Source organism: Ruegeria sp. AH12 (genome assembly GCF_056541465.1).
In genome coordinates this window covers 1-52,684 of sequence record NZ_JBQFYL010000020.1, presented here as the reverse complement: position 1 = coordinate 52,684, position 52,684 = coordinate 1, and the positions used below count along the sequence as shown (strand labels likewise).

The 52,684-nt window shown below is 57.4% G+C and carries 47 protein-coding genes and 1 other RNA gene; 36 read left to right on the top strand and 12 right to left on the bottom strand.

Annotated elements, in window-relative coordinates; translation table 11 throughout:
- Positions 1-31: 31 nt before the first annotated feature.
- Positions 32-1,795 carry a DNA polymerase III subunit gamma/tau gene (locus ACR0EL_RS19885; protein WP_480501757.1) on the bottom strand — a complete coding sequence of 588 codons (1,764 nt, stop codon included), beginning with the start codon at positions 1,793-1,795 and terminating at the stop codon, positions 32-34.
- Positions 1,796-1,968: 173 nt separating this feature from the next.
- Here ACR0EL_RS19885 and ACR0EL_RS19880 point away from each other — a divergent pair, with 173 nt between their 5' ends.
- Together ACR0EL_RS19880 and ACR0EL_RS19875 are read left to right on the top strand one after the other, a co-directional pair.
- A complete protein-coding gene (locus tag ACR0EL_RS19880) occupies positions 1,969-2,481 on the top strand; it encodes a protein-tyrosine phosphatase family protein (protein ID WP_480501755.1) in 513 nt (170 codons plus the stop codon).
- Between the two features lie 181 nt (positions 2,482-2,662).
- The gene (locus ACR0EL_RS19875) at positions 2,663-3,520 is read left to right on the top strand and encodes an alpha/beta hydrolase family protein (protein ID WP_480501753.1); all 858 of its coding nucleotides are present in this window, start codon (positions 2,663-2,665) and stop codon (positions 3,518-3,520) included.
- A 31-nt stretch (positions 3,521-3,551) separates the two neighbouring features.
- Here the strand turns inward: ACR0EL_RS19875 and rsgA are convergent, their stop codons facing one another.
- The 3 genes from rsgA to ACR0EL_RS19860 all read right to left on the bottom strand — a co-directional run bounded on the left by rsgA (position 3,552) and on the right by ACR0EL_RS19860 (position 6,755).
- Entirely contained in the window at positions 3,552-4,580 is a 1,029-nt protein-coding gene (gene rsgA, locus ACR0EL_RS19870) for a ribosome small subunit-dependent GTPase A (RefSeq protein WP_480501751.1), read from the bottom strand.
- A 159-nt stretch (positions 4,581-4,739) separates the two neighbouring features.
- Positions 4,740-4,838: signal recognition particle sRNA small type (gene ffs, locus ACR0EL_RS19865), an RNA gene on the bottom strand.
- A 39-nt stretch (positions 4,839-4,877) separates the two neighbouring features.
- Positions 4,878-6,755, bottom strand: coding sequence for a bifunctional 2',3'-cyclic-nucleotide 2'-phosphodiesterase/3'-nucleotidase (locus ACR0EL_RS19860; RefSeq protein WP_480501749.1), 1,878 nt, complete (start codon positions 6,753-6,755; stop codon positions 4,878-4,880).
- Positions 6,756-6,935: 180 nt separating this feature from the next.
- On the opposite strand from ACR0EL_RS19860, the gene nudC reads away from it, so the two are divergent.
- From nudC to ACR0EL_RS19840, 4 genes are read left to right on the top strand one after another with little or no spacing between them, the layout of a single operon-like run.
- Positions 6,936-7,919: an NAD(+) diphosphatase gene (gene nudC, locus ACR0EL_RS19855; RefSeq protein WP_480501747.1), complete on the top strand. Its 984-nt coding sequence runs from the start codon at positions 6,936-6,938 to the stop codon at positions 7,917-7,919.
- Between the two features lie 34 nt (positions 7,920-7,953).
- On the top strand, positions 7,954-8,421 hold the full coding sequence (locus ACR0EL_RS19850; protein WP_353009156.1) for an SRPBCC family protein: 468 nt from the start codon (positions 7,954-7,956) through the stop codon (positions 8,419-8,421).
- A gap of 34 nt (positions 8,422-8,455) precedes the next feature.
- The gene (locus ACR0EL_RS19845; protein WP_480501745.1) at positions 8,456-8,929 is read left to right on the top strand and encodes an N-acetyltransferase family protein; all 474 of its coding nucleotides are present in this window, start codon (positions 8,456-8,458) and stop codon (positions 8,927-8,929) included.
- A 5-nt stretch (positions 8,930-8,934) separates the two neighbouring features.
- Complete coding sequence (locus ACR0EL_RS19840) at positions 8,935-9,477, top strand: chloramphenicol phosphotransferase CPT family protein (protein ID WP_480501744.1); 543 nt, start codon at positions 8,935-8,937, stop codon at positions 9,475-9,477.
- A 10-nt stretch (positions 9,478-9,487) separates the two neighbouring features.
- Here the strand turns inward: ACR0EL_RS19840 and ACR0EL_RS19835 are convergent, their stop codons facing one another.
- Positions 9,488-10,321, bottom strand: a complete 834-nt coding sequence (locus ACR0EL_RS19835; RefSeq protein WP_480501742.1) for a prephenate dehydratase — start codon at positions 10,319-10,321, stop codon at positions 9,488-9,490.
- 120 nt (positions 10,322-10,441) lie between these two features.
- Between ACR0EL_RS19835 and ACR0EL_RS19830 the strand changes: the two genes are divergently transcribed.
- The 5 genes from ACR0EL_RS19830 to ACR0EL_RS19810 all read left to right on the top strand — a co-directional run bounded on the left by ACR0EL_RS19830 (position 10,442) and on the right by ACR0EL_RS19810 (position 16,846).
- Positions 10,442-10,954, top strand: coding sequence for a c-type cytochrome (locus tag ACR0EL_RS19830; RefSeq protein ID WP_170534527.1), 513 nt, complete (start codon positions 10,442-10,444; stop codon positions 10,952-10,954).
- Positions 10,955-11,129: 175 nt separating this feature from the next.
- Positions 11,130-13,073: an extracellular solute-binding protein gene (locus tag ACR0EL_RS19825; protein WP_480501741.1), complete on the top strand. Its 1,944-nt coding sequence runs from the start codon at positions 11,130-11,132 to the stop codon at positions 13,071-13,073.
- Positions 13,074-13,079: 6 nt separating this feature from the next.
- On the top strand, positions 13,080-14,165 hold the full coding sequence (locus tag ACR0EL_RS19820) for a microcin C ABC transporter permease YejB (protein WP_480501740.1): 1,086 nt from the start codon (positions 13,080-13,082) through the stop codon (positions 14,163-14,165).
- Positions 14,166-15,272: an ABC transporter permease gene (locus tag ACR0EL_RS19815; protein ID WP_480501739.1), complete on the top strand. Its 1,107-nt coding sequence runs from the start codon at positions 14,166-14,168 to the stop codon at positions 15,270-15,272.
- Positions 15,269-16,846, top strand: a complete 1,578-nt coding sequence (locus tag ACR0EL_RS19810; protein WP_480501738.1) for an ABC transporter ATP-binding protein — start codon at positions 15,269-15,271, stop codon at positions 16,844-16,846. The genes ACR0EL_RS19815 and ACR0EL_RS19810 overlap by 4 nt, the downstream gene beginning before the upstream one ends.
- A gap of 19 nt (positions 16,847-16,865) precedes the next feature.
- On the opposite strand, the gene ACR0EL_RS19805 is transcribed toward ACR0EL_RS19810, so the two are convergent.
- Both ACR0EL_RS19805 and hemN read right to left on the bottom strand, forming a co-directional pair.
- Complete coding sequence (locus ACR0EL_RS19805) at positions 16,866-18,794, bottom strand: elongation factor G (protein WP_480501737.1); 1,929 nt, start codon at positions 18,792-18,794, stop codon at positions 16,866-16,868.
- A 209-nt stretch (positions 18,795-19,003) separates the two neighbouring features.
- A complete protein-coding gene (hemN, locus tag ACR0EL_RS19800) occupies positions 19,004-20,359 on the bottom strand; it encodes an oxygen-independent coproporphyrinogen III oxidase (protein WP_480501736.1) in 1,356 nt (451 codons plus the stop codon).
- 61 nt (positions 20,360-20,420) lie between these two features.
- Here hemN and fnrL point away from each other — a divergent pair, with 61 nt between their 5' ends.
- Both fnrL and ACR0EL_RS19790 read left to right on the top strand, forming a co-directional pair.
- Positions 20,421-21,164 carry a transcriptional regulator FnrL gene (fnrL, locus tag ACR0EL_RS19795; RefSeq protein ID WP_353009177.1) on the top strand — a complete coding sequence of 248 codons (744 nt, stop codon included), beginning with the start codon at positions 20,421-20,423 and terminating at the stop codon, positions 21,162-21,164.
- Between the two features lie 80 nt (positions 21,165-21,244).
- Entirely contained in the window at positions 21,245-21,475 is a 231-nt protein-coding gene (locus ACR0EL_RS19790; RefSeq protein ID WP_480501760.1) for a GlsB/YeaQ/YmgE family stress response membrane protein, read from the top strand.
- Positions 21,476-21,521: 46 nt separating this feature from the next.
- Here the strand turns inward: ACR0EL_RS19790 and ACR0EL_RS19785 are convergent, their stop codons facing one another.
- Complete coding sequence (locus tag ACR0EL_RS19785) at positions 21,522-22,361, bottom strand: universal stress protein (protein WP_480501734.1); 840 nt, start codon at positions 22,359-22,361, stop codon at positions 21,522-21,524.
- Positions 22,362-22,553: 192 nt separating this feature from the next.
- On the opposite strand from ACR0EL_RS19785, the gene ccoN reads away from it, so the two are divergent.
- The 4 genes from ccoN to ccoP are packed head-to-tail and all read left to right on the top strand — an operon-like array spanning position 22,554 to position 25,983.
- On the top strand, positions 22,554-24,161 hold the full coding sequence (gene ccoN, locus ACR0EL_RS19780) for a cytochrome-c oxidase, cbb3-type subunit I (RefSeq protein WP_480501733.1): 1,608 nt from the start codon (positions 22,554-22,556) through the stop codon (positions 24,159-24,161).
- Positions 24,162-24,175: 14 nt separating this feature from the next.
- On the top strand, positions 24,176-24,904 hold the full coding sequence (gene ccoO / locus ACR0EL_RS19775) for a cytochrome-c oxidase, cbb3-type subunit II (protein WP_480501731.1): 729 nt from the start codon (positions 24,176-24,178) through the stop codon (positions 24,902-24,904).
- Positions 24,905-24,916: 12 nt separating this feature from the next.
- Positions 24,917-25,123, top strand: a complete 207-nt coding sequence (locus ACR0EL_RS19770; protein WP_353009189.1) for a cbb3-type cytochrome c oxidase subunit 3 — start codon at positions 24,917-24,919, stop codon at positions 25,121-25,123.
- Positions 25,120-25,983 (top strand): cytochrome-c oxidase, cbb3-type subunit III, encoded by an 864-nt coding sequence (gene ccoP / locus ACR0EL_RS19765; protein ID WP_170533190.1) that lies wholly within the window; start codon positions 25,120-25,122, stop codon positions 25,981-25,983. The genes ACR0EL_RS19770 and ccoP overlap by 4 nt, the downstream gene beginning before the upstream one ends.
- A 150-nt stretch (positions 25,984-26,133) precedes the next feature.
- On the opposite strand, the gene ACR0EL_RS19760 is transcribed toward ccoP, so the two are convergent.
- Positions 26,134-26,292 carry a hypothetical protein gene (locus ACR0EL_RS19760; RefSeq protein ID WP_480501730.1) on the bottom strand — a complete coding sequence of 53 codons (159 nt, stop codon included), beginning with the start codon at positions 26,290-26,292 and terminating at the stop codon, positions 26,134-26,136.
- A gap of 101 nt (positions 26,293-26,393) precedes the next feature.
- Here ACR0EL_RS19760 and ACR0EL_RS19755 point away from each other — a divergent pair, with 101 nt between their 5' ends.
- The 10 genes from ACR0EL_RS19755 to rplA all read left to right on the top strand — a co-directional run bounded on the left by ACR0EL_RS19755 (position 26,394) and on the right by rplA (position 35,046).
- Positions 26,394-27,272, top strand: coding sequence for a LysR family transcriptional regulator (locus ACR0EL_RS19755; protein ID WP_480501729.1), 879 nt, complete (start codon positions 26,394-26,396; stop codon positions 27,270-27,272).
- 100 nt (positions 27,273-27,372) lie between these two features.
- Positions 27,373-28,800 (top strand): cytochrome c oxidase accessory protein CcoG, encoded by a 1,428-nt coding sequence (ccoG, locus tag ACR0EL_RS19750; protein WP_480501728.1) that lies wholly within the window; start codon positions 27,373-27,375, stop codon positions 28,798-28,800.
- A 2-nt stretch (positions 28,801-28,802) separates the two neighbouring features.
- The gene (locus ACR0EL_RS19745) at positions 28,803-29,261 is read left to right on the top strand and encodes a FixH family protein (RefSeq protein ID WP_353009202.1); all 459 of its coding nucleotides are present in this window, start codon (positions 28,803-28,805) and stop codon (positions 29,259-29,261) included.
- 16 nt (positions 29,262-29,277) lie between these two features.
- Positions 29,278-31,443: a heavy metal translocating P-type ATPase gene (locus ACR0EL_RS19740; protein ID WP_480501727.1), complete on the top strand. Its 2,166-nt coding sequence runs from the start codon at positions 29,278-29,280 to the stop codon at positions 31,441-31,443.
- A gap of 6 nt (positions 31,444-31,449) precedes the next feature.
- The gene (ccoS, locus tag ACR0EL_RS19735; protein ID WP_353009207.1) at positions 31,450-31,608 is read left to right on the top strand and encodes a cbb3-type cytochrome oxidase assembly protein CcoS; all 159 of its coding nucleotides are present in this window, start codon (positions 31,450-31,452) and stop codon (positions 31,606-31,608) included.
- Positions 31,609-31,709: 101 nt separating this feature from the next.
- A complete protein-coding gene (gene secE / locus ACR0EL_RS19730) occupies positions 31,710-31,907 on the top strand; it encodes a preprotein translocase subunit SecE (RefSeq protein ID WP_170533170.1) in 198 nt (65 codons plus the stop codon).
- A 193-nt stretch (positions 31,908-32,100) separates the two neighbouring features.
- Entirely contained in the window at positions 32,101-32,634 is a 534-nt protein-coding gene (gene nusG, locus ACR0EL_RS19725; protein WP_170533167.1) for a transcription termination/antitermination protein NusG, read from the top strand.
- 205 nt (positions 32,635-32,839) lie between these two features.
- Positions 32,840-33,658: a DUF2189 domain-containing protein gene (locus ACR0EL_RS19720; RefSeq protein WP_480501726.1), complete on the top strand. Its 819-nt coding sequence runs from the start codon at positions 32,840-32,842 to the stop codon at positions 33,656-33,658.
- A gap of 238 nt (positions 33,659-33,896) precedes the next feature.
- On the top strand, positions 33,897-34,346 hold the full coding sequence (gene rplK, locus ACR0EL_RS19715; protein ID WP_010440985.1) for a 50S ribosomal protein L11: 450 nt from the start codon (positions 33,897-33,899) through the stop codon (positions 34,344-34,346).
- Position 34,347: 1 nt separating this feature from the next.
- Entirely contained in the window at positions 34,348-35,046 is a 699-nt protein-coding gene (gene rplA, locus ACR0EL_RS19710; RefSeq protein WP_170590383.1) for a 50S ribosomal protein L1, read from the top strand.
- Positions 35,047-35,111: 65 nt separating this feature from the next.
- Here rplA and ACR0EL_RS19705 read toward each other — a convergent pair whose 3' ends face one another.
- The gene (locus ACR0EL_RS19705; RefSeq protein ID WP_480501725.1) at positions 35,112-36,071 is read right to left on the bottom strand and encodes a phosphotransferase; all 960 of its coding nucleotides are present in this window, start codon (positions 36,069-36,071) and stop codon (positions 35,112-35,114) included.
- A 411-nt stretch (positions 36,072-36,482) separates the two neighbouring features.
- On the opposite strand from ACR0EL_RS19705, the gene rplJ reads away from it, so the two are divergent.
- The 5 genes from rplJ to ACR0EL_RS19680 all read left to right on the top strand — a co-directional run bounded on the left by rplJ (position 36,483) and on the right by ACR0EL_RS19680 (position 47,551).
- Entirely contained in the window at positions 36,483-37,001 is a 519-nt protein-coding gene (gene rplJ / locus ACR0EL_RS19700) for a 50S ribosomal protein L10 (RefSeq protein WP_170533156.1), read from the top strand.
- Positions 37,002-37,080: 79 nt separating this feature from the next.
- Positions 37,081-37,458 carry a 50S ribosomal protein L7/L12 gene (gene rplL, locus ACR0EL_RS19695; RefSeq protein WP_480501723.1) on the top strand — a complete coding sequence of 126 codons (378 nt, stop codon included), beginning with the start codon at positions 37,081-37,083 and terminating at the stop codon, positions 37,456-37,458.
- Between the two features lie 250 nt (positions 37,459-37,708).
- Positions 37,709-41,845: a DNA-directed RNA polymerase subunit beta gene (gene rpoB, locus ACR0EL_RS19690; protein ID WP_480501722.1), complete on the top strand. Its 4,137-nt coding sequence runs from the start codon at positions 37,709-37,711 to the stop codon at positions 41,843-41,845.
- Positions 41,846-42,112: 267 nt separating this feature from the next.
- A complete protein-coding gene (gene rpoC, locus ACR0EL_RS19685; RefSeq protein WP_480501721.1) occupies positions 42,113-46,354 on the top strand; it encodes a DNA-directed RNA polymerase subunit beta' in 4,242 nt (1,413 codons plus the stop codon).
- 327 nt (positions 46,355-46,681) lie between these two features.
- The gene (locus tag ACR0EL_RS19680) at positions 46,682-47,551 is read left to right on the top strand and encodes a DMT family transporter (RefSeq protein ID WP_480501720.1); all 870 of its coding nucleotides are present in this window, start codon (positions 46,682-46,684) and stop codon (positions 47,549-47,551) included.
- Here ACR0EL_RS19680 and ACR0EL_RS19675 read toward each other — a convergent pair.
- The gene (locus ACR0EL_RS19675) at positions 47,536-48,342 is read right to left on the bottom strand and encodes a putative rhamnosyl transferase (RefSeq protein WP_480501758.1); all 807 of its coding nucleotides are present in this window, start codon (positions 48,340-48,342) and stop codon (positions 47,536-47,538) included. The genes ACR0EL_RS19680 and ACR0EL_RS19675 overlap by 16 nt on opposite strands.
- 14 nt (positions 48,343-48,356) lie before the next feature.
- Complete coding sequence (locus tag ACR0EL_RS19670; protein WP_480501719.1) at positions 48,357-49,172, bottom strand: putative rhamnosyl transferase; 816 nt, start codon at positions 49,170-49,172, stop codon at positions 48,357-48,359.
- Between the two features lie 367 nt (positions 49,173-49,539).
- Here ACR0EL_RS19670 and rpsL point away from each other — a divergent pair, with 367 nt between their 5' ends.
- From rpsL to ACR0EL_RS19650, 4 genes are all read left to right on the top strand, one after another.
- Positions 49,540-49,911 (top strand): 30S ribosomal protein S12, encoded by a 372-nt coding sequence (rpsL, locus tag ACR0EL_RS19665; protein WP_005621086.1) that lies wholly within the window; start codon positions 49,540-49,542, stop codon positions 49,909-49,911.
- A 15-nt stretch (positions 49,912-49,926) separates the two neighbouring features.
- Positions 49,927-50,397 carry a 30S ribosomal protein S7 gene (gene rpsG / locus ACR0EL_RS19660; RefSeq protein WP_039529242.1) on the top strand — a complete coding sequence of 157 codons (471 nt, stop codon included), beginning with the start codon at positions 49,927-49,929 and terminating at the stop codon, positions 50,395-50,397.
- Positions 50,398-50,415: 18 nt separating this feature from the next.
- On the top strand, positions 50,416-52,533 hold the full coding sequence (gene fusA / locus ACR0EL_RS19655; protein ID WP_170455048.1) for an elongation factor G: 2,118 nt from the start codon (positions 50,416-50,418) through the stop codon (positions 52,531-52,533).
- A 60-nt stretch (positions 52,534-52,593) separates the two neighbouring features.
- Positions 52,594-52,684, top strand: a 91-nt coding sequence (locus tag ACR0EL_RS19650; protein WP_215675807.1) for a GTP-binding protein, incomplete at its 3' end; no start/stop codon positions are given.

Genomic DNA, 52,684 nt, shown 5'->3' with positions numbered 1-52,684 from the left:
GGGCGCGGGAGATTTGGCTTTTGAACCGGTGTCAATCCTCCTCGAACGGGTCCCATTCGTCTTCCACCTCTGGCAGCGCTTCGGTTTCGACCTGAGCGGCGCGTTGTTCGGGGGTCTCGATCTTGGTGATTTTGGCTTTCGGGAAATGCGCCAACACGGCTTGCACCAGAGGGTGTTCAGAGGCTTCATCCTTAAGCGCAAACTCGGCCTTGTCGCGAACCTCTGCAATGGTCGGCGCGTCTCCGTCCGACACAATAGAAACAGCCCAGCGGTTGCCCGTCCAGCGCTGCAAGGCCGAGCCAAGACGCGGGGCCAGATCGGTCGGGGCTTGCGGCGCGGGGGTGAACTCGATCCGACCGGGTTGGTATGAAACCAGGCGAACACCGTTTTCGACTTCGACCAGTAATTTGACATCGCGGTTGGTCCGGATCAGCTCGACCACATGGTCGAAGGTCGGATACCGGGCCAGCGCGGCCTGAACATCTTGTGCGAGCGCTGCGACAGGCGCGCCGCCGGAACTGCGCGGTGCGGGCTGGTGGCTTGCGGTCATCGGACCGCGTGCGTCCACAGGGGCTGCGCCATTGTTGTGAGGAGTTGCGCCCCCTCCTGGTCCACCCATGGGTGGAGGCGGTGCATCTTGAAGACGTTTGATCAACTCTTCCGGGCTTGGCAGGTCGGCCACATGGGTCAAGCGGATCACAGCCATTTCGGCTGCCATCATCGCGTTTGGCGCAGCGGAGACTTCCTCCAACGCTTTCAACAGCATCTGCCACATCCGAGTCAGCACGCGCATCGGCAGGGCCTCGGCCATCTGTTGGCCGCGCGCGCGTTCGTCGGGCGATACGGTTGGGTCCTCTGCTGCGTCCGGCGTGATTTTCACGACCGAGACCCAATGGGTGATCTCAGCCAGATCGCGCAGCACAGCGAGCGGATCGGCGCCTTCGGCATATTGCGCGCTGAGTTCGGTCAGCGCGCCGGCGGCATCGCCGCGCAGGATCATATCCATCAGGTCCAGAACCCGGCCACGATCAGCAAGGCCAAGCATGGCGCGCACCTGATCGGCCGTTGTCTCTCCGGCCCCGTGTGAGATCGCCTGATCCAGCAATGAGGTCGCGTCGCGGGCAGATCCCTCGGCTGCGCGGGTGATCAGGGCCAATGCGTCCTCGGCAATCTCAGCGTTCTCAGCCGCGGCGATCTTGCGAAGCAGGCCGATCATATCTTCGGGCTCGATCCGGCGCAGGTCGAAGCGTTGGCAGCGAGACAGAACCGTGACTGGAACTTTGCGGATCTCGGTGGTCGCAAAGATGAATTTCACATGCGCAGGTGGTTCCTCCAGCGTCTTGAGCAGCGCGTTGAAAGCGCTGGTCGAGAGCATGTGAACCTCATCGATGATGTAGATCTTGTAACGGGCTGAGGCGGCGCGATAGCGGACACTGTCGATGATCTCGCGAATGTCATTGACGCCCGTACGGCTGGCGGCGTCCATCTCCATCACGTCGACATGACGACCTTCCATGATCGCGGTGCAGTGCTCGCACTGGCCGCAGGGTTCGGTGGTCGGGCCGCCATTGCCGTCCGCACCGATGCAGTTCATGCCTTTGGCGATGATACGGGCCGTGGTGGTTTTACCCGTCCCACGAATGCCGGTCATGACAAAGGCTTGCGCGATCCGATCGGCCTCGAACGCGTTTTTTAACGTGCGTACCATCGCATCCTGACCCACCAGATCCGCAAAGGTTTCCGGGCGATATTTGCGGGCGAGAACCTGATAGGCGGGGCTGTCTGTTTCGGTCATGTCTGCTCTGGCGGATTCGGGACGTCGCCACAGCGTAGTGGCCGCCGCTGCCCGCGTCCACAGCGCGCTTCAGGAAATTTGGTTTGGAGCGAATCGCGATCTGCGTAAACTGGGGTCTCAGATTTGCAGAAACAAAACTTTTGAACAGGCGCGGTTTTGGGAGGAGGACTTTGATGTCTCAGCTGGTGGTCTATGCCTTGCAGGTTGGGGGTGGCACGCTTGCGCTGACGTCGCTGCCGGGTCGTGGGGGCGACTATGCCGATGATCTGGACACGATATCAGATTGGAAACCCGGGCTTGTGATCTCAATGACGACAGATGCCGAGATGTTGCAGGTCGGCGCACAGAGCTTTGGCAGCGACATTCAGGGGCGCGCCAGCCGGTGGGTACATCTGCCGGTCGAGGACTATGGAGTTCCGTCACCCAGTATCGAGGATGAGTGGGTTGCCGTCAGCGCGGCGGCGCGACATGCGCTGTCTGGGGGTGGCCGGGTGCTGGTTCATTGCCGGGGTGGGTGCGGGCGATCCGGAATGGTCGTTCTGCGGCTGATGATCGAATGCGGTGAACGTATTGATCAAGCGTTGACCCGCTTGCGGGCACTGCGTCCATGCGCTGTGGAGACTGACGAGCAGATGATTTGGGCCACACGCGCGACCCCCGACGTACTAGAACTGCGTTCGGGGTGATCTGGTTACATCCCTAAGGGTCTTGAGCAGGGGCGCGTGCGGTGTCGTTGCAACTTTGGGCAGATGCATGGTGTTGCGCAGATGGACGTTTGGTCAAGTAGTCCTCGGGTTGACTCGGACAAGGTTTGTTGTGCTTTGTAGATCGGTAAACTGATCGGTTCAGAAAGCACCCGAAGACGCGATGCTAGATACGCACGAGGCAGCGAAAGTTGAAGACTTTCAGTTCCAATCCGGATCAGCGATGCTGTCGGCGCGTTTGTATTGCCCCGTAGTCAAACCCGAAACAGTTGTTGTATTGAACGGGGCAACGGGTGTCCCACGCGACTATTATCAATATTTCGCAAGATGGTTGGCTGCAGAGCGCGGTATGGCCTGCCTAACTTATGACTACAGCGATTTTGGCCACTCATGCACTGGGCGTTTGAAAGACTCAAAGGTCACAATGGCCGATTGGGCATTGATCGACATGCCAGCGGCGCGGGCCGAGATGCGGCGACGTTTTCCTGATGCCAACCAGTGGACAATTGGCCATTCGGTCGGCGGGATGTTGGGGCCGGTGCAGCGGGATATCGACAAGATCGACCGAATGATCTGTGTCTGCTCGGGGCTGGTCACCTTGTCGGATCATCCCTGGCCCTACAAAGGGCTGGCCTGGATGTTTTGGCGCGGGCATGTGCCGTTGCTGGTGAAGGCGCTGGGGTATTTGCCGGGCAAGGCAATCGGGTTTGGGGCTGATTTGCCGGGTCCTGTCTACTGGCAATGGCGCAGGTGGTGCACTGCGCCGCACAGCTATCTACCCGAGATGGGGCAAAACCTGCCACAAGCGCGCTGGGCGGATTTGGGTGTCCCGGTGGATCTGTTCACCAGCGATGATGATCAGACCGTCCCACCTGAAGCGGTCTGGCGACTGGCCGATCTTTATGGCTCCAAGGCGCGACGCCATGTGCTGTCTGCACGCGACTACGGCGTTAAAGAAATCGGTCATATCGGCGCGTTTGCGCGGCGTAACGCGGCTGTTTGGTCCCGGTTGATTGAGTAGGGGCGTCGATTGCGCGACGCCCCTGTTTTGCTCACCGACCTTTTAGGTGCTTTTTGCCTTTCACAACCGATCGGACCATCTTTCCGAACGCCTTATCGCGCGCGCGAGATTGGGCGATGGTTTCAGAATTCCTCTGATCCTCGCGCCGCAGCTTACGCCATCGATCCAGCCGCGCAGGATCAAGCGTGCCATCGGTAATCGCAGCCTGTACGGCACATCCCGGTTCCTGTTCATGTCGGCAATCCGAGAACCGGCACCCTTGCGCAAGCTCCAGAATGTCAGAGAAGACCTCATCCACACCTTCTTGCGCATCAAGCAAACGCAACGCGCGCATGCCCGGTGTGTCGATCAGCCAGCCTTTGTTCCGCATCGGATGCAGGGCACGGGCGGTTGTGGTATGACGTCCATGGGCGTCATCCTCGCGGATGCTTGCCGTTGCCTCTGCCTGACCCGTCATCCCATTGGCCAGCGTGGTTTTTCCAACGCCGGACGAGCCGACCAGAGCAGCCGTTTGGCCGGTGGGGCACCAGCTGAGGACTTTTTCTATATCCTCAGGGTCAAGCGCGTTGACGGTCAGAATAGTCAGGAATGGCCCAAGTTTTTGTGCCTGACGCCGAACTGCGTCGGGATCCGCACACAGGTCCGCCTTGGTCAGGACGATGACCGGATAGCACCCGGCCTGATTGGCAAGGGCCAAGTATCGCTCCAGCCGGGGCAGGTTGAAATCCGCATTGCATGAGGTGACGATGAACAGCACATCCACATTTGCGGCGATCAGTTGCGCTTCGGCCCCCGTGCCAGCGGCACGCCGTTGCAGCAGGCTGCGCCGGTCGAGCAGGTGCTGAATGCGCTGATCCTGATCAGCAAGCACCCAGTCGCCCACTGCAAAGTCGCCAGTTGAACGAGCAGGTGAAGTAAGTGGCGTTTCGCCTGCAGTTGACAGCCCGATCAGACGATCGCGGTGTACCGCTGAGATGCGATAGGGGGTGTGATTAGAGTAATCCACGCTTTGCGCGGCAAAATGAGAGGACCATCCCAGGTCCGAAAGTGTATGAGACATTGATCTGCCTATGTTCAGAAACAGCATAGCGACCAAATGGCAGACGCGCATCCAGTGGCGATGTGTTCAGGCAGTCGGGTAGATTGCGATCAGAACCGCGCTGCCTGAAGGGTTTTTGCTACACTCATAAAAGCCCTCCTATGGCTTGTCGGTTGCGACCAGTGAGAGGTTGGACATCGACCCAAGCGGGGCTCGTTGTGGCTGCTTCCTTCCGGACCTGACCAGGTTGGCGAGGCGCTCGCCCGCGCCAACCTCTCAGGGCTTGATATAGGCAAGCCCGCTGCAAATGGCAACCCGTCAGAGAGTTAACTGAATGCGTTCAAAACCTGAGGAATCAGGGGTCAGAACTTGTGGTTCATATGTGTTTAACTCTGCCAAATACTTCAGCGCGCCGGGCCCGGTGGTCAGGATCGCCTGCGCCCCGTCTTGGGGGGTAAGCGCAAAGGGATAAGGTTTCTGCGCAAGCGGATCGGCGGGCAGATCGCCAATCAAATAGTCGCGCAGGACCCTTTTGATATCTAATGGCGGTAAGTTGATGGCATGCGCCTGATCGACGAAGGGGAAATACCCACCTCCGCTGGCGCGATAGTTGTTGAGCGCCACGATGACCTCCTGCTCGGGCCGCAGATCAGACCCATTAATGTGCAGCTGGCGTATGCGTCGATTGTCTTGGCCCAGCAATTGCCCTTGGCGGTCAAACCGCGCAGGTTGTGCCAGATCGATCTGGTAGCTCAGCCCAAACAGCACATCAAAATTATACCCTGCGCGGCTTGGATCAATCAGCTCGGATGCGGCATCGAATCGCAACTGATGAAAAACGCCAGCCGACATCTCAAGCCAGTCGAGAACCTGTGCGCCAGTGACTCTGACGGCGCGCAGCTCATTGGGGAAAATATGCAGGTCGGCGATGTGGCGCAGGCAAACCTCACCTGCGGGGACGTCGGTATAAAAGCGAGGGCCAGATCGACCGCCACACTTGTAAGGAGAGACGGCCGATAGCATTGGTAGATCTGCCAGTGCCGAGCCCGCTAGATATGGCCTGAGGCCTGCTGCCTGAGCCATCGCAACAAGTGCAAGCCCCTGATCCGGGGCGCAAAAGCTGAAATAGCTGTGCAAGGGCTGCGAGATTCGGGTCACCGGTTCTGCCATCTCAGCGCGGGTTTTGGAATGGATTGGCGCAAAAAGCGCGACAAGTTCGGGGTTTTCCGGCACCTCGGCATCATCTGATGCCGTACTCACCGCATGCAGTTTTGCACTTTGCGCGATAATGACCCAGCCAGCATCGGCTGAACGAGCCATATGCAGATCAATCTGCCCCAGATGTGAGCCCGCTGATCCAGCCATGACCACGGGTTTGCCATGGATCAACCCGGCGTCATGATCCACTTGGGGCATGGTGCTATGGCTTGGACCGGGCATCGTGAAATGCGTATGCCCGGCGATCAGGGCATCTATGCCCGCAAGACCTGCAAGCGCGATCACCATATTCTCAGACCCGGGGGCTTCGTCTTCCTGCTCGATCCCTGAATGCGCCAATGCGATGATCAGATCGCATCCCGCCGATTTCAGGCTCTGTACCGCGCGTTTGGCCGCGTCGAGAATACCTTCGGAGGTCACCATTCCACTTAGGTGATGCGCTTCCCACTGGGTTGTCTGCGGCGGCAGAATAGAAAAAACACCAATGCGCAGGGGTATATCTTGCCCGTCCCACGAAACGGTTTGGTCAAAGATCGTGTGGTCTTGCCAGCGTGTTCGGATGCCTTTGGTCGGGTACAGATTGCTGCACAGAACCGGGCAGGGCGCGTCTGCAAGAATGCGATCCAGCGCGTCCAGTCCAAAGCCAAAGTCGTGATTGCCCAGACCTATCGCATCGTACTGCAAAGCGGCAAAGCCCTGCATCATCGGATGGGTGTCGTGGTCTTGTACCGCCCGGTCACCAAGCGGTGTGCCCTGAAGCGCATCGCCATTGTCGAAGAGCAGGACAACTGCATCACCTGCAGAATGGCGTGCGGAGTTGATCAGATTGGCGGTTCGCGTAAGCCCGACTGAAGCATCGGGCAGGTCGGAATAATAGTCGAAACCAGTCAGGTTCATGTGCAGATCGGTGGTCGCGAGAATACGAATTTTCACGTCTGCGCTTTCAGTCTGACTTGTACAAACTGGTCTTGTTTTCACTCTGAACTACTACTTTTGGGCGATAATATTATTCAAAATCAACATTTAGTAGATTTAATGCACATATTTTTAGGCGTATCAACCACGGCGTTGTCGCAGGGTCAGGGGTGTGCCGAGGAATTGCATTGCAACATTCTGGTTGCCGTGGCAGCCCTGTCAGCAAAGCCCAAGGGACAATGAATGAAAAACGCAGAACTGGTGACTTTTGGTGGCTCGGGCCTTGATCGAGCCGCCGAGCTACGATCTGATGCAGAACGGCTGCAACAAGCACAAGATGACACAAAGGCGCGCTGCGTCCTGCTGTGGCGCGGAAAACTGCTGGTGCAGGGTGAGGCGCTGGATCAGCTTGTCAGGCTTCCGATGTCACACCCCGTGATTCAAAACGGACCGGGTGGGATTATCTCTGCCCCGATCTTTTTGGGTTTGGAAGAAGGGCGCGCCCCGATCTTTGCCTTTGACATCTCGGGCTGGGCAGCCGAGGGTCAGGATCTGACTGGCCTTGATACTTTTGTTGATCGGTCGGAACAGCAACACCCCGACTTGCCCATGGGCACTGCGTTTGCTGAGCTGCGCCGGATCATGACCCGGCTTTCAACCCGCGATGCCGAGCTGGCAGCAACCGCAAAGGCCGTTATTGGCTGGCACAAGACGCATAAGTTCTGCGCCCAATGCGGTGCGCCATCCCAGATCGCGCAGGCGGGTTGGCAACGCAGCTGTCCGTCTTGCGGGGCCCAGCACTTCCCACGCACCGACCCGGTTGTCATCATGCTGATCACACATGGCGATGCGGTTCTGATGGGCCGGTCGCCCGGCTGGCCCGAAGGGATGTATTCTCTACTCGCGGGGTTTGTGGAACCGGGCGAAACTTTGGAAGCCGCTGTGCGCCGCGAAGTGATGGAGGAAGCAGGAGTGCCGGTGGGCGTCGTCTCGTACCTGTCCAGCCAGCCTTGGCCGTTTCCGTCGTCGCTGATGTTTGGCTGCGCGGGTGAAGCACTATCGCGTGACATTAAGATTGATCCAGTTGAAATCGAGGACGCGCTTTGGGTCACCAAAACCGAAATGATGCAGGCCTTCGCCGGAGATCATCCCAAGCTGTTGCCCGCCCGGAAAGGTGCAATTGCGCATTTCCTTCTGCGAAACTGGCTTGCAGATACATTAGACTGACGGAAAACTAAAAAAAAGCGTAGTAAAGGCCGAAATGCAGTTTTCAGCACGTGAAGATATTGAAGCCCCGATAAATTCGGTGTTCGAGATGGTCGCCGATTTCGACCGGTTCGAGCGGATGGCGATGCGGCGTGGCATCGATGTGCGGCGCGTGACGCAGGATATCCCGCCCGTCGCAGGCACCACCTGGGACACCGAATTCAAACTGCGTGGCAAAGCGCGCCAGATGACCGTTGTCATGACCGATTGTGAGCGCCCGGCGCAGATGCGGTTTGAGGCCAACAGCAAGGGGATGGCAGGCGTCACGACGATTGATCTGCTGGCGCTGTCGCAGCGTCGGACTCGGTTGAGTGTGGATATGTCACTAAGCGCGAAATCTCTGCCCGCCCGGTTGCTGTTGCAATCGATGAAGCTGGGGCAAGCGCGGTTCCGCAAGCAATTTCAACTGCGGCTGGCTGAATTCGCGCGCGAGCTGGAGCAACGCTACAAGCACGGCGCGTAGTGTCGGTTGCTGCGGACAGTTAGGGGCAAAGCTTTTGAGCGAAATCTTCTACAGGCGAGCGCAAAAAGGTGACGCGGAGAGCATCGCAAGCGTCTTGCAGGACATCTTTGATGCCGGAAAGCGCAAGGCGCCAGTAACAGCCGAGTTTGTTCTGGGTCACTATATAGCCCATCCTGACAGTGTTCGCTGCACGGTTGCCGTTGAACACATCGGGCAGATCCTTGGGTTTCAGTCGCTGAGATATGCGGCCGAAGACAACCCATATGATGTCGCGGTGGGTTGGGGCATCATTGGCACTCATATCCGGCCAACAGCCGCGCGACGCGGCATCGGGCGCGGATTGTTTGCCCAGACGTTGAACGCTGCCCGCGATTTCGGGCTGACATCAATCGACGCAACGATTGGTGCGGATAACCAAGACGGCCTTGCCTATTATGACGCGATGGGGTTCCGAACCTATCGACGGCTCGATGCTGGGGTGTCGAAAGCCTATACTCTGTTAGTCTGACACGCATGTCCCATATCATTGTCCTTCATGGTGCATCGAGCAGTGGCAAGAGCACAATCGCCCGCGCGCTTCAGAAGAAGATAGAACTGCCGTTTTGGCATATCTCGATTGACCATCTTCGGGATGCCGGGGTGCTGCCTTTGGATCGGTATCGCGCAGCAGAGTTTGATTGGCCCTCGGATCGGGCCGCATTCTTTGATGGTTTCCACAGGTCGGTGGCCGCTTATGCGGATGCGGGCAATCATCTGATCCTGGAGCATATCCTGGATACACCGGGTTGGGTCGAACAGTTGCAGCCCCTTTTCAGAGCTCATGATGTGTTGTTTGTCGCGGTCCACTGCCCTTTGCCGCTACTGACCGAGCGTGAGAGCCGACGAGGGGACCGCCCATTTGGCAGCGCCGAGCGGGATCACGCTACGATCCACATCGGTAGGCGATACGATCTTGAGGTCACGTCGACCGATGGAACCGATCTATGCGTTGATGCCATACTCACCACTTGGCGCAGAGATGAACGCCGGTCCGAGTTCGCGGGCACCAAAACCTAGCGAAGAGTTATCAGCCTCTGGGCCGGGCGGCGGGATAGACCCCCAGAATCTCGACATTGGTCGTGAAGTGCTGCAGCTCATCCATTGCCAATTGGACATTCCGGTCGTCTGGATGCCCCATGATATCGGCGTAGAACTGGGTCGCCGTGAACGAGCCATCAACCATATAGCTTTCCAGCTTGGTCATGTTGATCCCATTGGTCGCAAACCCGCCCATGGCCTTATAAAGAGCAGCGGGAATGTTGCGGACCTGAAAGACGAAACTGGTGATCATCTCATGGTCACCACGGCGCGAGGTATCAGCCTCGGGTGACATGACCAGAAACCGGGTTGTGTTGTCACCGTGGTCCTCGATATGGCGCGCCAGTACGTCCAGGCCATAGATTTCGGCCGCCAGTTCGCTTGCCAATGCGGCTGAATGCGGATCGTTAGCCTCAGAGACTTCACGTGCGGCGCGGGCGTTGTCCGGGCTGACACGGCCACGAATACCATGTTCGCGCAGGAAAGTGGCGCATTGAGGCAGCAAAACCAGATGGGAATGTGCCTCGGTCACATCTTCCAGTTTGGCGCCGTGGACACCAAGTAGATTGATGTGAACGCGCACATAAGCTTCGTCAATGATGTGCAGGCCGCTATGGGGCAGAAGCCGGTGAATGTCGGCCACGCGCCCATAGGTGGTGTTTTCGACCGGCAGCATAGCCAGATCGGCCTGGCCCGAGCGAACCGATTCGATCACATCCTCAAAGGTGCGACAGGGCAGTGCCTCCATATCCGGCCGCGCATTGCGGCAGGCCTCGTGACTGTAGGCACCGGGTTCCCCTTGAAAAGCAATGCGATTGGTCATTTGGTCGATTCCGTGCAACAAGTTCTTGAATTGGGCGTTTAGTCGCGGTGTCTATACCTTGCCTCTCGTCAGGGGAAGCCTTAGACACCTGCGCAGACAGCTGAAATGGACACGCGATCAATGTTCGACACGATGACAGTTACCAAGGCCTCAGCAGGCCTGTTTGGCACTTTCCTGGTGCTTCTCCTGGCTAAATGGGGCGCGGATATCCTGTATTCACCCGGTGGTCACGGCGAGGCGGAAGCCGCTTACATTATCGAAACCGAAAGTGCGGGCGAAAGCGCGAATGGCGAAGAAGTGGTCTTTGAGGACCTGCTGGCCGCTGCTGATCCTGAAAAAGGTGCACGCGTATTCCGGAAGTGTACTGCGTGTCACAAGCTGGAAGATGGGGCAAATGGCACGGGCCCGTATCTGTACGCAATTGTTGACCGTCCTGTTGCAACTGCCAAAGGGTTCACCGGCTATTCGGCAGCGATGCAGGCACACGGTGGCAACTGGACGCCAGAAGCCCTGGATGCCTTCCTTGAGCGCCCGAGCGCCTATATCTCGGGCACATCCATGAGCTTTGCTGGTCTCAGAAAGCCAGAAGAACGCGCCGATCTGATTGCCTATCTGCAAACCATTGGCAATTGATCCTTTAACAGATCAAAAACTCGTGAAAGCCGCTGCATTTTGCAGCGGCTTTAATTTTTGCGTGAGGATTACTTCACAATACGCTTATGCATTCTAAACTTGAAACTGAGTGTTCTAGACCTTTAGCTAGGCTTAGGCGCATTAAGACGTTGACAGGTTTGTAGGAGAGGTGGGGATGACACGCAAAAGCACGACACCAACGCAGGCGCGTATGAACAGGCGTACAGCGCTGCAACTATTGGGCGGTACGGCTGTTGCTGCAACCGCCCCCGGGCTCGGCGGCGCTTTGGCCGCTGGTGCTGATGCGGAGACCATCATTCGGGCACATGGGTATTCGTTCTTTGGTGACCTTAAATATCCACCCGACTTCAAACATTTTGACTATGTGAACCCGGATGCGCCTGTTGGGGGCCATATATCGGTTTCGACGCGCGGAACGTTCGACGGGATGAACCGGTTCAACTGGCAAGGCAAAGCCGGGCTGTATTCGGGGCTGATTGCGGAAAGCATGTTTGGCGCAAGCCCATTTGGATCTGCGACGCCTGCAGACTCCATCACAGAAGCTTACGGGTTGTTGGCCGAGGCCGTCGAATACCCAGACACCAAGGAATGGTGCATATTCTATATGCGTCCTGAAGCCCGGTTTGCAGATGGCACTCCACTGACCGCTCATGACGCGGCATTCACGCATGACCTGTTTCTGGAACAAGGCATCCGCAGCTATGCCCGCGCGGTGAAGCAGCGGATCGAAGGTTATGAGATCATCGATGATCACACGATCAAATATAACTTCGTGGATGGAATTTCGCGCCGCTCCTTGATTTCTCAGGTTGGCGGAACCCCTGTGTTTTCAAAAGCCTGGTACGAAAAAACGGGCGAGCGATTGGACAAACAGAGCTTGCAAACCCCGATGGGCAGCGGGCCCTACGTGGTCGATGATTTTGAGCTGAACCGCTATATCGTCTATCGGCGCAACCCCGACTATTGGGGTTGGGATCTGCCGATCAATGTTGGCCGTCACAACTTTGAGACCGTTCGGGTCGAATACTTCGCAGATGATGCTGCCGAATTTGAGGCGTTTAAGGCGGGTGTCTACACCTTCCGGGCTGAAGGCAGCACCAAAAAATGGGCAACGGGATATGATTTTCCGGCTGTCCAAAACGGCTATGTGAAACGCGAAGAAATACCGGTCATGTCGCCTCCATCGCCTTCGGGCTTTATCTTCAATATGACGCGGGCACCGTTTGACGACATCAAAGTGCGAGAGGCTTTGGGGCTTGCCTTCAACTTCGAGTGGACGTCCGAATCCCTGCAATATGGTCTGACCGAACAGCGCCATTCCTTCGCAGAAAACTCGGAAGTTGCTGCCGAGGGGGTTCCCACGGGTCTTGAGAAAACCTTCCTCGAATCGCTTGGCGATTTGGTGCCCGCAGAGGTGCTGACACAGGAAGCGGTACGTGCGCACAGCTCGAACCCGGCCCGCACCGTGGACCGTCGGAACAAACGTACTGCCTTAAAGCTGCTCTCCGAAGCGGGTTGGACTGTAAATGGTGCGGGGAAGCTGCAGGATGCCGATGGCAATCCGATGTCCATCCAGATCATGTTGAATGCGTCCTCTTCGGACACGGCAGAGGCTATCGTGACCACCTATGCATCAAGCCTGGAAAGCTTTGGTGTTTCAGTCACGGTTGAAAAGATCGACAGTGCCCAGTGGATTCAGCGGTACTATGATAAAGACTTCGACATGATCTTTTTCCGCAACCAGCCGTTCTTGGAAGCAGGTACCGGTCTCAAACAGGCGTATGGATCAGAAACCGCCGTCGTATCGTCATACAATCCGCAGTCTTTGCAAAGCCCGCTGGTTGACGCGATCATTGATGCGGCTCTGGATACCAAATCGCGCGAGGAAGAGATCGCATCGCTAAAAGCTCTGGATCGTGTCCTTAGATACCTGCGAATTCAGGTGCCGTCCGGATTTGTTTCAGATACCTGGGTCGCCTATTACGACATGTATGAGCATCCCGAGGTGTTGCCTCCGCTGGCTGTTGGGCAGTTTGATTTCTGGTGGTTCAATGAAGAGAAGTACCAGAAACTAAAAACTGCCGGCGCGGTGAGGTAACAGACTTTGGGCGCATATATACTACGCCGACTTTTGCTGGTCATTCCAACGTTGCTTGGCATCATGATCGTGAATTTCACACTGGTGCAATTTGTGCCAGGTGGCCCGATCGAGCAAATTCTGGCCCAGATGCAGGGCGAAGGTGATGTATTCGCCGGTTTTGCCGGGGGCGAGAACGTTCAGACCGAAGAAACGTTTGGTTCAGACAGCGAGTACATTGGCGCCCGTGGACTGCCGAAGGAATTTATCGAAGAACTGGAAAAAGAGTTCGGTTTCGACAAACCGCCGCTAGAGCGGTTTTTGAACATGATGGGGAACTACCTGACGCTGGATTTTGGTGAGAGCTATTTCCGATCGATCAGCGTGATCGATCTGGTGCTCGAAAAGATGCCCGTGTCGATCTCTCTGGGCCTTTGGTCGACCCTGATTGCCTATCTGGTCTCAATTCCCCTAGGCATTCGCAAGGCGGTTAAGGATGGATCGACCTTCGATACCTGGACCAGCGGCACCATTATCGTTGCCTATGCCATCCCCGGTTTCCTGTTCGCCATCCTGCTTCTGGTTCTGTTTGCCGGTGGATCTTATTGGCAAATCTTCCCACTGCGCGGGCTGACCTCGGACAATTGGGAAAACTTGAGCCTGTTTGGCAAAGTCGCTGACTACTTCTGGCACATCGCCTTGCCGATCATTGCGCTGACCATTTCCGCCTTTGCGACACTGACGCTGCTGACCAAGAACTCGTTTCTGGATGAGATCAAGAAGCAATATGTCATGACAGCCCGCGCGAAAGGGTTGAGCGAAAAACGGGTTCTCTATGGCCATGTGTTCCGCAATGCCATGCTGATCGTGATCGCTGGTTTTCCAGCTGTTTTCATTGGGGTGTTCTTCGGTGGATCGATCATTATCGAGACGATCTTCTCATTGGACGGGCTTGGGCGCCTGGGGTTCGAAGCTGCCGTGGCGCGTGACTACCCGGTGATATTCGGGACGCTGTTCATCTTCGGCCTGATGGGTTTGGTGGTTGGGATCATCAGCGATCTGATGTACGTCCTTGTCGATCCGCGCATCGACTTTGAAAAGCGGGAGGGATAAGTGGCTCTCTCCCCTCTGAACCAGCGCCGCTGGCGCAATTTCCGGCGTAACAGCCGTGCATTCTGGTCTTTGATCATCTTCTCGATCTTGTTTGGCCTGTCACTGTTTGCCGAGTTTATCGCCAACGACAAACCGATCTTGGTGCAATACCGCGGCGCGTTCTATACGCCGATCTTCAACTTTTATCCAGAAACCGAGTTTGGCGGCGACTTCCAAACCGAAGCGATTTATCGCGACCCCGAGGTTATGTGCCTGATCGACAGTGGTGGCATGGACGCCTGCTTCGACGATCCCGAAGGGATTATCGCACAGATCGACGCCGGAACCTATCAGGCCGACGGGTTCGAACGCGGCTGGGCCATCTGGCCTCTGATCCCGTATTCCTACAACACGAGCGTTGACCGCTCCGGTGCGGCCCCGTTGCCGCCCAACGGGCAGAACCTGTTGGGCACGGATGACACGAAACGCGATGTGCTGGCGAGGGTCATCTATGGCTTCCGCCTGTCAATCCTGTTTACCCTACTGGTGACAGGCGCGGCCAGCCTGATCGGCATATTTGCTGGGGCCATTCAGGGGTTCTTTGGCGGTTGGCTTGATCTGATTTTCCAGAGGATTATCGAGATATGGTCGGCGACGCCGTCGCTCTATGTCATTATCATCATGTTCGCCATCTTGGGGCGAAGTTTCTGGTTGCTGGTGGCATTGATGATCCTGTTTGGTTGGACAGGTCTTGTGGGTGTTGTTCGAGCCGAGTTCCTGCGGGCGCGTAATCTGGAATATGTCCGTGCCGCGCGCGCGCTCGGCGTGGGAAACATGACCATCATGTTCCGCCACATGTTGCCAAATGCGATGGTTGCCACCCTGACTTTCATGCCGTTCATCGTGACCGGCACCATCGGCGGGCTAGCCTCGCTGGATTTCCTGGGCTTCGGCCTGCCATCTTCGGCCCCGTCACTGGGGGAGCTGACTTTGCAGGCGAAACAGAACCTTCAGGCCCCGTGGCTGGCCTTCACGGCGTTCTTCACCTTTGCCATCATGCTATCGCTGCTTGTCTTCATTTTCGAAGGCGTCCGTGATGCGTTTGATCCCAGAAAGACCTTCTCATGAGCCTGTTGGATGTGAACAACCTGAGGGTCTCGTTCCGGCAGGACGGGCAGGTCTCGGCAGCGGTCAAAGGTGTATCCTTCACCGTGGACCGGGGCGAAACTGTTGCGCTGGTCGGGGAATCGGGATCGGGCAAATCCGTGACGGCCTTGTCGACGGTGTCCCTGCTGGGGGACAGCGCGATTGTGGAAGGGTCCGTGCGGTATGACGGGCAAGAAATGATTGGTGCGTCCGAGGACAAGCTGATGGAGGTTCGCGGCAACGACATCAGCTTCATCTTTCAGGAGCCGATGACGTCGCTGAATCCGTTGCACACCATCCAGAAACAGATGGCAGAGTCCCTGGCGTTGCATCAGGGGCTAACAGGCGATGCAGCGCGCGCTCGGATTGTCGAATTGCTGAACAAAGTTGGCATCCGCGATCCCGAGGAACGGCTGGACAGCTATCCGCACCAACTGTCGGGTGGGCAGCGTCAGCGGGTGATGATTGCGATGGCCTTGGCCAATAAGCCGGACATTCTGATCGCGGATGAGCCGACAACGGCGCTTGATGTGACCATTCAGGCGCAGATTCTGGAACTGCTTGCCGAGCTGCAGAAATCCGAGAATATGGGGATGCTGTTTATCACCCATGACCTTGGCATCGTGCGGCGGATCGCTGACCGCGTCTGCGTGATGAAAGATGGAGAGATTGTCGAAACCGGGATCACGGCTGAGATTTTCGACAACCCGCAACACCCCTATACGCGCAAGCTGTTGGAGGCTGAGCCTTCGGGCCAGCCTGATCCAGTGGCTGCGGATGCCGAAGAGGTTGCGCGCACCGATCATCTGAAGGTTTGGTTCCCGATTCAGCGTGGGTTCCTGAAACGAACTGTAGGTCACGTGAAGGCCGTCAATGACGCAACGCTGAGTGTCAGGGCTGGCGAGACATTGGGGATTGTCGGTGAAAGTGGTTCGGGCAAGACCACGCTTGCACTGGCCATCATGCGATTGATCGCATCTGAGGGCGGTATCACATTCCGCGATCAAGACGTCCGCCGCTGGTCCACGCGCGAGCTGCGACGGTTACGCAAGGACATGCAGATCGTGTTTCAGGACCCGTTCGGCAGCCTCAGCCCGCGTATGACTTGCCAGCAGATCATTTCCGAAGGGTTGGCCATTCATAAGGTCGACCCGCACCGCGCGCCGCGCGAGCTAGTGGCAGAGGTGATGAGCGAAGTGGGTCTGGACCCTGCCTCGATGGATCGATATCCGCATGAGTTTTCAGGCGGACAACGCCAGCGGATCGCGATTGCACGCGCCATGGTGCTGCGCCCGAAACTGCTGGTACTGGATGAACCGACCAGCGCGCTGGACATGACGGTGCAGGTGCAGATCGTCGATCTACTGCGCGATTTGCAGCGGAAATACGGGCTGGCCTATCTGTTCATCAGTCACGATCTAAAGGTCGTTCGGGCGATGTCGCATAACGTGATCGTCATGCGCAACGGCGATGTGATCGAGATGGGCGCAGCGGAAGACCTGTTTGAGAACGCTCAAACAGACTATACGCGCGAATTGATCGCAGCGGCGGGCTGACGCTCGCCCTACGCGTTTATCAGGCGTTGGCTTTTTCGCGTTTGGCCGTAGTTGGGACCGGTCCGCGCAACTCCTCATAGTGATCGAATTTCAGGTTTACCCAGCCGGTACCGCGCGTGGCACTGGCAAGGGTTCGGTGCAGTTCATCCTGTGCAACGGCGGGAAGCTGAGCGTTAAAGATCTCCCAACCTGAGGCAATCGGATTGCCTTCGAACCCCAGAACCTGCCCTTGCAGCGAACTTATCGTGGGGACCAGATCACCTACAAAATCAGATGGCAGGTGAATCTCGGCATTCAGAATGGGCTGCAGCACAACAGGCTTGGCTTGCGGCAGGGCCTCACGCACCGCGTTCTTGCCAGCCGTTCGGAAAGCATAGTCCGAGCTGTCGACATTGTGGTGTTTCCCATCGCTCAGGGTGACTTTGACATCCACCACCGGGAAGCCTTCGGGGCCTTGAACCAGAGCATCCTGTGCCCCGTGTTCGACCGACGGGATGTAGTTCTTGGGAACGGCCCCGCCCTTGACGACCTCTTCAAACTGAAAGCCCGAGCCGCGGGGTAATGGCGAAACCGAGATGACGACATCGGCGAACTGTCCGGCCCCGCCCGATTGCTTGCGATGGCGATGTCGGTGGTCGACGGGTGTGCGGATTGTCTCGCGATAGGCGGTCTCGACCGCGTCGGTCTCGATCTCAATCCCGAAATCTTCGGCCAGTTTAGCCGTCACGCGCCGTAGGTGTTGCGGTCCCTGCGAGCCAAGAACAGCATGCCCGCTGAGTTCATCATGCTCAAGATGCAACCCCGGATCGATCTCGACCAATCGGCTCAGGGCGTTTGACAGGCGCACATCGTCCCTCTCATGCGCGGGCGAGACCACCTGTCGGTGCGCAACCGGGTGCGACGCGGCCCAATCGGGCAGCGGTGTGGCTGCGCGGCTGTCATAGATAAACCCGGGGTTGAGGTGATCGGACTTGACCGCCAGGCCGATCTGCCCGGCCTCAAGGGCACCAATCTGTGTTTTTGCATCCAACGTGGTCAGGTTGCCAACGGTTTCGCCACCTAAGGCTTCATGCGCTTTGACACCATCGCCCAGGCCGCGCAGAACTGTAATCTTACCGATATGCTTCTTCACGTCAGCAAACCCAGCAATGGCCCGTGCATTGTCGGCTGCCTCATCCCTCCCAGCGGCGATATCAAACTCTGGGGCCTCGTGCCTTAGGGCTTTCATGAGCCGGGTCAGGCCGTTGCCATGGCTCGCGGCCCCCAGGCAGGCTGGGATTAGTTGATGGTTCTGTAAGACTTGCGCGGCCAGTTCATAAACCTCGGCGCTTGGGGGCTGTTTGTCTTCGATCAATTGTTCTAGCAGATGATCATCAAAATCCGACAAGGTTTCTAGTAGCTCGGTGCGCGCCTCTTGTTCGCGATCCTCAACCGATAGCGGCAGCTCAATCAGGGCCGAGGGTTGGCCTTCCTGATACTTCCACGCCCGCTCTGAAATCAGATCAACCGCGCCAATGATCGTGTCCCCATCCCGGATCGGCACCTGTCGCAATGCGATGTGATGAGAGCAATAGGTTTGCAGCGCGGCGATGATGTCGCGGATGCGGCCATTTGGGTTGTCCATTCGATTGATGAACAGGAAACAGGGGATACCGGCCTCTTCGACCAAGCGCAGATAGGGCGCGCATAAGACCGCAGCGTCGGGGTCGGGTGGCACAACCACAACTGCGGCGTCCGAGATGGCCATGGCAGGGCCGACATAGGCCAGCGCATCGCCACCGCCATCGACGTCAACTGCACACCAGGGTTCGTCCAAATAAGAAAAACCGTGCAAATGCACGGTTCCGCAGATGTCGAATGTTGTGGGGCGCCCGTCGAGGCGGCTTATGGCCTCGACCAGAGTGGATTTGCCCGATTGGCTGGGGCCTAGAACCGTGAAAACGCGCATAAGTGCTGTCCCTCTTTCAGGTTGCAGAGTGGCTGCACGAAAGGGGTTGCCTCACGCTGGGGCGTCGGCACGGGTTGTCTGCGAATGGGCCTGCCTCGGGCTGTGGGCCCATATGGCGGCCCACGCCTCGAGTGTGCGGAATACACATGCCGTGCGTCAAGTCCCCTGTTTCGCATCTCTTGTCCGGGGGTGCTGCGCAACTGGGGATGTTAGATCGCGGAGCTGTGCCCGGCTTTGCTTAGGTCATAAGCGTCGAAACTTCGCGCAATCATCCGGGTCAATGCGCGAGCCTCGGGCGGGATGAACAACCCATTTTCGGTGATGCGCAGCAAACCGCCGAAGGCCGAATTTGTGGAATCGTACATACCACCCAGATCTTCGGCCGATACATCGAAGTTGCTTAGGATTTCGGCCGTGTTGATCTGGAAATCGCACATCAGTGCTTCGATCAGCCGGGCGCGCAGCGCGTCCTGATCCTTGAACAAATGTCCGCGCGAAGTCGAAAACCTCCCGTCGCGAATTGCTTTGGTATGCGCTGATGTCGCCGGGTTGTTCTGTGCATAACCTTGCGGGAAGCGCGAAATCGAGCTTGCGCCGACGCCAATCAGAACTTCGGCCTGGTCGTCAGTATAACCTTGAAAGTTCCGTTTCAGCCGCCCTGAATTCAACGCCTTGGTCAGCCCGTCTTCTTGCGTCGCGAAATGGTCGATGCCGATCTCAGCGTAGTTGTCCCACATGAACAGGCGGCGGGCTGTGTCGAACAAATCCAGCCGTTGTTCCGGCGTTGGCAGCGTCTCTGACGGGATAAGTTGCTGTCGTTTCGCCATCCAAGGGACATGGGCATAGCCGTACAACGCCACCCGGTCCGGATTAAGCGACAATAGCTTTTGAACGCTTTCGGTCATGCGCTCCTTGGTCTGGTGGGGCAGGCCATACAGAATATCGGTGTTCAGACTGGTGATACCGCGCGCACGGATCATATCAACCGCATCTCGGGTGGTGTCATAGCTTTGGATGCGGCCAATGGTTTTTTGAATCTCGTCGTCGAAATCCTGGACACCGATTGAGGCCCGAGTCATGCCCGCCTCGGCCAGCGCATCCAGCCGCGCTTCGTCAACCTCGTTCGGGTCGATCTCTACTGAGAACTCGGCATCGGGACCCAGAGGAACAATGCTAAAGATATGGCGGGACAGATCGCGCATCAGATCGGGATTCAACAGGGTCGGGGTGCCTCCGCCCCAATGCAGGCGCGATAAAACCACACCCTCGGGCAGACGCGCGGCCAGCAGATCAAGCTCGGCCTTCAGCACATCCACGTAGGCGATCACCGGGTTATCGGTTTGTGTTCCCTGCGTGCGGCAAGCGCAGAACCAGCACAACCTGCGACAGAACGGGACATGGATGTACAGCGAGATCGCGCTTTCAGGCTTGATTGCGGAAATCCAGTCGCCAAAACGATCCGCCCCCACATCATTGCTGAAATGGGGGGCGGTGGGATAGCTGGTGTAACGCGGCACCTTCGCGTCAAAAAGTCCAAGCCGAGCCAATTGTGATTTCTGTATCATAGCGATACCCTAGGCACATGGACGACTTGGCTGCTTTGACCGAGATCAAGTGGGAACGCGCATGACAGCAAAACTACAGTTCGATCACGCCAACTGTGAAAGTTGCCCTATCCGCCATCGCGCTGTGTGCGCGCGCTGTGATGCGGATGAGCTCGAAGCACTCGACAGTATCAAGTACTACCGTAGCTTCGAAGCAGGTCAGACGATCATTTGGTCGGGCGATCATATGAATTTTGTCGGCTCCGTCGTGTCAGGCATCGCCTCGCTGACTCAAACGATGGAGGATGGCCGGACCCAGATGGTGGGTCTGTTGCTGCCCAGCGATTTTGTCGGTCGCCCCGGGCGCGACGCGGCGGCCTATGATGTGCAGGCCACCACGGATGTGGTGATGTGCTGTTTTCGCAAGAAACCCTTCGAAGAGATGATGAATGTGACGCCACATATCGCACATCGCCTGCTTCAAATGACCTTGGACGAGTTGGATGCCGCCCGCGAGTGGATGTTGGTTCTGGGGCGCAAAACCGCACGGGAAAAGATTGCCAGCCTGTTGTCGATCATTGCCCGACGCGATGCATCGGTCAGCCAAAAGGGGCTGTCTGGTCCGTTTGTTTTCGATCTACCGCTTACACGCGAAGCCATGGCGGATTATCTTGGTTTGACGCTAGAGACCGTCAGTCGACAGATTTCGGCGCTCAAAAAGGACGGAGTGATCTTGCTGGAAGGCAAACGACATGTGACCGTGCCGGATATGGATCGGCTGTTGGAAGAGGCCGGAGATGACTCGGATGGCGGGTTTCTGGTCTGAGTGTCTGGCTCGCTAGCGGGCTCAAACGGCCGCGCGCCAGTGTTAAGGAGAACACCGTGGAATTCAGCAGTATATTGGCCATGGTTGCAATCGGCGCAATCGCAGGATGGTTGTCAGGCAAAATCATGGAAGGCCGTGGTTTTGGATTGTTCGGGAACATCATCGTCGGCATAGTCGGCGCTTTTGTTGCCGGTCTGATATTTCCGGCGCTGGGCTTTTCCGTAGGCGGCGGCGTGTTCTCGTCCATCGTCGCTGCCACAATTGGCGCAGTGATATTGCTGTTCCTGATCGGTTTGGTACGGCGCGGATGATCGAGGAAGCTGCCCAGACAGGCAGCTTCCACAGTGCAAATCCTGTTCAGTGGGCCAGAAAAACCGGCACCACAGACTGCTCGAGCATATTGCGCGTTGCCCCGCCCAATATCGCCTCGCGAAAACGCGAATGGCCATAGGCTCCCATGACAATCATGTCCGATTCCGTGTCGGTCGCATGCCGGTTCAGAATGTCGGAGACGCGGGTCATGGTTTTGCTTAGTACTTCGATTTCACATTTCACGCCGTGCCGTGCCAGCATCTGCGATAAGCCGCCACCTGGATCCGACCGGTCGGGCCCGTGGCGGGGCGGGTCGATTACAACGATGCGCGCCAATTCAGCTTGTATTAGGAACGGCAAGGCGCGTCGAACAGCGTGCATTGCTTCGACACTTTCGTTCCAGGCAATCATGATATTCTGGGGTGCAGCGACAGGGTTGTCCTTGCCCGGGACAACCAGTACCGGGGCGTGGCCTTCGAACATCGCAGCCTCGATGATGGGCTCTGCTTCAGCCCCGCACTCCTCGCCATAGGGTTGAGGGAGAACGACGAGGTCTGAGAAACGGGCGCGGTGCGCGACGTGGCGGCCAATATCAGCAATCTGGGCAACGCCACTTTCGGCTGACCAGCGCGCGGATGTCTTTTTCAGATAATCCTTTGCAAACGCCAGAACTTCATCGGCATCCGCATTGGCCCGGCTGAGTGTTTCCTGAAGGATCAACGCATTTGCGCCAGCGTAATAATAGCCGGTTTGGCTGCGATCAACACCCAGGCATAGGGCCTCGGCATGACCATCCTGTGCCTCGGCCAGAACGGCTGTCTGGGCAAGTGCAGGCTGGGCCAACTTTGTTTCAGTCATGATGGTGAGAATAGATTTATAAGCCATGTCGACCTCATCTTCCGGGCGCGGGTTCGGTATCAGTAGACGCCCATTCACCTATTATGCGTGTCACAGAAAACGGCGGGTTGTCTTGACTCAGATCAAAGCAGTCGGGACCATCATTCGACATTACATCAAGCAGTCAAAAAGGTTCTGCGCGGCATGTAAATCGGGCAGAGCAGGGTAAAGGGACGCAATATGTCGAATTACATCAAGCTGATCGTGCTTGGCCTTTTGGTGGTGTTTGCTGCCATAGGGTCAAATTACGCACGGGATTTGGCGTATCAGGTGCATGCGATTCTGGTGATGGTCATCGCCGCGGGATTGTTCATCTGGACGCTTCGAAACACGGATGAGCCAGATATTCTTGTAGATCGCTCGGGCGAATACATGGATGACGTGATCCGCTATGGCGTGATCGCAACAGCCTTCTGGGGTGTTGTCGGGTTCCTTGCAGGAACCTTTATTGCGTTCCAGCTGGCCTTTCCAACGCTCAACTTTGAATGGGCGCAGGGCTATCTGAACTTTGGTCGTCTGCGTCCGCTGCACACCTCGGCGGTGATTTTTGCCTTTGGGGGCAACGCGTTGATCGCAACCTCGTTCTATGTGGTGCAACGCACCAGTGCCGCGCGGCTGTGGGGTGGAAACCTCGCGTGGTTCGTGTTCTGGGGCTATCAGCTGTTCATCGTGCTGGCCGCAACTGGCTATGTTCTGGGCGGTACGCAATCCAAGGAATACGCCGAGCCGGAATGGTATGTCGATCTGTGGCTGACGATCGTCTGGGTGGCCTATCTTGCAGTGTATCTGGGTACGATCATCAAGCGGAAAGAGCCCCACATCTATGTGGCCAACTGGTTCTATCTGGCGTTCATCGTGACCGTCGCCATGCTGCACCTGGTCAACAACATGACCATTCCGGTCAGCATCTGGGGCTCGAAATCTGTTATCGTCTGGTCGGGTGTTCAGGATGCGATGATCCAGTGGTGGTATGGCCACAACGCTGTGGGCTTCTTCCTGACCGCGGGTTTCCTGGGCATGATGTACTACTTCATCCCGAAACAGGCCGAACGTCCGGTCTTCAGCTACAAGCTGTCGATCATCCACTTCTGGGCGCTGATCTTTCTGTACATCTGGGCCGGTCCGCACCATCTGCACTATACCGCGCTGCCTGATTGGGCCTCGACGCTGGGCATGGTGTTCTCGATCGTGCTCTGGATGCCGTCCTGGGGTGGTATGATCAACGGTCTGATGACCCTGTCGGGCGCATGGGACAAGCTGCGCACCGATCCGATCATCCGCATGATGGTTATCTCGGTCGGCTTCTATGGCATGTCCACGTTCGAGGGTCCGATGATGTCGATCCGTGCGGTGAACAGCCTTAGCCACTACACTGACTGGACCATTGGTCACGTGCATTCGGGCGCGTTGGGCTGGAACGGCATGATCACCTTTGGGGCGCTGTACTTTCTGGTTCCTGTCCTGTGGAAGCGAGAGCGTCTGTATTCGCTGCAGATGGTCAGCTGGCACTTCTGGCTCGCGACCATTGGCATCGTGCTCTACGCCGCGTCGATGTGGGTCACCGGTATCATGGAAGGCCTGATGTGGCGCGAAGTCGATGCCAACGGCTTCTTGGTGAACTCGTTCGCCGACACCGTAGCCGCCAAGTTCCCGATGTATGTGGTTCGCGGTTTGGGTGGGGTCCTGTTCCTCACTGGCTCACTGATCATGTGCTACAACCTGTGGATGACTGTGCGGAAAGCGCCGGCCCGTGAGGCCAACCTGACCGTCGCAGTCCCGGCTGAATAAAGGAGGCCGGAGCAATGGCAATTCTTGACAAACATAAGATCCTCGAGACCAACGCGACCCTCCTGCTGATCTTTAGCTTTCTGGTCGTAACCATCGGTGGCATCGTTCAGATCACCCCGCTGTTCTATCTTGAGAACACCATTGAGAAGGTGGAGGGCATGCGCCCTTACACCCCGCTCGAGATGGCAGGGCGTGAGATCTACATCCGCGAAGGCTGCTATGTCTGCCACAGCCAGATGATCCGCCCCATGCGGGACGAGGTCGAACGCTATGGCCATTACTCGCTGGCGGCCGAGTCGATGTATGACCATCCGTTCCAGTGGGGGTCGAAGCGCACCGGGCCTGATCTGGCCCGCGTGGGTGGCCGCTACTCGGATGACTGGCACGTGCGCCACCTGCGCGATGCACAGTCGGTGGTGCCGGAATCGGTGATGCCGAAATACGGTTTCCTTGAAAACCGCAAGATCGACGGTGAATACATTGGTGACATCATGGCGGTGAACGCTGTTGTTGGAACACCCTACACCGAAGAGATGTTGGAGAACGCAGTGGCGGACTTCCGCGCTCAAGCCGATCCGGACAGCGATTTTGACGGGTTGCTGGAGCGTTATGGCGACAAGGTCAACGTGCGCAACTTCGATGGTCAGCCCGAACTGACCGAGGCTGATGCGCTGATCGCTTATCTGCAGATGCTGGGCACGCTGGTCGATTTCTCGACCTTCACCTCAGAAGCAAATCGGTAACAGGAGGGTAGGATGGAAGAATACACACTCCTACGGCAATTCGCGGACAGCTGGATGCTATTGCTGCTCTTTGCCTTCTTCATTGGCATCGTGATCTGGGTTTTCCGGCCCGGCGCCAGCAAGGAATACAAGGACACCGCAAACATCCCCTTCCGGCACGCCGATGCACCTGCACCGCAGCAAGACGAACCCGCCACATCCAAGGAGGCGCGGCAATGAACAAGACACCTGATAAACAGCCGGGTGATCCAAATACAACCGGCCATACCTGGGATGGAATCGAAGAGTTTGACAACCCGATGCCGCGCTGGTGGCTGTGGACCTTCTATGCCACGATCATCTGGGGTGTGATCTACACGATCATGTACCCAGCATGGCCGCTGGTTCAATCCGCCACCGCAGGCGTCATGGGTTGGTCATCTCGTGAAGAGGTGCAGAAGGAACTGGTTGCGTTTGAAGAGGCCAACGCGCCCTGGAACGTGAAGCTGGTGGAAACCCCGCTCGGGGATATCTCGAAAGATGCCGAGTTGCAGCAATATGCCGTCAACGCAGGCAGCGCGGTGTTCCGCACCTGGTGCGCACAGTGTCATGGTTCGGGTGCGCAGGGTGCAACCGGCTTTCCAAACCTGCTGGATGACGCATGGCTGTGGGGTGGAACGTTGGAAGACATCGAAACCACAGTCAGCTACGGCATCCGCAGTGAGGAAAGCGATGACACCCGCTGGTCCGAAATGCCGGCCTTTGGTGAGCTTCTTGAAAAAGAGGAAATCACCCAAGTGGTTCAATACGTCATGTCTCTGACCAACGCGCAAACCGATGATGCGGCAGCGCAAGCTGGCAAGGTTGTGTTCGAAGACAATTGCTCGGCCTGTCATGGCGAAAATGGTCAGGGGGATGTCTTCCAAGGTGCCCCGAACCTGACCGATGCGATCTGGCTTTATGGCGGAAGTGAGGAGGCCTTGACCGAAACGGTGACATATAGCCGATTTGGCGTGATGCCGCCGTGGGATACCCGCCTGACCGAAGCTCAGATCCGTGCGGTTACGGCCTATGTCCACCAGCTGGGTGGCGGTCAGTAAGCATACAAGAATACCTGCAGGCAGTGCGCTGCCCGCAGGTTCAGGCACCGGCTGCTCGATCTGTTCGCGCGTTTCCTGGGCAGCCGGTGCCTGTATATTATGAATAAGGTTGTCCTTGGCAGCGGTTCGTACACCTTGTCTTTGCGCGCATCAAAGATTGCCCAGATCCACATCGCGCGGGTTCTTGATCCACCAGTGACTTTCTGGCAGCCAGCGACGTTTGCGGTCGCCCTGCTTTGGAACGTCTTGGATGCGCGGTGTGTCTATTCGGGTCGCAGTCATAAAAGAACGGGCAAGAACATCTAGCATGGTTTCTCTCCTGTGCAGAAGCATTTCTGACAATAGAGATTGACCTTTGACGCCCTGAATGCCACTCAATTACCATTCCAACATGTAAGTATGGGTTACATATGGATTGGCTTTCTCTTCCTCCGATGGCCTCACTCAGGGCTTTTGCAGCCTTTGCTGAAAGGCGGAATGTGAGCGATGCCGGTGCCGCGTTGAACGTAAGTCATGCGGCAATCAGCCAACAGCTTCGCGCGCTTGAAAAACACCTTGGTGTTGCGCTTTTAGATCGCACTGGGAAGGCGTTGACCCTGACTGCCGAAGGCGAGCATCTGGCCCGCGCCCTGCAGCTTGGGTTTGGATCAATCAGTGCTGTTGTAGAAGATCTGATGCGGTCGGGCGAGGCGCGCCCGGTTCATGTGTCTTTGACACCTTCATTCGCCGCATCGTGGTTGATGCCACGCTTGCCCGCGTTTCAGGCCGAGTACCCTGATATCAACTTGGCTATCGACCCTTCACCACATCTCGTCACCCTTGTGCCCGGCGGGGTTGATGTCGCAATCCGGTACGGCGCTGGAGGGTGGCCGGGAGTTGATGTTGAGATGTTGCTAAAAACACCTTTTGTTGTCGTGGCAGCGCCTGTTTTGTTAGGGGGCAAAGCCAAGTGGACGCCTGAAGAGCTGAGCCAGTTGCCTTGGCTGGAAGAACTTGGCACCACCGAGGCCAGCAATTGGCTGGCCAAAAGGGGTGTAGATCATCCCCCGTTGGCGGGTCGTTTATCTTTGCCAGGCAATCTGCTATTGGATGGTCTTCGCGCCGGGCAAGGAGTGACGGCCACGGTGCGACATTTCGTCGAACAGGATATCCGCGCCGGACGCCTGGTTGAGCTCTATGCCGAGCCAGAAAGTAGCGGATACCATGTTTTAACGGCAAAAACACCGCTCAGACCGGCTGTGAAGACCTTTGTTCGGTGGTTGAAGCGACAAGCTGGCGCAGCTCAATAAAAGATGATTGCTCGATGCGCGTTTTGACCCATGTCAAAGTTTGCACCGACGTGATCTGAGAAAACACGCGAGCCAAAGTGCCAATTCTTGGAGCCAGCCAGTGAGCGATTCCGACCCCGCCCCCAGCTTATATGCCGCACGAGAACCTATCTTTCCGCGGCGCGTATCCGGACCATTCCGCAACCTGAAATGGATCATCCTGATCGTGACCTTGGGGATTTACTATTTAACCCCATGGATCCGGTGGGATCGTGGACCCAGTTTGCCGGATCAGGCGGTGCTGCTGGATTTGGCCAACCGGCGCTTCTATTTTTTCTGGATCGAGATCTGGCCGCATGAGTTCTATTTTGTCGCGGGCCTGCTGATCATGGCTGGGCTTGGACTGTTCCTGTTCACTTCGGCCTTGGGTCGAGTCTGGTGCGGTTATGCCTGCCCGCAAACCGTGTGGACCGACCTGTTCATTCTGGTCGAACGCTGGATCGAAGGGGATCGGAACGCGCGCTTGCGCCTGCACCGGCAAGAGAAGCTGGATTTCCGCAAAGCACGCCTGCGCCTGACCAAATGGGTGTCTTGGTTCCTGATCGGCCTGCTGACGGGCGGCGCTTGGGTTTTCTATTTCGCCGATGCACCAACTCTGCTGCGCGATCTGGTGACCGGCAATGCGCACCCGGTGGCTTACACAACCGTGTTGATCCTGACCGGCACAACCTTCCTGTTCGGCGGCTTCGCGCGCGAACAGATTTGTATCTATGCCTGCCCCTGGCCGCGCATTCAGGCGGCGATGATGGACGAGGATACTCTGGTCGTTGGCTACCGAGAATGGCGGGGTGAGCCGCGCGGCAAGGGCAAGCGCACCGCCGATTCCGAGCTGGGTGATTGCATCGACTGCATGGCCTGCGTGAATGTCTGCCCTGTTGGCATCGATATCCGCGATGGTCAGCAGTTGGAATGCATCACCTGCGCGCTCTGCATCGATGCCTGCGACGACATGATGGCTAAGATCGGCAAGCCGCGTGGTTTGATCGACTATATGGCACTGAGCGATGAACCCCGCGAACGCGAAGGCCATCCGCCCAAGAGCGTTTGGAAACATGTCCTACGGCCGCGCACCATTATGTACACGGGACTCTGGTCTGCGGTTGGCTGCGCGCTTCTCTTTGCCCTGTTCATCCGGTCCGATATTGATCTGACGGTTGCTCCTGTCCGCAACCCGACTTTTGTGACATTGTCTGATGGCACCATTCGCAACACCTATGATGTGCGCTTGCGCAACAAACATGGCGAGGATCGGTTGTTCAGCCTGTCACTTGCTGGCGACCCAAGCATGCGGATGGAGATTGAGGGCACAAACCTGCATACTGTAAATGTGACGGCTGATACGGCACAGCTGGTTCGGGTTTATATCGTGGCTTCGGGTGACACCGGCCCCGCTGGTGCGGACACAACGCCGGTTCGGATTTGGGTCGAGGACATCACCAACGGCGAGCGTGCTTACAAAGACACCACGTTCAATGGACGAGGAAATTGATCATGACAGAACGCAAGTTTACAGGAAAACATGCGCTGGCCATATTTGTGGGTGCTTTCACCGTCATCATCTCAGTCAACCTGCTGTTGGCCTATAGCGCGGTGAAGACCTTTCCGGGGTTGGAGGTAAAGAACTCCTACGTCGCCAGCCAGAACTTCAACGAACGCCTGCAGGAACAGCGAGCCTTGGGGTGGGAGGTTCGGGCCGAGACCAAAGGCGGTCTGCTGATCCTGCACATTACTGATGCGACCGGTGCGCCGGTTCAGGTTGCAGAATTGCAGGCCGTCGTGGGCCGAGCAACCCATGTAAAGGATGATTTCTCGCCCGAGTTCACCTTTGACGGCATCGCCTACGCGACACCGGCTGCTTTGGGTAAGGGAAACTGGAATATCCGGCTGGTGGCTCGCGATCATGCGGGCGCTGAGTTTGCTCAGCGCGTTCCACTCTACGTGAAAGGCTGACAGTGTGACGGCGCAAATGCCTACTGGTACGGCGGCGTGTCCCGGGTGCATCGCAACCCAGGCTGAACCGGCGCGCCCGATCCCCGAGGATGTACAGATTGCGCTGTCTTTGCCGAGTATTCACTGTTCGGCCTGTATCGCGAATGTCGAGCGTGCACTGAACGCACATCCAGGGGTCGAGGATGCGCGCGTCAACCTGACACTCAAACGAGCGATGATCAAAGCTGCGCCCGAGACGCGAGCCGCGGACCTAATCCCGGTTCTGGAACGCGCCGGGTATGAAGCGCATGAGCTGGACTCCGGTGCCCTGTCTGCAACCAGCGCGGATAAGGCGGGTCGGGATCTGTTGATGCGGCTGGCGGTGGCTGGCTTTGCCTCGATGAATGTCATGCTGCTGTCAGTTTCGGTCTGGTCAGGTGCCGCGGATGCGACGCGCGACATGTTCCACTGGATTTCTGCTGCCATCGCCTTGCCAGCTATTGCCTTTTCGGCACAGCCCTTCTTTGCCAATGCTTGGAGCTCCTTGCGTGTTCGACGCCTGAACATGGATGTGCCGATCGTGCTGGCGATCCTGCTGGCCCTTGCGACATCGCTTTGGGAAACGGCGCTGAGCGGGAAACATGCTTATTTTGATGCTGCGCTCACGCTGACATTCTTCCTGTTGGCCGGACGGTATCTGGATTATCGGACGCGGGCGGCGGCGCGCTCGGCAGCTGAGGAGTTGACAGCGCTTGAGGTGCCCCGCGCCATTCGTGTCATAGGTGGGGTCGAGGAAGAGGTTGCCGTTTCGGACCTGACCGTAGGTGATTTGATCCTGGTTCGCCCCGGTGGGCGTATGCCGGTGGATGGTCAGATCGTCTCGGGCCAATCCGAATTGGATAGGTCGTTGCTGACCGGTGAAACCCTGCCGGTATTTGCCGAAGTCGGCCAAACTGTCAGCGCGGGCGAGGTCAACTTGACCGGCCCGCTGACCATTCAAGCCTCTGCTGTGGGAGAAGACACTTCACTCCACCGTATGGCCGATCTTGTTGCGATCGCAGAATCCGGCCGGTCTCGGTACACGTCGCTGGCCGATAAGGCTGCCAAGCTTTACGCGCCGGGGGTTCACATCCTTTCAGCGCTCAGCTTTTTGGGGTGGTACATCTATTCCGGCGATCTGCGCATTGCATTGAACATTGCGGCTGCGGTGTTGATCATCACCTGTCCCTGCGCCCTGGGGCTGGCCGTGCCTGCGGTGACGACAGCGGCCTCGGGCCGGTTGTTCCGCCGAGGGATGCTGATCAAACACGCAACGGCGCTGGAACGTCTGGCCGAGGTTGACACGGTTGTCTTCGACAAGACCGGCACGCTCACCTCAGGCGCGCCCGAACTGACCAATCTGGGCGACCATACCCGCGCCGATCTGGAAGTCGCGCTGGCACTGGCCGAGGCATCGGCCCATCCACTATCGGTCGCATTGGCACAGGCAACGCGGGCTGCCGGTGTCAAGCCTGCCGGGGTCAAGAATATCGTTGAGGTGCCGGGTTACGGCACCGAAGGGCAGTATCGCGGTCAGCGGGTTCGCCTGGGCCGGGCGGCTTGGGTCGGTGGCGCGCAAGGGCCCGAGACTTCAGCGTGGCTGTCGGTCGGATCAAATCCCCTCAAGGCTTTCATGTTCTCAGACACCCTACGGCCCGGAGCAGCGGACGCGGTCAAGGCATTTGCCAGGACTGGAAAGCAGATCATGCTGATCTCGGGCGATTCCGAAGGTGCTGTTGAGGCATTGGCCAACAAGCTGGGCATTCATAACTGGATTGCCGAGGCGCTGCCACAAGACAAGGCCCGGCGTATTCAGGAACTCAACGATCAGGGGCGGCGTGTGCTGATGGTCGGGGATGGTTTGAACGATACGGCGGCGCTGTCTGCTGCGCATGTCTCGATCTCTCCGGCTTCGGCCTTGGATGCTGCCCGCGTTGCGTCGGACATCGTTTTGTTGGGCACCGATCTGTCGCCCATCGCGGATGCCTGCGATACCGCCGTCAAAGCCACTAAACGGATTCGGGAAAACTTCCGCATCGCCACGGTCTATAATGTTATCGCGGTCCCGCTGGCCGTTGCTGGTCTGGCGACGCCACTGATAGCGGCCTTGGCGATGTCGACCTCGTCCATTACCGTATCCCTGAACGCCCTAAGGCTGAGGTAACCTCGAATGGAAGTGCTCGCCTATCTGATCCCGATTTCCCTGTTTCTGGGCTGTGTTGGTCTGGTGGCCTTTGTCTACACCGTTCGCTCGAACCAGTACGAGGATCCCGAGGGCGATGCCCGCCGCATCCTCAGCGATGAATGGGACGACAAGCCTAAGCCGTAGCCGGACCGCATCGCCCGGGCAGAGTTGATCCGAACCGCCCTTGAAATTGCCGCAATGCCCGGCTATGTCCGGCCCATCCGCTAGCAGAGAGACCAAGCCACATGGCCACTACCAACCCGATCCAGTTCATTCAGCAAGTCCGTGCCGAAGTTTCCAAGGTCGTTTGGCCGACCCGGCGTGAGGTGCTGTTGACCACGGTTATGGTGTTCATCATGGCCGCTCTGACCGCCGCCTTCTTTGCGCTGGTCGATCTGGGCATTCGCGGGGGTCTTCAGCTGGTGCTGGGCGCGTTCAGCTAAGGCAGTTTGGGCGGGCGGAAACACCACTGCCCCCCTTGCACAGCACGGCGTGTCAGAGTAGGTGACATGATTATTCGGAATGGGCGTGCGGCGAATCAGGTTGCGCGCCGCTTTTTATTCCGGGTCACGCAATTGGATTTCAACGCGGGGCGCGCGGCTTGCCGCCTCGGAGCTAAACAAGGACGACAGGTTCATGGCGAAACGGTGGTACTCGGTCAGCGTTCTTTCGAATTTCGAAAAGAAGATCGCAGAGCAGATCCGCACGTCGGTGGCTGAACAGGGCCTTGAAGATGATATCGACGAAGTGCTGGTGCCCACCGAAGAGGTGATCGAAGTGCGCCGCGGCAAGAAAGTCACCACCGAGCGCCGGTTTATGCCCGGCTACGTGCTGGTGCATATGGAAATGTCCGATCAGGGCTATCACCTGATCAACTCAATCAACCGCGTCACCGGCTTCCTCGGTCCTCAAGGCCGCCCGATGCCGATGCGCGATGCCGAGGTCAACCAGATCCTCAACCGCGTTCAAGAAGGTGAAGAAGCGCCCAAGCTGATGATCACCTTCGAGGTCGGCGAGAAGGTCAAAGTCAACGACGGCCCGTTCGAGGATTTCGACGGCATGGTCGAAGGCGTGGACGACGAGGCGCAGAAGCTGAAAGTGTCTGTTTCGATCTTTGGCCGCGAAACCCCGGTCGAGCTGGACTTCACGCAGGTCACGAAGCAGAGTTAACGTCGCTTCTGGGTTCGACTACCTGCGCTGAGCTAGATCACCAAGACATTCGATAGCAGCGGGGCAAATCTGGCTGCTATATACTCTTCTTGTACCTAAGGCTCATCTGCTGCAAACTTGTCGTCAAGGTAATGTCATCTGTCTCGCCGTCTGCTCATCTGGATAGGCAGACCATTCAGACATTACGGTTTGGGAGGAGTTTGTGATGGCACCCAGTGCCAACGGTTCCACATCACCGAAAAATCTGACACCGCAACAAGAGGACGTGCCCGAGGTCAATCGTCTAACAAAGGATGATATCACAGCTTCGCTCAAAGCGGGGTTTTCTGACTTTCTCGCGCGCCCCCTCATGAGCGGTTTCTTTGGCCTTTTCTATGCGGTTTTCGGAATCCTGTTTGTTTGGTGTCTGGTCTGGCTTGGCAAGATCTGGATGATTATTCCCGCAGCCATAGGCTTCCCGCTGGTCGCGCCATTCGCTGCAGCCGGGCTCTATGAGATGTCCCGCCGGCTGCAGAAGGGAGAGGACTTCGGTTGGTCTGACATCCTCGAAACCATGGCTAATCAACGCAATCGTGAAATGGGCTGGATGGCATTTGTTACGCTGTTCATTTTCTGGGTCTGGACCTACCAAATCAGGCTTTGGCTGGCGATCATCCTGCAAAATGCATCATTCTCTGACTTCGACGGGTTTATAAACTCGGTATTCTTCACACCGCAGGGCTGGACTTTCCTTGCAATTGGTACTTGCGTCGGAGCCTTTCTGTCAGCCGTTTTGTTCTCGGTGACCGTCGTCGCGATGCCGCTGCTGCTCGACCGCGAAACAAATTTTGTTTCAGCGATGCTTACGTCCATTCGGGTTGTCACCGAGAACCCCGTTGTCATGTTAGGCTGGGCGGCGATCATTTCGATTACCATGTTGTTGTCTTTGGTTCCGGCATTTCTGGGTCTTATCTTTACTCTGCCGATCCTTGGCCATACCACGTGGCATCTCTATAAGCGGGCTGTGTCACCATCTGAGATATGAGATCCTTTGCAATAGGCAAAGAAACCCACCTCAGCAAAACTTGCCTTTAGGTTTGATCAAGTGGGGAGAATTCAGGATGCCACCCACTTGCCAACCCATACATTCCCCTATAAACGCCGCCTCTATCGTCTTCGGGCGAGATTCTCTCGTGGGAGGTTGCCGGGGTCGCGATCCCGGGCCGGACCACGCAACATAAACCGGGTGGAACGCGTTTCACCTACGTTGAAAGGAAAACCAAATGGCCAAGAAGCTTGCTGGTACAATGAAGCTGCAGGTTCCTGCAGGTCAGGCGAACCCGTCGCCTCCAGTTGGTCCGGCGCTGGGTCAGCGCGGCATCAACATCATGGAATTCTGCAAGGCATTTAACGCCAAGACCGCAGACATGGAGCCCGGCGCTCCGTGCCCGACCGTGATCACCTATTATCAGGACAAGTCCTTCACCATGGACATCAAGACGCCGCCCGCGTCTTACTACCTGAAAAAAGCGGCTGGTCTTAAACCGGTTGGCAAGCGGAACCGTCCCCGTGGCGCGGAGAACCCCGGTCGTGAGACCGTGGCCACCGTGACCTCGAAGCAGGTTCGCGAAATCGCCGAAGCCAAAATGAAAGATCTGAACGCCAACGACGTCGAAGGCGCGATGCAGATCATCCTGGGCTCGGCCCGCTCTATGGGCATCGAGGTGAAGTAAGATGGCAAAACTCGGTAAACGTACACGCGCTGCGCGCGAAGCTGTCGCTGGCAAGGAAAACCTGTCGGTCGAAGAAGCTGTTTCCCTGGTCAAAGGCAACGCAACCTCGAAGTTCGACGAGACCATCGAGATCGCTCTGAACCTGGGCGTTGACACCCGTCATGCGGACCAGATGGTTCGCGGCGTTGTTGGCCTGCCGAACGGCACCGGTAAAGCGATGCGCGTTGCTGTTTTTGCCCGCGGCCCCAAGGCTGACGAAGCAAAAGAAGCTGGCGCAGATATCGTTGGCGCAGAAGACCTGATGGAAACCATTCAGGGCGGCACCATCGAATTCGATCGCTGCATTGCAACCCCTGACATGATGCCCATCGTTGGCCGTCTGGGTAAAGTTCTGGGCCCTCGCAACCTGATGCCGAACCCCAAGGTTGGCACCGTGACCATGGATGTGAAAGCGGCCGTGGAAGCAGCCAAGGGCGGTGAAGTTCAGTTCAAAGCGGAAAAAGGCGGCGTTGTGCACGCCGGTGTTGGCAAAGCGTCGTTCGACGAAGCCAAACTGGTCGAAAACGTCCGTGCCTTCATCTCGGCTGTGGCTAAGGCCAAGCCGTCGGGCGCCAAAGGCACCTATATGAAGAAAATTGCGCTGAGCTCGACCATGGGCCCCGGTGTGACACTGGATGTGGCAGCTGCGTCGGGCGAATAAGCCCACTGCATCTAGCCCTCAGTAGCAAGACCCGGGTGGTGCAAACTGCCCGGGTTTTTTGTGTGCTACAGGAAAATCTGTTTCAGGCGCGCTTCTAACAGGTCGCGCTTGCGCTCTTCAAACTGGCTGCAAATGAAGTCTGGCCGCCAGAGGCGCAGCCAGTCTTTCAGCAGGCGTCCACGCAGGCAGCAATCCAGAATCTCGGTGTCGATTGGGTGGCGGTAGAGTTTGAAGAACATCTGTTTGTTAATCTTGAGCATACCGCTCCGGTCGACCTCCTGCTGAGTGGCGCTGCGAAAGATGTCGGCTTTCACAAAATCGACGATGTCGTAGACGGCCAGCTTGTCGCGCGCTTCGGTGAAGTCTAGGCCGATGGTGGTGCCCTGACCCATGATCAGGTTGAGGCCATGGAAATCCCCGTGCGAAAACACCCGCAGATCGGGCCGGTTTCGCAGCCGTGCGGCTTCGGCCAGAAACGTGTTGACCATGGGTTGGCTGATCGGAGTGATATGATCCGGGACCAAGGTCGACAATTCGCGGATGTTGTCAGTCATCCAGCGGGGCCGGAACGCGTATTGAACTGGCTTCTGCAGGCTGTGAAGATGATGCAGCCAGGCACCTGCGCGGCGATAGACCTGCGCAACCTGTTTATCATCGCCGCTGTTATAGATCACATCGACGGCGGTGGGTCGGTCTACATACTCAGTCACCATGTAGGCGCCGCCGGGGGCCAAAAAGACAGGCCGCACGACGCGGCCGGATTCGTGTCCTTTGAAATGGTCGAAGACCCGATTGAGTGTTTCGAACTCTCTGCTCAGACGCCCCGATTCAGGCGAGACGGTATCGATCTTGATGGCAAAATCCTGACCCGGTGTTTCGACCTTCATCACCAGCCGGGATCCGGGAAACCCATGCGAGCGATAGACGCATTCCAAACCGGTGATGCGGTCGTTTAGTTGGTGTCGAGCAAACTCACTGGCGAAGCCCGATGCCATGTCGTATTCGGAAATCGTGAGTGTCGGCATCGTCTGGCGTTTATGCGTTGTTTGTCTGAGCGTGTTCGGCGCGTCCGACAAGACAAGAGCGTCAGTCCTGTGTCAATGGTTCGAGCTCAGGTGGCAGAGGCTAACGATAGGCGCGATTGATTGCGCGGACGTGCAATTTACCTCTTGGAAACTGGGCGCGTCTGCCCTAAGTAGACCTGCGGAACAAAGCGTGCGATTCGTCGTGCGCTTTCTTTCGTTTCGTCCAAGACGGTGGGTGGTATCATCTGATCCCTTAATTTCCTGCCTGAGACGGGTAAGACCAAAGAATTCTGAGGGTCCCACCCTCGGGCGCATTTTGGCCAATCCCGTAACAACGGACCTGAACGCCGAGGGCTTGCCCGCGGCAAATATGAGCCGGGGTGAGGTATCGCCCCTAACTTGGAGAGAACTGTGGATAGAGCCCAGAAAGAGAAAGTGGTCGAGGAACTCGGCCAAATCTTCGAAAGCTCTGGCGTCGTAGTGGTTGCCCATTACGCCGGTCTGACAGTTGCCGAGATGCAGGACCTTCGCGCACGTGCTCGTGACGCGGGTGGTTCCGTGCGTGTTGCCAAGAACAGGCTCGCCAAAATCGCCCTTGAGGGTAAGCCGTGTGAAAACATGGCCGACCTGCTGACAGGGATGACCGTTCTGACCTATTCCGAGGACCCTGTGGCAGCTGCCAAAGTGGCCGAGGACTACGCCAAAGAGAACCAAAAGTTCGAAATTCTTGGCGGTGCTATGGGTGAGAACGCTCTGGACCGGGCTGGTGTTACAGCCGTGTCGAAAATGCCGTCGCGTGAAGAGCTTATTGCTACGATCGCTGGTATGCTTGGCGCGCCTGCTTCGAACATCGCCGGTGCAATTGGCGCACCTGCAAGCAACATCGCAAGCATCCTTTCCACCATCGAAGAGAAGGCGGAAGCTGCGTAAGCGGTTGGCACTGAATGATCTGCGTAGGGAAAACTCCCTGACGTTGGAACACACACTGTAAACGGAAAGAGCTGATACAATGGCTGATCTGAAAGCACTCGCAGAAAGCATCGTGGGTCTGACCCTGCTGGAAGCACAAGAACTGAAAACCATCCTCAAAGACGAGTACGGCATCGAGCCCGCAGCTGGCGGCGCCGTCATGGTCGCAGGCTCAGCTGGCGATGCCGGCGGTGCAGCTGAGGAAGAAAAAACCGAATTCGACGTCGTTCTGAAGAACGCCGGCGCTTCGAAAATCAACGTGATCAAAGAAGTTCGCGGCATCACCGGTCTGGGCCTGAAAGAAGCCAAAGAGCTGGTCGAAGCTGGCGGCAAGATCAAAGAAGGCGTGGACAAAGCCGAAGCCGAAGAGATCAAAGGCAAGCTGGAAGCAGCTGGCGCCGAGGTCGAACTGGCCTAAGTCGGTCCGCTGGCGCATCGCAGATGTGCCTGGAAATTTGGCTGGGTCCGGAGAAATCCGGGTCCAGCCGAACCTGTCTTAGAAAGGGCCTCAGGATATGGGGCGTTTTCTAAGACACGGTTTTCGGATCGGGAGGCCGCCTTCGGGACGGTGGCCACGAATTGATCCGGACGTGTTGTCTCGATTGTGCAAGATGCCGGGGCCCGACGGTGTCTTTGCCCGCTGAGAACATCGAAAGGTGACATCTGACATGGCTCAAACGTTCCTTGGCCAGAAACGTCTTCGTAAATATTACGGCAAAATCCGTGAAGTTTTGGAAATGCCGAACCTCATTGAGGTCCAGAAATCTTCTTATGATCTTTTCCTGCGCTCCGGCGATGCTGAACAGCCCACAGACGGCGAAGGCATCATGGGCGTGTTCCAGTCGGTTTTCCCGATCAAGGATTTCAACGAAACCTCCGTTCTGGAGTTCGTGAAATACGATCTGGAAAAACCCAAATACGACGTCGAAGAGTGCATGCAGCGCGACATGACCTACAGCGCGCCGCTGAAGGTCACCCTGCGTCTGATCGTATTTGATGTCGATGAGGACACTGGCGCCAAGTCGGTCAAGGACATCAAGGAACAAGACGTGTTCATGGGCGACATGCCCCTGATGACACCGAACGGGACGTTCATCGTGAACGGTACCGAGCGTGTGATCGTGTCCCAGATGCACCGCTCGCCCGGTGTGTTCTTTGATCACGACAAGGGCAAGACCCATTCCTCGGGCAAGCTGCTGTTTGCCTGCCGCATCATCCCGTATCGCGGCAGCTGGTTGGACTTTGAATTCGACGCCAAAGACATCGTGTTTGCCCGTATCGACCGCCGCCGTAAGCTGCCTGTGACAACCCTGCTCTATGCGCTGGGTCTGGATCAGGAAGCGATCATGGACGCGTACTACAACACCGTGTCTTACAAGCTGGACAAGAAGAAAGGCTGGGTCACGCCCTTCTTCCCCGAGCGTGTGCGCGGCACCCGCCCGACCTATGATCTGGTAGATGCAAAATCTGGTGAAGTGATTGCCGAAGCGGGCAAGAAAGTCACCCCGCGCGCGGTCAAGAAACTGATCGACGAAGGCACCGTCACCGACCTGCTGGTTCCGTTCGATCACATCGTCGGCAAATTCGTCGCCAAGGACATCATCAACGAAGAAACCGGTGCGATCTATGTCGAAGCTGGCGATGAGCTGACGCTGGAATATGACAAAGACGGCGACCTGATCGGCGGCACCGCAAAAGAGCTGATCGATGCGGGCATCACCGACATTCCGGTTCTGGACATCGACAACGTCAATGTTGGCCCCTACATGCGCAACACCATGGCTCAGGACAAGAACCTGAACCGTGAAAGCGCGCTGATGGACATCTACCGGGTCATGCGCCCGGGCGAGCCGCCCACGGTCGAAGCTGCGTCGGCCCTGTTTGACACGCTGTTCTTCGACAGCGAGCGTTATGACCTGTCCGCCGTTGGTCGCGTGAAGATGAATATGCGTCTGGCTCTGGACGCGCCGGACACCCTGCGCACCCTGCGCCGTGAAGACATCGTGGCCTGCATCAAGGCGCTGGTTGAACTGCGTGACGGCAAAGGCGACGTGGACGATATCGACCACCTCGGCAACCGTCGTGTCCGTTCGGTCGGCGAACTGATGGAAAACCAGTACCGTGTTGGCCTGCTGCGCATGGAGCGCGCGATCAAAGAGCGTATGTCGTCGGTCGAGATCGACACCGTCATGCCGCAAGACCTGATCAACGCGAAACCGGCTGCGGCTGCTGTTCGCGAATTCTTTGGCTCGTCGCAGCTGTCGCAGTTCATGGACCAGACCAACCCGCTGTCGGAGGTTACCCACAAACGCCGCCTCTCGGCGCTTGGCCCCGGTGGTCTGACGCGTGAGCGTGCGGGCTTTGAGGTACGCGACGTACACCCGACCCACTATGGCCGGATGTGCCCGATTGAAACACCGGAAGGTCCGAACATCGGTCTGATCAACTCGTTGGCAACTTTTGCCCGCGTGAACAAGTATGGCTTCATCGAAACACCCTACCGCGTCGTCAAAGACGCCGAGGTGACGGATGAGGTTCACTACATGTCAGCGACCGAAGAAATGCGTCACACCGTGGCGCAGGCGAACGCGACTTTGGACGCTGATGGCAAGTTCATCAACGATCTGGTTTCGACCCGTCAGGCCGGTGACTACACCCTCGCCCCGCGTGAGAATGTGGACCTGATCGACGTGTCGCCGAAACAGCTGGTCTCGGTTGCTGCATCGCTGATCCCGTTCCTTGAAAATGACGACGCCAACCGCGCTCTGATGGGCTCGAACATGCAACGTCAGGCGGTTCCGCTGCTGCGCGCCGAGGCGCCGCTGGTCGGTACCGGGATCGAGGAAAAGGTTGCGATCGACTCGGGCGCTGCGATTCAGGCGAAACGCGCCGGTATCATCGACCAGGTCGATGCCCAGCGTATCGTTATCCGCGCCACCGAAGATCTGGAACTGGGCGACGCTGGCGTTGACATCTATCGTCTGCGCAAATTCCAGCGTTCGAACCAGAACACCTGCATCAACCAGCGTCCGCTGATCAAGGTGGGTGACACAGTCCAGAAGGGCGAAGTCATCGCCGATGGTCCGTCGACCGATATGGGTGAACTGGCGCTTGGTAAGAACGTGGTCGTCGCGTTCATGCCGTGGAACGGTTACAACTACGAAGACTCGATCCTGATCTCGGAACGTATCGCGCGTGATGACGTGTTTACCTCGGTTCATATCGAGGAATTCGAAGTCGCCGCCCGTGACACCAAGCTGGGCCCGGAAGAGATCACCCGCGACATCCCGAACGTCGGTGAAGAAGCGCTGCGCAACCTCGACGAGGCGGGCATCGTTTACATCGGTGCGGATGTTGAGCCGGGCGATATTCTAGTCGGCAAGATCACTCCGAAGGGCGAAAGCCCGATGACCCCGGAAGAAAAGCTGCTGCGCGCCATCTTTGGTGAGAAAGCATCTGACGTGCGCGACACCTCGCTGCGCGTGAAGCCGGGCGATTACGGTACGGTTGTCGAAGTTCGCGTCTTCAACCGTCACGGTGTTGAAAAAGACGAGCGTGCGCTGCAGATCGAGCGTGAGGAAGTCGAACGTCTGGCCCGTGACCGGGACGACGAGCTGGCGATCCTTGACCGTAACATCTATGCGCGTCTGCAAGGCCTGATCATGGGTAAAACCGCTGTCAAAGGTCCGAAAGGCGTCAAGCCTGGGTCGGTAATCACCGAGGACCTGCTGGAAACCCTGACCCGTGGTCAGTGGTGGCAGCTGGCGCTGGAAGGCGAGCAGGACGCACAGATCGTTGAGGCTCTGAACGAGCAGTACGAAGTGCAAAAGCGTGCTCTGGACGCCCGTTTCGAGGACAAGGTCGAAAAAGTCCGCCGTGGCGACGACCTGCCGCCGGGTGTGATGAAGATGGTCAAAGTCTTCATCGCCGTGAAGCGCAAGCTGCAGCCAGGCGATAAGATGGCCGGTCGCCACGGGAACAAGGGTGTGATCTCCAAGGTTGTTCCGATGGAAGACATGCCGTTCCTGGCCGATGGTACGCCGGTAGACTTCTGTCTGAACCCGCTGGGTGTGCCTTCGCGTATGAACGTTGGTCAGATCCTTGAAACCCACATGGGTTGGGCCGCACGCGGTCTGGGTCTGAACATCGACGACGCTCTGGGTGAATACCGCCGTTCCGGCGACCTGACCCCGGTTCGCGAAGCGATGAAGCTGGCCTATGGTGAGAATGTCTACGAAGAAGGCATCACCGGTCTGGACGAGGATGGCCTGATCGAGGCTGCGGGCAATGTGACCCGCGGTGTTCCGATCGCAACCCCGGTCTTCGACGGAGCCAAGGAAGCAGACGTCAACGACGCGCTGGTGCGTGCGGGCTTCTCGGAAAGCGGACAGTCGGTTCTATTCGACGGTCGCACCGGTGAGCAATTTGCGCGTCCGGTGACCGTGGGCATCAAGTACCTGCTGAAACTGCACCACCTGGTGGATGACAAGATCCACGCGCGTTCGACCGGGCCGTACAGCCTGGTGACCCAGCAGCCGCTGGGTGGTAAGGCGCAGTTCGGTGGTCAGCGCTTTGGTGAGATGGAAGTCTGGGCTCTGGAAGCTTACGGCGCCGCCTACACCCTGCAGGAGATGCTCACCGTGAAATCGGATGACGTCGCCGGCCGGACCAAGGTCTATGAGTCGATCGTCAAGGGCGAGGATAACTTTGAAGCGGGCGTACCGGAATCGTTCAACGTTCTGGTTAAAGAAGTCCGTGGCCTCGGCCTGAATATGGAACTCCTGGATGCGGAGGTTGAGGAGTGAGCGAGGTCGTAAATGTTTTGGACGGCAGTCGGAGCATTGGTTTTGTTGGTGGCATTTTTTGCCACCTTCTTCCACGGCGTGTACCGACAGTTTCGTCTAAGGCAGGAATTATGCATCGACCCAATGAGGATTTCGACATGGACAGCGGAATATTGGCGGAGGTCTCTACTCCTCGGTATTCCGTATCTTCTGATCTTCCTTGTGATCGTGATGTGCGCCCTTCTCCTTTTCTTCTGATGACTGCAAACAGTCAGATTGGATTGTAAAATGAATCAGGAAATCACCAACAACCCGTTCAACCCGCTGACGCCTCCGAAGGTCTTTGACGAGATCAAAGTCTCGCTGGCGTCGCCTGAGCGGATCCTGTCTTGGTCCTATGGCGAGATCAAGAAACCCGAAACCATCAACTACCGGACGTTCAAGCCCGAGCGTGACGGTCTGTTCTGCGCGCGTATCTTTGGCCCGATCAAAGACTATGAATGTCTGTGCGGCAAATATAAGCGGATGAAGTATCGCGGCGTTGTCTGCGAGAAATGCGGTGTCGAAGTCACCCTGCAGAAAGTCCGCCGCGAGCGTATGGGTCACATCGAACTGGCCGCGCCCGTTGCGCATATCTGGTTCCTGAAATCGCTGCCCTCCCGCATCGGTCTGATGCTGGACATGACGCTGCGCGATCTGGAACGCGTTCTGTACTTTGAAAACTACGTCGTCATCGAGCCCGGTCTGACTGACCTGACCTACGGCCAGATGCTGACCGAAGAAGAGTACATGGATGCGCAGGATGCCTATGGCATGGACGCGTTCACTGCGAATATCGGTGCCGAAGCCATACGTGAGATGCTGGCCCAGATCGATCTGGAAGCCGAAGCCGAGCAGCTGCGCGCTGATCTGGCCGAAGCAACCGGCGAACTGAAGCCCAAGAAGATCATCAAGCGTCTGAAGGTTGTTGAATCCTTCCTCGAGTCGGGCAACCGGCCCGAGTGGATGGTGATGACCGTGATCCCGGTCATTCCGCCGGAACTGCGTCCGCTGGTTCCGCTGGATGGCGGCCGTTTTGCGACTTCGGATCTGAACGATCTGTATCGCCGCGTCATCAACCGGAACAACCGTCTGAAGCGTCTGATCGAACTGCGTGCACCTGACATCATCGTCCGCAACGAAAAGCGGATGTTGCAGGAATCCGTTGACGCTCTGTTCGACAACGGCCGTCGTGGCCGCGTGATCACCGGTGCCAACAAGCGTCCGCTGAAATCGCTGTCGGACATGCTGAAAGGTAAGCAGGGTCGCTTCCGTCAGAACCTTCTGGGTAAACGCGTCGACTTCTCGGGCCGTTCGGTCATTGTGACCGGTCCGGAACTCAAGCTGCACCAGTGTGGTCTGCCCAAGAAGATGGCGTTGGAGCTGTTCAAGCCGTTCATCTACTCGCGCCTTGAAGCCAAGGGTCTGTCTTCGACCGTCAAACAGGCGAAGAAACTGGTCGAGAAGGAGCGTCCCGAAGTGTGGGATATCCTCGACGAGGTGATCCGCGAACACCCTGTCATGCTGAACCGTGCGCCGACGCTGCACCGTCTTGGCATTCAGGCGTTCGAGCCGGTTCTGATCGAAGGTAAAGCGATCCAGCTGCACCCGCTGGTCTGCTCGGCCTTTAACGCCGACTTCGACGGTGACCAGATGGCTGTGCACGTGCCGCTGAGCCTTGAGGCCCAGCTGGAAGCCCGTGTTCTGATGATGTCGACGAACAACGTTCTGTCGCCTGCAAACGGCGCGCCCATTATTGTCCCGTCGCAGGATATGATCCTGGGCCTGTACTATGTGACCCTGGAACGCGAAGGCATGCCGGGCGAAGGCAAGGTGTTCGGGTCTATCGACGAAGTTCAGCACGCGCTGGATTCGGGCGAAGTGCATCTGCACTCGAAAATCACCGCGCGGATCACCCAGATCGACGACGAAGGCAACGAAGTTCAGAAGCGTTATGAAACCACTCCGGGCCGTCTGCGTCTGGGAGCGTTGCTGCCACTGAACAACAAAGCACCGTTCGATCTGGTCAACCGCCTGCTGCGGAAGAAAGAAGTGCAGCAGGTGATCGACACCGTCTACCGCTACTGCGGTCAGAAAGAGTCGGTCATTTTCTGTGACCAGATCATGTCGATGGGCTTTAAAGAAGCGTTCAAGGCGGGCATCTCGTTCGGTAAGGACGACATGGTCATTCCGGATGACAAATGGGGCATCGTTGATGACACCCGCGGTCAGGTGAAGGACTTTGAACAGCAGTACATGGACGGCCTGATCACTCAGGGCGAAAAGTACAACAAAGTTGTCGATGCCTGGTCGAAGTGTAACGACCGCGTCACCGAGGCTATGATGTCGACGATTTCGTCGTCGGATCGGGCAGAGGACGGCTCCGAGCAGGAACCGAACTCGGTCTACATGATGGCCCACTCGGGTGCGCGTGGCTCGGTCACTCAGATGAAACAGCTGGGCGGTATGCGCGGCCTGATGGCCAAGCCGAACGGTGACATCATCGAAACGCCGATCATCTCGAACTTTAAGGAAGGCCTGACCGTTCTCGAGTACTTCAACTCGACCCACGGTGCCCGTAAGGGTCTGTCGGATACCGCTCTGAAGACGGCGAACTCGGGGTACCTGACCCGCCGTCTGGTGGACGTGGCACAAGACTGCATCGTTCGTGAGATCGATTGTGGCACCGAACGTGCGATCACTGCCGAAGCAGCCGTGAATGACGGTGAGGTTGTTGCCTCGCTGGCCGAACGTGTGCTGGGTCGTGTGGCGGCTGACGATGTTCTGCGTCCGGGCACCGATGAGGTGATCGTGGCCGCAGGTCAGCTGATCGACGAGCGTATGGCTGACACCATCGACGAAGCCGGTGTTGCCTCGATGCGCATCCGCTCGCCTCTGACTTGTGAGTCTGAGGAAGGCGTCTGTGCAACCTGCTACGGTCGTGACCTTGCACGCGGTGCCATGGTGAATACAGGTGAGGCTGTCGGCATTATCGCCGCGCAGTCGATTGGTGAACCTGGTACACAGCTGACCATGCGGACCTTCCACATCGGTGGTGTTGCGCAAGGTGGTCAGCAGTCGTTCCAGGAAGCCAACCAGGAAGGCGTTGTTGCGTTCGAGAACCCGCAGATCCTGGTCAATGCCGCAGGTGAAAGCCTGGTCATGGGCCGGAACATGAAGCTGGTGATCAACGACGAGCATGGCGAAGAGCGCGCCAGCTTCAAGCTGGGCTACGGCTCCAAGCTGTTTGTCAAGGACGGCACCAAAGTGGCCCGTGGCGACAAGCTGTTCGAATGGGATCCCTACACCCTGCCGATCATCGCCGAGAAAGCCGGTACCGCGAAATACGTTGACCTTGTTTCGGGCCTTGCTGTCCGCGACGAGACCGACGACGCAACCGGTATGACACAGAAGATCGTGATCGACTGGCGCGCGGCCCCCAAAGGCAGCGACCTCAAGCCCGAGATCATTCTGGTCGGCGAAGATGGCGAACCGGTCCGCAATGATGCGGGCAACCCGGTTCACTATCCGATGTCGGTGGATGCGATCCTCTCGGTCGAAGACGGTCAAACCGTCGAAGCCGGTGACGTTGTTGCGCGTATCCCGCGTGAAGGCGCCAAGACCAAGGACATCACCGGTGGTCTGCCGCGTGTGGCCGAACTGTTCGAAGCGCGTCGTCCGAAAGATCACGCGATCATCGCAGAAGCCGATGGTTACGTGCGCTTTGGCCGCGACTACAAGAACAAGCGCCGCATCAGCATCGAGCCGGCTGACGAATCCATGGAGACCATTGAATACATGGTGCCCAAGGGCAAGCACATCCCGGTCGCCGAAGGGGATTTCATCCAGAAGGGTGAATACCTGATGGACGGTAACCCGGCTCCGCATGACATCCTGTCCATCATGGGTGTCGAAGCGCTGGCGGACTACATGATCGACGAGGTGCAGGACGTTTATCGTCTGCAGGGCGTGAAGATCAACGACAAGCACATCGAGGTTATCGTGCGCCAAATGCTGCAGAAGTGGGAGATCCTGGATTCAGGCGACACCACCCTGCTGAAAGGCGAACATGTCGACAAGCAGGAGTTCGACGCGGCTAACGAGAAGACCATCGCCCGCGGTGGTCGTCCGGCACAAGGCGAGCCGATCCTTCTGGGGATCACCAAAGCCTCGCTGCAAACGCGTTCGTTTATCTCGGCGGCGTCGTTCCAGGAAACCACTCGTGTTCTGACCGAGGCGTCGGTTCAGGGCAAGAAAGACAAGCTGGTTGGCCTGAAAGAGAACGTCATCGTTGGTCGCCTGATCCCAGCCGGTACCGGTGGCGCAACTCAGGCCGTGCGTCAGGTTGCGCAATCGCGCGACAACGTCGTGATCGAAGCTCGCCGGGAAGAGGCCGAAGCTGCCGCTGCCCTGGCAGCGCCGGCATTCGACGACGACATGGTTGGCGACGAGTTGGACGTTCTGGTGGAAACCCCGGAAAGCCGCGAGTAAGGCTTGCAGTTTACGAATAGGAAGGGCCCCGCGATTTCGCGGGGCCTTTTCTGTTTTTAGCGATGAGAATTCGATACTTTACGGGTTTAAGGCGGCAAACAGCAAAGATATCGAAAACAAATTGTTCAACGCGAGTGCTCGCTCGTGTAGCCCTTGGCCCAATGCACTGGTCTTTGAAATTAGCAATGCTTGTTCGAAGACTGGCTTGGAGGTCTTCCAGACATCTATGAGCAGGACCTGAGTATCTTCCAAGATATTGCTGGGAATTGACATTCTCATGGGCTGCTGAGCCAATGGCGGGATTGAATCGAGACTGGATAGTTTTTCATGACCCCGAACCTGAAAGGCGCGCTGCTGATGATGGGCAGCATGATGGCCTTTACCATCAATGACACGCTGGTGAAGGTCGCCTTGCAGGATCTGCCGCTGTTTCAGTTGATTGCCTTACGTGGATTGTTGACGACGTCGCTTGTCTATCTGTTGGCCCGGCATCTGGGCGCGTTTCATCTACGATTTCCACGGCATGACAGATGGTTGATTGCCCTGCGCTGTGTGGCGGAGCTGTCAGCAACCTTCTTCTTTTTGACTGCGTTGAAACATATGCCTTTGGCGAATGTGACGGCGGTTTTGCAGGTCTTGCCCCTCACAGTAACGCTTGGGGCCGCGTTGTTCTTTCACGAAGCAATCGGCTGGCGGCGCATGGTGGCGATTGCGATGGGGTTTGCCGGGATGCTGCTGATCGTTCGGCCCGGCCCCGAGGGGTTTGACCTATACGCGATCTATGCGTTGGTTGCGGTGCTCTCGGTTACTGCGCGCGATCTGATCACGCGCCGAATGTCGGCCGAGGTGCCTTCGATGGTCGTTACGCTTGCGACCTCGTTCTCGATCACGGTGACGGCCGGGATTGTATCGATCTTTGAAGGATGGGTGCCGGTCTCTGTCGCCACGGGCGGATTGGTTGTTTCGGCTGCAATATTCGTTCTGGTTGCCTATTTGTGCAGTGTCATGGTGATGCGTGTTGGTGAGGTCGGTTTCGTCGCGCCGTTTCGCTATACCGGTTTACTGTGGGCGCTTGGGTTGGGCTGGCTGGTCTTTGGGGACTGGCCAGATGCGATTACCATGATGGGTGCGATGCTTGTGGTTGGCTCGGGCCTGTTTACGCTGTTTCGGACGCGTGCGCGTCAGCCCGAGGTGTGAACGCGCCGCACGGTCTGTGTGTCGATGGCAAAGCGGGTGCGAAACTCTGCTTCGTGTGCGAGGTCCAAAGGCTTCAATTCGATCTGCGCATGGCGTGTGGCAGGTGAATCGTTGAACCCGTTCAGGCTGCGCACCCACATTGGAGCGTCCGGATAGCTGACGACCGGCATGATGCGACCCAGCCGGTTATGGGTATAGCCCATGATGGTGGCAGAGCTTCCACCGCGCACATACATACCCAGGCCAGCAGTGACCAGCGGCCGATGCACCATTGTGGCCTGCACGCCATCCGCATTCATTCGCGCAAGATAACCGCAATTGAAGTCGATCCCCACAGTCTCATGATTTTGCATCAGACCGGCGCAATCCTGAGCGGCTTGGCGCAGACGCTCCACAAAATCTACCGAGACGGCATCATCGTCGTCATGGCGAAATTGCAGGCAGGCTTGGTCCGGGTCGGTGCGGGCGATGTTCAGAAGCTCTTTCATCAAACGCCGGTGTCGGGCAGGGGGTTTTTGTATGATCCGCACTTGCGACATTCCGGCGGTCAGATCACGCAGACGATCATGGGCGGGTTTGGGCAGGCAGTCCCCGATCAGGATCAGCAGTTGAAACTCTTGATCTGTTTGGTTGCGGAAACAGGGCAGGGTCGAGGCTTCGAACAAACGAAACCTCTCTTCCAGACGTGCAGGAGCATAGAGGTAGCGCTGCCGTTCCTCGGTTGTCTCATGCTGGACCTGAAAGCCACCAATGGCGGGGTAGGAAAACCGGCATAGGCCAATGACGGGCATGGAGGTCGGGCGCGTCATGCTGCGCCATGCACCTTACGCACGACCTCCTGATCAATGGCGTAGCGGGCGATAAACTCACCTTCCATCTCGGGGGTCAGGGGCTGCAGGACGACCTTGTTCTTGCGGGCGTGAGGAGAGTCGTTATACCCATGCAGCGTCCGCACCCACATCGGCGCGTCCCCGTATGAGATCACGGGCATCGACCGCCCTATCTTGTTATGGGTATAGCTGATAATGGCTTTGTCGCAGCCGCCAGCAACATACATACCGAGTCCGACGCCCAATTGATTGATAAAAACACGCGCGGCTTGAATGCCATCTGCATCACAACGCGCCAGAAAACCGTGGCAAAAATCAACGGCAACGGTTGAATGAGTTTCGATCAGGCCGCGGCCTTCGTGGATGGCGATGCGCAGGCGTTCGACCAGATCAACGGATACGGCATCGTCATCATCATGCCGGAACTGAATGCAGGGCTGATCCGCGTCGATGCGGGCTTCGTTTAGGACATCACGCATCACTTGGCGTGTCTTCAACCCGCTGTCGGCAGGTTTTGAAACAATCCGAACCTGTTTCACATCCGCCGTCAGATCATGCAGTCGGTCGCGGGCCTGTTTCGGAAGACAGTCACCTGCTACGACCAGCAGCTCAAAGTCCTCATCCGTTTGTTCGCGGAAACACGGCAGGGTCGAGGATTCGAACAGCCGGAACCGTTCTTCCAGCCGGTTGGGGTTATACAGATGATGCCGCCGCTCGTCGATCGTTTCATGTTCGATCTGAAAGCTGCCCAAAGCCGGAAACGAGAAACGGCACAGTCCGATGACCTGCATTGAGAACCTGTTCTTTTCGCTCTTCCGGCTACTATGGCGTTGCTTTAGACCCGCGGCAACCGAAAGACACTCGGGCGCGAGCGGAGCGGATCACGCTGTTAATGCCGGGCTGTTGACACTTGGGCCGACTCCCCTTAATACGCGCGACATCTCGGTACCGGGGGCCGCCCCATAACCGATTTCAGTAATGAACTGGTCAAGGCCCGGACACTTTTATCGTTCGCGCCCTCTGATAACAAACCGCGACGTTCACCTCGGAATGGGAACGCTCGCGGGTTTTGCGCTTGTGGACGCATGAGTGCAGCGAATTTAACCGCACGCAACCGCGTGCATGTCATGTGTGTTGCAAAACGGGGAAGAAACCGGAATGCCAACTATTCAACAGCTGATCCGCAAACCGCGGCAGCCCAAAGTAAAACGCTCGAAGTCCATGCACCTGGAGCAGTGCCCGCAGAAACGCGGCGTCTGCACCCGCGTGTACACCACCACACCGAAGAAACCGAACTCGGCTATGCGTAAGGTTGCCAAGGTGCGCCTGACCAACGGGTTCGAGGTGATCTCGTACATCCCCGGTGAAAGCCACAACCTGCAGGAACACTCGGTTGTTCTGATCCGTGGTGGCCGTGTAAAAGACCTTCCCGGTGTGCGTTACCACATCCTGCGCGGTGTTCTGGATACTCAGGGCGTCAAAGACCGTAAGCAACGCCGTTCGAAATACGGCGCGAAGCGTCCCAAGTAAGAAGGAGAGGCTGATATGTCACGTCGTCACGCCGCCGAAAAACGCGAAGTCCTGCCTGACGCCAAATTTGGCGACAAGGTTCTGACCAAATTCATGAACAACCTGATGATCGACGGCAAGAAGTCGGTCGCAGAGCGCATCGTCTACAACGCGTTTGACCGCGTTGAGAACAAGATCAAGCGCGCACCGGTCGAAGTGTTCCACGAAGCGCTCGACAACATCAAACCGTCGGTCGAGGTTCGCTCGCGCCGGGTTGGTGGTGCAACCTATCAGGTTCCGGTCGAAGTGCGCCCCGAGCGCCGCGAAGCACTGGCCATCCGCTGGCTGATCACTGCTGCGCGCGGCCGCAACGAAAACACCATGGAAGAACGCCTCGCCGGTGAACTGCTGGACGCTGTACAGTCCCGCGGTACCGCCGTGAAGAAGCGCGAAGACACCCACAAGATGGCCGAGGCGAACAAAGCCTTCAGCCACTACCGTTGGTAATTCAGAGGCTTATCAAAAATGGCACGCGAATATCCGCTCGAACTATACCGTAACTTCGGTATCATGGCGCACATCGACGCAGGTAAGACCACCTGCTCGGAGCGTATCCTGTATTACACTGGTAAATCCCACAACATCGGTGAGGTGCACGATGGTGCAGCCACCATGGACTGGATGGAGCAGGAGCAGGAACGCGGCATCACCATCACTTCGGCTGCGACCACCACTTTCTGGGAGCGCACCGAGGACGGTCAGACCGCCGATACCCCCAAGCACCGCCTGAACATCATCGACACCCCCGGCCACGTTGACTTCACCATCGAAGTTGAACGCTCGCTGGCGGTTCTCGACGGTGCCGTCTGCGTTCTGGACGCAAACGCCGGTGTTGAACCCCAGACCGAAACCGTGTGGCGTCAGGCTGACCGTTACAAGGTTCCGCGTATGGTTTTCGTTAACAAAATGGACAAGATCGGCGCAGACTTCTTCAACTGCGTTCGCATGATCGAAGACCGCACCGGTGCACGCGCTGTTCCGGTTGGTATTCCGATCGGCGCCGAGTCCGAGCTTGAAGGTCTGATCGACCTGGTCACTATGGAAGAGTGGCTGTGGCAGGGCGAAGATCTGGGCGCAAGCTGGATCAAAGCACCGATCCGCGACAGCCTGAAAGACATGGCTGACGAATGGCGTGGCAAGATGATCGAAGCGGCCGTCGAAATGGACGACGACGCGATGATGGAATACCTGGAAGGCAATGAGCCCGACGTTCCGACCCTGCGCGCCCTGCTGCGCAAGGGCACTCTGGACATCGCGTTCGTTCCCGTTCTGGGTGGTTCGGCGTTCAAGAACAAAGGCGTTCAGCCGCTGCTCAACGCTGTGATCGACTATCTGCCCAGCCCGCTGGACGTTGTCGATTACATGGGCTTCAAACCCGGCGACGAGGAAGAAGTTCGTGACATCGCACGTCGTGCAGACGACGAAATGGCCTTCTCGGGTCTGGCGTTCAAAATCATGAACGACCCCTTCGTTGGCTCGCTGACCTTCACCCGGATCTACTCGGGCACCATGAACAAGGGTGACTCGATCCTGAACTCGACCAAAGGTAAGAAAGAGCGCATCGGTCGTATGATGATGATGCACTCCAACAACCGGGAAGAGATCGAAGAAGCGTTTGCAGGCGACATCATCGCGCTGGCGGGTCTAAAAGACACCACCACCGGTGACACCCTGTGTGATGCGAAGGATCCGGTGGTTCTGGAAACCATGACTTTCCCCGATCCAGTGATCGAGATCGCGGTTGAGCCCAAAACCAAGGGCGACCAAGAGAAGATGTCCCAGGGTCTGGCCCGTCTGGCCGCCGAAGACCCGTCCTTCCGCGTGGAAACCGACCTGGAATCGGGTCAGACCATCATGAAAGGCATGGGCGAACTGCACCTGGACATTCTGGTTGACCGTCTGAAGCGCGAGTTCAAGGTTGAAGCGAACATTGGTGCACCGCAGGTGGCCTATCGCGAAACCATCTCGATGCCGGTCGAGCACACCTACACCCACAAGAAACAGTCGGGTGGTTCGGGTCAGTTCGGTGAAGTTAAGCTGGAAATCCAGCCGACCGAGCCGGGCGAAGGTTATTCGTTCGAAAGCCGCATCGTTGGTGGTGCCGTTCCGAAGGAATACATCCCGGGTGTTGAAAAAGGCATCAACTCGGTCATGGACAGCGGCCCGCTGGCTGGCTTCCCCGTGATCGACTTCAAGGTAGCCCTGCTGGACGGTAAGTTCCACGACGTTGACTCGAGCGTTCTGGCGTTCGAAATCGCGGCCCGTATGTGTATGCGTGAAGGCATGCGCAAAGCTGGCGCGAAACTGCTGGAACCTATCATGAAGGTCGAAGTGATCACCCCGGAAGAATACACCGGCGGTATCATCGGCGACCTGACCTCGCGTCGTGGCCAGGTTTCTGGTCAGGAACCGCGCGGCAACGCGATCGCGATCGACGCGTTCGTTCCGCTGGCGAACATGTTCGGCTACATCAACACTCTGCGTTCGATGTCGTCGGGCCGTGCCCAGTTCACCATGCAGTTCGACCATTACGATCCGGTTCCGCAGAACATTTCGGACGAGATCCAGGCGAAATACGCATAAGCGAAGATTTGAGGGAGCTCTGGTCAGGGGCTCCCTTCATTACCGAAAAAGGAGGCCATCATGGCAAAGGAAAAGTTTGAGCGTACAAAACCGCACGTCAACATCGGCACGATTGGGCATGTTGACCATGGTAAGACCACGCTGACCGCAG

What these genes read in the sequence shown, in the direction of transcription:
- ACR0EL_RS19880 (WP_480501755.1), top strand. Translation starts at nt 1,969, where the DNA reads ATGTCTCAGCTGGTGGTCTATGCCTTGCAGGTTGGGGGTGGCACGCTT.
- ACR0EL_RS19830 (WP_170534527.1), top strand. Translation starts at nt 10,442, where the DNA reads ATGTTCGACACGATGACAGTTACCAAGGCCTCAGCAGGCCTGTTTGGC.
- rpoB (WP_480501722.1), top strand. Translation starts at nt 37,709, where the DNA reads ATGGCTCAAACGTTCCTTGGCCAGAAACGTCTTCGTAAATATTACGGC.
- ACR0EL_RS19840 (WP_480501744.1), top strand. Translation starts at nt 8,935, where the DNA reads ATGTCCCATATCATTGTCCTTCATGGTGCATCGAGCAGTGGCAAGAGC.
- ACR0EL_RS19835 (WP_480501742.1), bottom strand. Translation starts at nt 10,321, where the DNA reads ATGACCAATCGCATTGCTTTTCAAGGGGAACCCGGTGCCTACAGTCAC.
- rsgA (WP_480501751.1), bottom strand. Translation starts at nt 4,580, where the DNA reads ATGTCTCATACACTTTCGGACCTGGGATGGTCCTCTCATTTTGCCGCG.
- rpsG (WP_039529242.1), top strand. Translation starts at nt 49,927, where the DNA reads ATGTCACGTCGTCACGCCGCCGAAAAACGCGAAGTCCTGCCTGACGCC.
- ACR0EL_RS19810 (WP_480501738.1), top strand. Translation starts at nt 15,269, where the DNA reads ATGAGCCTGTTGGATGTGAACAACCTGAGGGTCTCGTTCCGGCAGGAC.
- ACR0EL_RS19720 (WP_480501726.1), top strand. Translation starts at nt 32,840, where the DNA reads ATGGCACCCAGTGCCAACGGTTCCACATCACCGAAAAATCTGACACCG.
- ACR0EL_RS19770 (WP_353009189.1), top strand. Translation starts at nt 24,917, where the DNA reads ATGGAAGAATACACACTCCTACGGCAATTCGCGGACAGCTGGATGCTA.
- ACR0EL_RS19740 (WP_480501727.1), top strand. Translation starts at nt 29,278, where the DNA reads ATGCCTACTGGTACGGCGGCGTGTCCCGGGTGCATCGCAACCCAGGCT.
- ACR0EL_RS19755 (WP_480501729.1), top strand. Translation starts at nt 26,394, where the DNA reads ATGGATTGGCTTTCTCTTCCTCCGATGGCCTCACTCAGGGCTTTTGCA.
- rpsL (WP_005621086.1), top strand. Translation starts at nt 49,540, where the DNA reads ATGCCAACTATTCAACAGCTGATCCGCAAACCGCGGCAGCCCAAAGTA.
- ACR0EL_RS19850 (WP_353009156.1), top strand. Translation starts at nt 7,954, where the DNA reads ATGCAGTTTTCAGCACGTGAAGATATTGAAGCCCCGATAAATTCGGTG.
- ccoN (WP_480501733.1), top strand. Translation starts at nt 22,554, where the DNA reads ATGTCGAATTACATCAAGCTGATCGTGCTTGGCCTTTTGGTGGTGTTT.
- ACR0EL_RS19805 (WP_480501737.1), bottom strand. Translation starts at nt 18,794, where the DNA reads ATGCGCGTTTTCACGGTTCTAGGCCCCAGCCAATCGGGCAAATCCACT.
- ACR0EL_RS19875 (WP_480501753.1), top strand. Translation starts at nt 2,663, where the DNA reads ATGCTAGATACGCACGAGGCAGCGAAAGTTGAAGACTTTCAGTTCCAA.
- ACR0EL_RS19745 (WP_353009202.1), top strand. Translation starts at nt 28,803, where the DNA reads ATGACAGAACGCAAGTTTACAGGAAAACATGCGCTGGCCATATTTGTG.
- nudC (WP_480501747.1), top strand. Translation starts at nt 6,936, where the DNA reads ATGAAAAACGCAGAACTGGTGACTTTTGGTGGCTCGGGCCTTGATCGA.
- ccoP (WP_170533190.1), top strand. Translation starts at nt 25,120, where the DNA reads ATGAACAAGACACCTGATAAACAGCCGGGTGATCCAAATACAACCGGC.
- ACR0EL_RS19675 (WP_480501758.1), bottom strand. Translation starts at nt 48,342, where the DNA reads ATGCCCGTCATTGGCCTATGCCGGTTTTCCTACCCCGCCATTGGTGGC.
- ACR0EL_RS19705 (WP_480501725.1), bottom strand. Translation starts at nt 36,071, where the DNA reads ATGCCGACACTCACGATTTCCGAATACGACATGGCATCGGGCTTCGCC.
- rplL (WP_480501723.1), top strand. Translation starts at nt 37,081, where the DNA reads ATGGCTGATCTGAAAGCACTCGCAGAAAGCATCGTGGGTCTGACCCTG.
- nusG (WP_170533167.1), top strand. Translation starts at nt 32,101, where the DNA reads ATGGCGAAACGGTGGTACTCGGTCAGCGTTCTTTCGAATTTCGAAAAG.
- hemN (WP_480501736.1), bottom strand. Translation starts at nt 20,359, where the DNA reads ATGATACAGAAATCACAATTGGCTCGGCTTGGACTTTTTGACGCGAAG.
- ACR0EL_RS19680 (WP_480501720.1), top strand. Translation starts at nt 46,682, where the DNA reads ATGACCCCGAACCTGAAAGGCGCGCTGCTGATGATGGGCAGCATGATG.
- ACR0EL_RS19790 (WP_480501760.1), top strand. Translation starts at nt 21,245, where the DNA reads ATGGTTGCAATCGGCGCAATCGCAGGATGGTTGTCAGGCAAAATCATG.
- ccoS (WP_353009207.1), top strand. Translation starts at nt 31,450, where the DNA reads ATGGAAGTGCTCGCCTATCTGATCCCGATTTCCCTGTTTCTGGGCTGT.
- ACR0EL_RS19760 (WP_480501730.1), bottom strand. Translation starts at nt 26,292, where the DNA reads ATGCTAGATGTTCTTGCCCGTTCTTTTATGACTGCGACCCGAATAGAC.
- secE (WP_170533170.1), top strand. Translation starts at nt 31,710, where the DNA reads ATGGCCACTACCAACCCGATCCAGTTCATTCAGCAAGTCCGTGCCGAA.
- fusA (WP_170455048.1), top strand. Translation starts at nt 50,416, where the DNA reads ATGGCACGCGAATATCCGCTCGAACTATACCGTAACTTCGGTATCATG.
- ACR0EL_RS19785 (WP_480501734.1), bottom strand. Translation starts at nt 22,361, where the DNA reads ATGGCTTATAAATCTATTCTCACCATCATGACTGAAACAAAGTTGGCC.
- ACR0EL_RS19885 (WP_480501757.1), bottom strand. Translation starts at nt 1,795, where the DNA reads ATGACCGAAACAGACAGCCCCGCCTATCAGGTTCTCGCCCGCAAATAT.
- rplA (WP_170590383.1), top strand. Translation starts at nt 34,348, where the DNA reads ATGGCAAAACTCGGTAAACGTACACGCGCTGCGCGCGAAGCTGTCGCT.
- rpoC (WP_480501721.1), top strand. Translation starts at nt 42,113, where the DNA reads ATGAATCAGGAAATCACCAACAACCCGTTCAACCCGCTGACGCCTCCG.
- ccoO (WP_480501731.1), top strand. Translation starts at nt 24,176, where the DNA reads ATGGCAATTCTTGACAAACATAAGATCCTCGAGACCAACGCGACCCTC.
- fnrL (WP_353009177.1), top strand. Translation starts at nt 20,421, where the DNA reads ATGACAGCAAAACTACAGTTCGATCACGCCAACTGTGAAAGTTGCCCT.
- ACR0EL_RS19670 (WP_480501719.1), bottom strand. Translation starts at nt 49,172, where the DNA reads ATGCAGGTCATCGGACTGTGCCGTTTCTCGTTTCCGGCTTTGGGCAGC.
- rplK (WP_010440985.1), top strand. Translation starts at nt 33,897, where the DNA reads ATGGCCAAGAAGCTTGCTGGTACAATGAAGCTGCAGGTTCCTGCAGGT.
- ACR0EL_RS19825 (WP_480501741.1), top strand. Translation starts at nt 11,130, where the DNA reads ATGACACGCAAAAGCACGACACCAACGCAGGCGCGTATGAACAGGCGT.